The sequence below is a fragment of the Massilia genomosp. 1 genome (genome assembly GCF_011682185.1).
Taxonomy (GTDB): Bacteria; Pseudomonadota; Gammaproteobacteria; order Burkholderiales; family Burkholderiaceae_D; genus Telluria_A; species Telluria_A rubra.
In genome coordinates this window covers 1-55,997 of the sequence record NZ_WHJF01000015.1, presented here as the reverse complement: position 1 = coordinate 55,997, position 55,997 = coordinate 1, and the positions used below count along the sequence as shown (strand labels likewise).

At 65.8% G+C, this 55,997-nt stretch carries 53 protein-coding genes and 1 tRNA gene (1 of these 54 running past the window's edge); 30 read left to right on the top strand and 24 right to left on the bottom strand.

The genetic code is table 11. The features are described 5' to 3' along the window. The 4 genes in view from pilQ to F1735_RS08120 are tightly spaced (at most 29 nt apart) and all read left to right on the top strand, a layout consistent with a single transcriptional unit that may run on beyond the window. A protein-coding gene (pilQ, locus tag F1735_RS08135) for a type IV pilus secretin PilQ (RefSeq protein ID WP_373888484.1) crosses the window boundary here: on the top strand, positions 1–1,458 show its 3' portion. It extends 753 nt beyond the left edge of the window; 1,458 of the gene's 2,211 nt are visible here — the last part of the coding sequence; its start codon lies off the left edge, out of view; its stop codon occupies positions 1,456–1,458. Positions 1,459–1,487: 29 nt separating this feature from the next. Then, a complete protein-coding gene (locus F1735_RS08130; RefSeq protein WP_167236461.1) occupies positions 1,488–3,677 on the top strand; it encodes a hypothetical protein in 2,190 nt (729 codons plus the stop codon). A gap of 29 nt (positions 3,678–3,706) precedes the next feature. Then, positions 3,707–5,356, top strand: a complete 1,650-nt coding sequence (gene aroKB, locus F1735_RS08125) for a bifunctional shikimate kinase/3-dehydroquinate synthase AroKB (protein ID WP_167236488.1) — start codon at positions 3,707–3,709, stop codon at positions 5,354–5,356. A gap of 1 nt (position 5,357) precedes the next feature. Continuing rightward, positions 5,358–6,494 (top strand): deoxyguanosinetriphosphate triphosphohydrolase, encoded by a 1,137-nt coding sequence (locus tag F1735_RS08120; RefSeq protein ID WP_167236460.1) that lies wholly within the window; start codon positions 5,358–5,360, stop codon positions 6,492–6,494. A gap of 12 nt (positions 6,495–6,506) precedes the next feature. On the opposite strand, the gene mutY is transcribed toward F1735_RS08120, so the two are convergent. Genes mutY through mutM form a run of 3 tightly spaced genes read right to left on the bottom strand, consistent with a single transcriptional unit; the run spans position 6,507 to position 10,416 of the window. Then, the gene (gene mutY / locus F1735_RS08115; RefSeq protein ID WP_167236459.1) at positions 6,507–7,601 is read right to left on the bottom strand and encodes an A/G-specific adenine glycosylase; all 1,095 of its coding nucleotides are present in this window, start codon (positions 7,599–7,601) and stop codon (positions 6,507–6,509) included. Then, positions 7,598–9,532 (bottom strand): dynamin family protein, encoded by a 1,935-nt coding sequence (locus F1735_RS08110; RefSeq protein ID WP_167236458.1) that lies wholly within the window; start codon positions 9,530–9,532, stop codon positions 7,598–7,600. The genes mutY and F1735_RS08110 overlap by 4 nt, the downstream gene beginning before the upstream one ends. Before the next feature lie 50 nt (positions 9,533–9,582). Next, positions 9,583–10,416 carry a bifunctional DNA-formamidopyrimidine glycosylase/DNA-(apurinic or apyrimidinic site) lyase gene (mutM, locus tag F1735_RS08105; protein ID WP_167236457.1) on the bottom strand — a complete coding sequence of 278 codons (834 nt, stop codon included), beginning with the start codon at positions 10,414–10,416 and terminating at the stop codon, positions 9,583–9,585. Positions 10,417–10,515: 99 nt separating this feature from the next. Here mutM and F1735_RS08100 point away from each other — a divergent pair, with 99 nt between their 5' ends. The 7 genes from F1735_RS08100 to pth all read left to right on the top strand — a co-directional run bounded on the left by F1735_RS08100 (position 10,516) and on the right by pth (position 16,703). Continuing rightward, positions 10,516–12,333 (top strand): tetratricopeptide repeat protein, encoded by a 1,818-nt coding sequence (locus F1735_RS08100; protein ID WP_167236456.1) that lies wholly within the window; start codon positions 10,516–10,518, stop codon positions 12,331–12,333. Positions 12,334–12,376: 43 nt separating this feature from the next. Continuing rightward, entirely contained in the window at positions 12,377–12,985 is a 609-nt protein-coding gene (locus F1735_RS08095; RefSeq protein ID WP_167236455.1) for an outer membrane lipoprotein LolB, read from the top strand. Position 12,986: 1 nt separating this feature from the next. Beyond that, entirely contained in the window at positions 12,987–13,892 is a 906-nt protein-coding gene (gene ispE / locus F1735_RS08090; RefSeq protein WP_167236454.1) for a 4-(cytidine 5'-diphospho)-2-C-methyl-D-erythritol kinase, read from the top strand. A gap of 64 nt (positions 13,893–13,956) precedes the next feature. Continuing rightward, positions 13,957–14,033 (top strand) — tRNA-Gln (locus tag F1735_RS08085). 154 nt (positions 14,034–14,187) lie between these two features. Beyond that, positions 14,188–15,138, top strand: coding sequence for a ribose-phosphate pyrophosphokinase (locus F1735_RS08080; RefSeq protein WP_054265879.1), 951 nt, complete (start codon positions 14,188–14,190; stop codon positions 15,136–15,138). Positions 15,139–15,367: 229 nt separating this feature from the next. Then, positions 15,368–16,006, top strand: coding sequence for a 50S ribosomal protein L25/general stress protein Ctc (locus tag F1735_RS08075; protein ID WP_167236453.1), 639 nt, complete (start codon positions 15,368–15,370; stop codon positions 16,004–16,006). A gap of 112 nt (positions 16,007–16,118) precedes the next feature. Next, entirely contained in the window at positions 16,119–16,703 is a 585-nt protein-coding gene (gene pth / locus F1735_RS08070; protein WP_167236452.1) for an aminoacyl-tRNA hydrolase, read from the top strand. A 9-nt stretch (positions 16,704–16,712) separates the two neighbouring features. Here the strand turns inward: pth and F1735_RS08065 are convergent, their stop codons facing one another. Both F1735_RS08065 and F1735_RS08060 read right to left on the bottom strand, forming a co-directional pair. Continuing rightward, positions 16,713–18,572 carry a DUF3857 domain-containing transglutaminase family protein gene (locus tag F1735_RS08065; RefSeq protein WP_167236451.1) on the bottom strand — a complete coding sequence of 620 codons (1,860 nt, stop codon included), beginning with the start codon at positions 18,570–18,572 and terminating at the stop codon, positions 16,713–16,715. 91 nt (positions 18,573–18,663) lie between these two features. Beyond that, entirely contained in the window at positions 18,664–19,155 is a 492-nt protein-coding gene (locus F1735_RS08060; RefSeq protein ID WP_167236450.1) for a hypothetical protein, read from the bottom strand. A 345-nt stretch (positions 19,156–19,500) separates the two neighbouring features. Here F1735_RS08060 and F1735_RS08055 point away from each other — a divergent pair, with 345 nt between their 5' ends. Next, positions 19,501–20,586 carry a patatin-like phospholipase family protein gene (locus tag F1735_RS08055; protein WP_167236449.1) on the top strand — a complete coding sequence of 362 codons (1,086 nt, stop codon included), beginning with the start codon at positions 19,501–19,503 and terminating at the stop codon, positions 20,584–20,586. Between the two features lie 96 nt (positions 20,587–20,682). On the opposite strand, the gene F1735_RS08050 is transcribed toward F1735_RS08055, so the two are convergent. Further along, positions 20,683–20,928, bottom strand: coding sequence for a hypothetical protein (locus F1735_RS08050; RefSeq protein WP_167236448.1), 246 nt, complete (start codon positions 20,926–20,928; stop codon positions 20,683–20,685). A gap of 319 nt (positions 20,929–21,247) precedes the next feature. Between F1735_RS08050 and ychF the strand changes: the two genes are divergently transcribed. From ychF to F1735_RS08035, 3 genes are all read left to right on the top strand, one after another. Further along, complete coding sequence (gene ychF / locus F1735_RS08045; protein WP_167236447.1) at positions 21,248–22,339, top strand: redox-regulated ATPase YchF; 1,092 nt, start codon at positions 21,248–21,250, stop codon at positions 22,337–22,339. 538 nt (positions 22,340–22,877) lie between these two features. Next, the gene (locus tag F1735_RS08040) at positions 22,878–24,557 is read left to right on the top strand and encodes a sensor histidine kinase (protein WP_167236446.1); all 1,680 of its coding nucleotides are present in this window, start codon (positions 22,878–22,880) and stop codon (positions 24,555–24,557) included. Further along, entirely contained in the window at positions 24,554–25,294 is a 741-nt protein-coding gene (locus F1735_RS08035; RefSeq protein ID WP_229505673.1) for a response regulator transcription factor, read from the top strand. The genes F1735_RS08040 and F1735_RS08035 overlap by 4 nt, the downstream gene beginning before the upstream one ends. On the opposite strand, the gene F1735_RS08030 is transcribed toward F1735_RS08035, so the two are convergent. From F1735_RS08030 to F1735_RS07970, 13 genes are all read right to left on the bottom strand, one after another. After that, positions 25,269–26,177 (bottom strand): type II secretion system F family protein, encoded by a 909-nt coding sequence (locus F1735_RS08030; RefSeq protein ID WP_167236445.1) that lies wholly within the window; start codon positions 26,175–26,177, stop codon positions 25,269–25,271. The genes F1735_RS08035 and F1735_RS08030 overlap by 26 nt on opposite strands. Before the next feature lie 45 nt (positions 26,178–26,222). Further along, positions 26,223–27,215, bottom strand: coding sequence for a type II secretion system F family protein (locus tag F1735_RS08025; protein ID WP_167236444.1), 993 nt, complete (start codon positions 27,213–27,215; stop codon positions 26,223–26,225). Between the two features lie 9 nt (positions 27,216–27,224). Beyond that, positions 27,225–28,571 (bottom strand): CpaF family protein, encoded by a 1,347-nt coding sequence (locus F1735_RS08020; protein WP_167236443.1) that lies wholly within the window; start codon positions 28,569–28,571, stop codon positions 27,225–27,227. Then, positions 28,558–29,763 carry an AAA family ATPase gene (locus F1735_RS08015; RefSeq protein WP_167236442.1) on the bottom strand — a complete coding sequence of 402 codons (1,206 nt, stop codon included), beginning with the start codon at positions 29,761–29,763 and terminating at the stop codon, positions 28,558–28,560. Before F1735_RS08015 ends, F1735_RS08020 begins: the two co-directional genes overlap by 14 nt. Positions 29,764–29,784: 21 nt before the next feature. Then, entirely contained in the window at positions 29,785–30,228 is a 444-nt protein-coding gene (locus F1735_RS08010) for a TadE family protein (RefSeq protein WP_167236441.1), read from the bottom strand. Beyond that, a complete protein-coding gene (locus F1735_RS08005; protein WP_167236440.1) occupies positions 30,225–30,653 on the bottom strand; it encodes a TadE/TadG family type IV pilus assembly protein in 429 nt (142 codons plus the stop codon). Before F1735_RS08005 ends, F1735_RS08010 begins: the two co-directional genes overlap by 4 nt. Positions 30,654–30,658: 5 nt before the next feature. After that, a complete protein-coding gene (locus tag F1735_RS08000) occupies positions 30,659–31,945 on the bottom strand; it encodes a pilus assembly protein TadG-related protein (RefSeq protein ID WP_167236439.1) in 1,287 nt (428 codons plus the stop codon). Positions 31,946–32,110: 165 nt separating this feature from the next. Next, a complete protein-coding gene (locus F1735_RS07995) occupies positions 32,111–32,314 on the bottom strand; it encodes a Flp family type IVb pilin (RefSeq protein WP_167236438.1) in 204 nt (67 codons plus the stop codon). A 53-nt stretch (positions 32,315–32,367) separates the two neighbouring features. Next, entirely contained in the window at positions 32,368–32,571 is a 204-nt protein-coding gene (locus F1735_RS07990) for a Flp family type IVb pilin (protein ID WP_229505672.1), read from the bottom strand. A 97-nt stretch (positions 32,572–32,668) separates the two neighbouring features. Next, positions 32,669–32,977 carry a hypothetical protein gene (locus tag F1735_RS07985; RefSeq protein ID WP_167236437.1) on the bottom strand — a complete coding sequence of 103 codons (309 nt, stop codon included), beginning with the start codon at positions 32,975–32,977 and terminating at the stop codon, positions 32,669–32,671. A 10-nt stretch (positions 32,978–32,987) separates the two neighbouring features. Continuing rightward, the gene (locus F1735_RS07980; RefSeq protein ID WP_167236436.1) at positions 32,988–34,523 is read right to left on the bottom strand and encodes a type II and III secretion system protein family protein; all 1,536 of its coding nucleotides are present in this window, start codon (positions 34,521–34,523) and stop codon (positions 32,988–32,990) included. Positions 34,524–34,544: 21 nt separating this feature from the next. Then, entirely contained in the window at positions 34,545–35,381 is an 837-nt protein-coding gene (gene cpaB, locus F1735_RS07975) for a Flp pilus assembly protein CpaB (protein ID WP_167236435.1), read from the bottom strand. Between the two features lie 20 nt (positions 35,382–35,401). Beyond that, positions 35,402–35,986 (bottom strand): A24 family peptidase, encoded by a 585-nt coding sequence (locus tag F1735_RS07970; RefSeq protein ID WP_167236434.1) that lies wholly within the window; start codon positions 35,984–35,986, stop codon positions 35,402–35,404. 311 nt (positions 35,987–36,297) lie between these two features. Between F1735_RS07970 and F1735_RS07965 the strand changes: the two genes are divergently transcribed. The 6 genes from F1735_RS07965 to F1735_RS07940 all read left to right on the top strand — a co-directional run bounded on the left by F1735_RS07965 (position 36,298) and on the right by F1735_RS07940 (position 40,798). Continuing rightward, positions 36,298–36,720 (top strand): hypothetical protein, encoded by a 423-nt coding sequence (locus tag F1735_RS07965; RefSeq protein ID WP_167236433.1) that lies wholly within the window; start codon positions 36,298–36,300, stop codon positions 36,718–36,720. A 10-nt stretch (positions 36,721–36,730) separates the two neighbouring features. Then, the gene (locus F1735_RS07960; RefSeq protein WP_167236432.1) at positions 36,731–37,015 is read left to right on the top strand and encodes a hypothetical protein; all 285 of its coding nucleotides are present in this window, start codon (positions 36,731–36,733) and stop codon (positions 37,013–37,015) included. Between the two features lie 102 nt (positions 37,016–37,117). Next, entirely contained in the window at positions 37,118–37,765 is a 648-nt protein-coding gene (locus tag F1735_RS07955; RefSeq protein WP_167236431.1) for a TetR/AcrR family transcriptional regulator, read from the top strand. Continuing rightward, the gene (locus tag F1735_RS07950) at positions 37,762–38,718 is read left to right on the top strand and encodes an HlyD family secretion protein (RefSeq protein ID WP_167236430.1); all 957 of its coding nucleotides are present in this window, start codon (positions 37,762–37,764) and stop codon (positions 38,716–38,718) included. The genes F1735_RS07955 and F1735_RS07950 overlap by 4 nt, the downstream gene beginning before the upstream one ends. Before the next feature lie 2 nt (positions 38,719–38,720). Continuing rightward, on the top strand, positions 38,721–39,677 hold the full coding sequence (locus F1735_RS07945; RefSeq protein WP_167236485.1) for an ABC transporter ATP-binding protein: 957 nt from the start codon (positions 38,721–38,723) through the stop codon (positions 39,675–39,677). Further along, entirely contained in the window at positions 39,674–40,798 is a 1,125-nt protein-coding gene (locus F1735_RS07940; protein ID WP_167236429.1) for an ABC transporter permease, read from the top strand. The genes F1735_RS07945 and F1735_RS07940 overlap by 4 nt, the downstream gene beginning before the upstream one ends. A 248-nt stretch (positions 40,799–41,046) precedes the next feature. Here the strand turns inward: F1735_RS07940 and F1735_RS07935 are convergent, their stop codons facing one another. From F1735_RS07935 to F1735_RS07925, 3 genes are all read right to left on the bottom strand, one after another. Further along, positions 41,047–42,717, bottom strand: a complete 1,671-nt coding sequence (locus F1735_RS07935; protein WP_167236428.1) for a hypothetical protein — start codon at positions 42,715–42,717, stop codon at positions 41,047–41,049. 228 nt (positions 42,718–42,945) lie between these two features. Beyond that, positions 42,946–43,296: an energy transducer TonB gene (locus F1735_RS07930; protein WP_167236427.1), complete on the bottom strand. Its 351-nt coding sequence runs from the start codon at positions 43,294–43,296 to the stop codon at positions 42,946–42,948. Positions 43,297–43,394: 98 nt separating this feature from the next. Next, positions 43,395–44,144: an SDR family oxidoreductase gene (locus F1735_RS07925; RefSeq protein ID WP_167236426.1), complete on the bottom strand. Its 750-nt coding sequence runs from the start codon at positions 44,142–44,144 to the stop codon at positions 43,395–43,397. 134 nt (positions 44,145–44,278) lie between these two features. On the opposite strand from F1735_RS07925, the gene F1735_RS07920 reads away from it, so the two are divergent. The 3 genes from F1735_RS07920 to F1735_RS07910 all read left to right on the top strand — a co-directional run bounded on the left by F1735_RS07920 (position 44,279) and on the right by F1735_RS07910 (position 47,319). Beyond that, positions 44,279–45,184, top strand: a complete 906-nt coding sequence (locus F1735_RS07920) for a LysR family transcriptional regulator (RefSeq protein WP_167236425.1) — start codon at positions 44,279–44,281, stop codon at positions 45,182–45,184. A 39-nt stretch (positions 45,185–45,223) separates the two neighbouring features. Next, complete coding sequence (locus tag F1735_RS07915; RefSeq protein ID WP_167236424.1) at positions 45,224–46,075, top strand: MOSC domain-containing protein; 852 nt, start codon at positions 45,224–45,226, stop codon at positions 46,073–46,075. A 113-nt stretch (positions 46,076–46,188) separates the two neighbouring features. Continuing rightward, positions 46,189–47,319, top strand: coding sequence for a DUF484 family protein (locus F1735_RS07910; RefSeq protein ID WP_167236423.1), 1,131 nt, complete (start codon positions 46,189–46,191; stop codon positions 47,317–47,319). 40 nt (positions 47,320–47,359) lie between these two features. Here F1735_RS07910 and F1735_RS07905 read toward each other — a convergent pair whose 3' ends face one another. Then, the gene (locus F1735_RS07905; RefSeq protein WP_167236422.1) at positions 47,360–49,342 is read right to left on the bottom strand and encodes a monovalent cation:proton antiporter family protein; all 1,983 of its coding nucleotides are present in this window, start codon (positions 49,340–49,342) and stop codon (positions 47,360–47,362) included. A gap of 106 nt (positions 49,343–49,448) precedes the next feature. Here F1735_RS07905 and F1735_RS07900 point away from each other — a divergent pair, with 106 nt between their 5' ends. From F1735_RS07900 to F1735_RS07875, 6 genes are read left to right on the top strand one after another with little or no spacing between them, the layout of a single operon-like run. Further along, complete coding sequence (locus tag F1735_RS07900; protein WP_167236421.1) at positions 49,449–50,471, top strand: KpsF/GutQ family sugar-phosphate isomerase; 1,023 nt, start codon at positions 49,449–49,451, stop codon at positions 50,469–50,471. A 1-nt stretch (position 50,472) separates the two neighbouring features. Continuing rightward, complete coding sequence (locus F1735_RS07895) at positions 50,473–51,015, top strand: KdsC family phosphatase (RefSeq protein WP_167236420.1); 543 nt, start codon at positions 50,473–50,475, stop codon at positions 51,013–51,015. A gap of 21 nt (positions 51,016–51,036) precedes the next feature. Beyond that, on the top strand, positions 51,037–51,660 hold the full coding sequence (gene lptC / locus F1735_RS07890; protein ID WP_167236419.1) for an LPS export ABC transporter periplasmic protein LptC: 624 nt from the start codon (positions 51,037–51,039) through the stop codon (positions 51,658–51,660). Continuing rightward, the gene (lptA, locus tag F1735_RS07885) at positions 51,657–52,286 is read left to right on the top strand and encodes a lipopolysaccharide transport periplasmic protein LptA (protein WP_167236418.1); all 630 of its coding nucleotides are present in this window, start codon (positions 51,657–51,659) and stop codon (positions 52,284–52,286) included. Before lptC ends, lptA begins: the two co-directional genes overlap by 4 nt. Then, positions 52,283–53,041 (top strand): LPS export ABC transporter ATP-binding protein, encoded by a 759-nt coding sequence (gene lptB / locus F1735_RS07880; RefSeq protein ID WP_166889974.1) that lies wholly within the window; start codon positions 52,283–52,285, stop codon positions 53,039–53,041. The genes lptA and lptB overlap by 4 nt, the downstream gene beginning before the upstream one ends. Positions 53,042–53,043: 2 nt before the next feature. Further along, positions 53,044–54,516 (top strand): RNA polymerase factor sigma-54, encoded by a 1,473-nt coding sequence (locus F1735_RS07875; RefSeq protein ID WP_167236417.1) that lies wholly within the window; start codon positions 53,044–53,046, stop codon positions 54,514–54,516. 25 nt (positions 54,517–54,541) lie between these two features. On the opposite strand, the gene F1735_RS07870 is transcribed toward F1735_RS07875, so the two are convergent. Then, complete coding sequence (locus tag F1735_RS07870; protein WP_167236416.1) at positions 54,542–55,846, bottom strand: tetratricopeptide repeat protein; 1,305 nt, start codon at positions 55,844–55,846, stop codon at positions 54,542–54,544. Between the last annotated feature and the right edge of the window lie 151 nt (positions 55,847–55,997).

Genomic DNA, 55,997 nt, shown 5'->3' with positions numbered 1-55,997 from the left:
GAAGCGCGCGGCCTGTGGGAACAGACCGTGTACCAGAGCGATACCCAACTGGTGATCGACGTCAAGCCGATCAAGGAAGACGCCAACAAGCTGACCCAGGGCACCCAGGGTTACCGCGGCGAGAAAATCTCGTTCAACTTCCAGAACGTGGAAGTGCGCGCGGCGCTGCAAGCGATCGCCGACATCTCTGGCCTGAACATCATCACCAGCGATTCGGTCAGCGGCAACCTGACCTTGCGCCTGAAAGAAGTGCCATGGGACCAGGCGCTCGACGTGGTGTTGCAGGCCAAGGGCCTGGACATGCGCAAGAACGGTTCGGTCCTGTGGATCGCGCCCAAGGATGAACTGCTGACCAAGGAAAAGCTGGAACTCGAACAGCGCGCCCAGATCGCCGATCTCGAGCCGCTCAAGTCGGAAATCTTCCAGCTTAACTACCAGAAGGCCGAAGCCTTCCGCACCGTGTTCGGCCTCAATGCCGACGGTTCGCAAAAGGAAGATGGCGGCGGCGAGAACCGCGCACGCGTGCTGTCGAAACGCGGCAGCGCCGTGATCGACCCGCGCACCAACCAGTTGTTCATTACCGACATTTCCTCGAAACTGGAAGACTTGCGCAAGCTGATCCAGAAAACCGACGTCGCTGCCAAGCAAGTGCTGATCGAAGCGCGCCTGGTCGAAGCCAATGACGGTTTTTCCCGCAACCTGGGCGCCAAGATCGGCTTTGCCGACTTGCGCACCCTGCGCGGCGGCAATTCCGGCTATGCGTATCGCGGCAACGAACGTGTTGCCATCGGCGGCAACCTGGTCGGCATCGGCCAGGTCACCGGCCAGACCCCGGACAAGGGCGATGGCTACACCAATACCACCATGCTGAACCTGCCTGCGGCCAACATCGGCGGCAACCCGGCCGCGTCGCTGGCCGCCAGCCTGTTCTCGGCCGCCTCGAACCGTTTCCTGAACCTGGAACTGTCGGCGCTGGAAGCGGATGGCAAGGGCAAGATCATTTCCAGCCCGCGCGTCGTGACGGAAGACAAGAACGTGGCCGTGATCGAGCAGGGTATCGAACTGCCGTACGAAAAATCGACCAGCAGCGGCGCCACCTCGATCGAGTGGAAGAAAGCCAACCTGCGCCTCGAAGTGACCCCGCAGATCACGCCTGACGGCAACGTCGTGCTGGAAGTGAACGTCAACAAAGATACCAAGGGCGATGAAACGCGCGCGGGCTTTGCGATCAACACCCAGCACGTGCAAACCAAGGTGATGGTCGAAAACGGTGGTACGGTCGTACTGGGCGGTATTTACCAGCAAGCCGAAACCAATAACGTGACCAAGGTGCCTTTGCTGGGCGATCTGCCGGTCCTCGGCAATCTGTTCAAGACCACCGCGCGCACCAGCACCAAGACCGAACTGCTGGTCTTCATCACCCCGAAAATCGTCGCAGATCGCCTGTCGACGCGCTAACACCCGAATACATTTAATCAGGAATTAACATGCTGCCCACTTATTTACAACGCGCTTTTGCGAATCCGGTCCGCTTGCTGACCTGCGTCTCCGTGGCCACGGCCCTGGCGGCCTGTGGCGGCGGCGGAGGCAGCCCTGGCGGAACGAGCTCGACCACGCCCGGCACCACCACCCCGACCCCGGGTACCAACCCAGGTACGCCGACCACGCCAGTGGTGCCGGCCGAGCCGAAAATGACCGTGCAACTGGTCGACGCCGGCGGTACCGCGATCACCACCCTGTCGGGTGGTCAGGCGGGCCAGGTGAAGGTCACCGTGCTCGACGCCAAGGGCAACGCCGCCGTGAACGAGGTCGTGAAATTCACTACCGATGAGACCTTGCTGCAATTCACGCCAGTGTCGGGCTCGGCACTGACCGACGCCTCGGGCGTGGCGGTCATTACCGTCAAGCCGGCCAGCGTCACGTCGGCCGGCGCTGTCAATATCGCCGCTAGCGCCGTTGCCGGCGGTAAAGCGGTCACTGGCGGGATCAACCTGGCCGTCGGCGCGGCCCCGCTGACGCTCGGCAAGATCGACTTCGTGCCGGAACGCAAAGACGGCGCGATCCTGCCGGCCTTCGGCACCGCCTTGCTGCAGATTCCTATCACCACCGGCAACGTCGCTGCCACCACCGCACCGGGCCTGACCATCAATTCCCTGTGCAGTAACGACGGCACCGCCAGCCTGGTGCTGGGCGCGCTGGACAAAGGCGTGCAATCGGTCACCTACACCAACAAGGGTTGCCTGCGCGTGACCGACACCATCACTGTGTCGCTCGGCAATTTCAACCAGACAGTCAACATCAATGTGGGCAAGGCGAACATCGGCACCATCCAGTTCGTCGGTTCGGACTTGCAGGGCAGCGCGATCGTCCTGCGCGGCTCCGGCGGCCTGGGCCGCAAGGAATCGGCCATCCTGACTTTCCGCGTGCTCGACCAGAACAGTATCGGCTTGCCGGGCGTGGACGTGACCTTCACCGCGACCACCACCACCGGCGGCCTGATCGTGCAACCGGCCAAGGCCACTTCCGACGCCACCGGCGCGGTCACCACCACCGTCGCCTCGGGCACGATCCCGACGCCGGTGCGCGTGGTTGCCCAAGCGACGCGCAACGGCACCACCATCAGCGGCCTGTCCGACAGCCTGATCATTTCGACCGGCCTGCCGATCCAGAAATCGATGTCGCTCAGCTCCGACAGCTACAATATCGACGGCCTGAACTTCGATAATTCAATTGCCAAGGTCACCGTCCTGATGGCCGACCAGTACGGCAATCCGATCTCCGACGACACCGCTGTCAATTTCGTCACAGAAGGCGGCGCCATCGCCACCCCGAGTCAAGGCGGTTGCAAAACCAAGGATGGCGGTTGCACGGTCGAACTCAAGAGCCAGGCTTTCCGTCCCGTCAATGGGCGCGTGACCGTGCTGGCCTACGTCCAGGGTATTGAAAACTTTATCGACACCAATGGCGATGGCCTGTACAGCTGCAAACAGCCGATCCTGGTCAATCCTTCCGACCCAACCCCGTACCGTCCGCTGGTCGACAGCTGCACGCTGACCACCGGCGAAACCTTCAGCGACCAGGGCGATCCGTTCCTCAACACCGGCGAGCATGCAGTCATCCGCGGCAATCCAGGGGGCAACACGCTCATCAGGACTGGTAAAACTGGAAGAGAATACAACAGCGCCATTGGCGATCTGCCGTTCCCTTACAATCGCACCGCCTACAGCGCCGCAGGCAACCAGCAGTGGGGCTTGAATTACATCTGGCGCGAGGCCGAAATCGTCTTCAGCGGCGATGATCCGACCTTCATCCGCCAGTACCGCAATGAAGATGGCACCCTGCGCGACTGGACCTTGGCCGATGGCCCGTTGAATGTCATTGCTGGCCTGAGCGGTGCCGGTTGCTCGAACCAGCTCTTGTTCTTCCGCATCGTCGACGTCAATAACAACCCGCTGCCAAAAGACACCGCGGTCAGCGCCGGCGATTCGGACAAGGTCCAGCCGCAAACCGTCTCGCCAAACCTGGTTGGCTCGACCAACCGCCTGGGCGGCACCGAGCACTGGGTCAACATCAAGGCTGAAACGAGCTGTGCCCCTGGCGAGTTCTCCATCAAGGCGACGACGCCGCGCGGCAAAAGCAGCGCAGTAGGCTTTAGGTCGGGTCCGGCAGCTCCTTGAAGTCGGACAACATCTTCCTGGTAGGGCTGATGGGGGCGGGAAAAACCACCATCGGCCGTATTCTCGCCAGGAAGCTTGGTAAACGCTTTGTCGATTCCGACCACGAGATCGAGGCCCGTACGGGCGCAACCATCCCGTGGATTTTCGAAATCGAAGGCGAGGCGAGTTTTCGTCGCCGTGAGGCTGAGGTCATCCGTGACCTGACGGCGCAGGACGGACTCGTCCTCGCCACCGGCGGCGGGGCCGTGCTCGACCCCGCCAGCCGCGCCTATCTGAAACAACGTGGCCGCGTGGTTTACCTGCGCGCCAGCGTCAACAGCATCATGCTGCGCACCACCCACGACAAAAGCCGGCCCTTGCTGCAAACGGCCGACCCCCGCAGGAAACTCGAAGAATTGACGGCCCAGCGCGAGCCGCTGTACCGCGAGATTGCCGACCTGGTGATCGACACGGGCCGACCTAACGTACAATCGATGGTCCAAACAATTCTGACGCAACTGTCCGCGCTCGGCCCAGCCGCCGCGAGAACAGCGCGCGGGTCTCATATGCCACCATCGAACGCATCAGCAGTATCGCAACAAGCGAACACCGAACCATCCCGGATCTTCCTCAATGTCGAGCTGGGCGAACGCAGTTACCCGATCACCATCGGCGCCGGCGTGCTGTCCGACCCGGCCCTGCTCGAGCGTCATATCGCCGGGCGCAAGGTCGCCATCGTGACCAACACCACCGTGGCCCCGCTGTACCTCGAGCGCGTGGCCGCGCCGCTGCGCGCTGCGGGGCGCGATGTGCTCGAAATCGTCCTGCCCGACGGCGAACAGTTCAAGAGCTGGGACAGCCTGATGACCATCTTCGACGCCCTGCTCGAGCACAAGTGCGACCGCAAGACCACCATGGTGGCCCTGGGCGGCGGCGTGATCGGCGACCTGACCGGGTATGCCGCCGCCAGTTACATGCGCGGCGTGCCCTTCGTGCAGATGCCGACCACCTTGCTCGCGCAGGTCGACTCCTCGGTCGGCGGCAAGACCGGCATCAACCACCCGCTGGGCAAGAACATGATCGGCGCCTTTTACCAGCCGCGCGCCGTGCTGGCCGATACCGCCTCGCTCGACACCCTGGCGCCGCGCGAACTGTCGGCCGGCCTGGCCGAAGTGATCAAGCATGGCGCCATCATCGATGCCGCGTTTTTCGACTGGATCGAAGCGAACATCGGCAAGCTGATGGCGCGCGACCAGCACGCGCTGGCGCACGCCATCTCGCGCTCCTGCGAAATCAAGGCCGAGGTGGTGCGCCAGGATGAACGCGAGGGCGGCCTGCGCGCCATCCTCAATTTCGGCCACACTTTTGGTCACGCGATCGAAGCGGGCATGGGCTACGGCGCCTGGCTGCACGGCGAAGCGGTCGGTTGCGGCATGGTCATGGCGGCCGACCTGTCGCACCGCCTGGGACTGGTCGACGCGGCCACCGTGGCGCGCATGCGCGCGCTGGTGGCCGCCGCCGGCCTGCCGACCGTGGCGCCCGACCTCGGCGCCGAGCGCTGGCTCGAACTGATGGAAGTGGACAAGAAAAACGAAGGCGGCGCCATCAAGTTCATCCTGATGAAGCCCCTGGGCAGCCCGAACATCACCAGCGCCCCGCGCGAGCAACTGCTGGCCACCCTGGCCGCCTGCGTCGGCTGACATGAACCCGGACGCCCACCTCGCCCCGTACGCCGTGCATTCGGAGACGGCGCGCGGCCGGCGCCATCCCGAAACGTCGCATGCGTCGCGCAGCCAGTTCCAGCGCGACCGCGACCGCATCATCCACTGCTCGGCCTTCCGCCGGCTCGAATACAAGACCCAGGTCTTCCTCAATCACGAGGGCGACATGTTCCGCACGCGCCTCACGCACAGCCTGGAGGTGGCGCAGGTCGGCCGTTCCATGGCGCGCAACCTGCGCCTGAACGAAGACCTGGTCGAAGCGCTCGCGCTGGCGCATGACCTGGGCCACACGCCGTTCGGCCACGTGGGCCAGGATGTGCTCAACGAATGCATGCGCGAGCACGGCGGTTTCGAACACAACCTGCAAAGCCTGCGCGTGGTCGACGAACTCGAAGAGCACTACGGCGCCTTCGACGGCCTGAACCTGATGTTCGATACGCGCGAGGGCATCCTCAAGCACTGCTCGCTGGCCAACGCCAAACTGCTCGGCCCCGTGGCGCAGCGCTTCATCGACCGTACCGAGCCCTCGCTGGAAGCGCAGTTGACCAACCTGGCCGACGAAATCGCCTACAACAGCCACGATATCGACGATGGCTTGCGCTCAGGGCTGATCACGATCGCGCAGCTGGAGGAGGTCGATTTTTTCGCGCGCCGCTGGCACGATGTGCAAAAGGCCTATCCGGGCTTGTCGGGCCGGCGCGCCATCTACGAAACCTTGCGCCGCCTGATCACCGTGCTGGCCGACGACCTGATCGAAACGTCCGGCGTGCTGCTGGCCGAAGCCGCGCCGGCCAACCTCGATGCGGTGCGCGCCAGCGGCCCGCTGATCCGCTTTTCCGACCCGATGCGCAAGGATGCGACGGAACTCAAGCGCTTCCTGCGCGCCAATCTGTACCGCCATTTCAAGGTCAACCGGATGCGCGTGAAAGCGAGCCGCATCGTGCGCGAACTGTTCGACGCCTTCATGGCCGAACCGGTCTTGCTGCCGCCCGATTACCAGTTGGCTGGCGGGGATCTCACAAAGCAGGCGCGCAAGATCGCCGACTATATCGCCGGCATGACCGACCGCTACGCGATCCGCGAACACCGGCGTATCTTCTCGCTCGACGATCTGTAGTCGGATCTATAGTCAGAACAGGGAGGGGGCGCTCAGGTCGAGCAGCAGTTTCTTGACCGGCGCCGGCAGCGGCGCGCTGTCGATGCGCGCCAGGTCCCACCAGAGATAGGGCGCAGGCAGGTCGGCGCGTCGCGACAAGCTCACCTGGAACGGCGCGATGTGCAGGCGGTAGTGCGTGAACACATGCACCAGCGGCAGCAGCGCGGAAATCGCTTCCACTTCACCGAAAGCGCCGGCCAGCGGCGCCACCGCGTCGATGGCCAGCGCGCCGCGCACGGCATGGCCGTCCAGCTCGGGCAGCGACATCAGCCCGCCCCAGATGCCGCTCTGCGCGCGCTGTTCGAGCAGCACCTGGCCGCCTTCGATCACCACCAGCAGGGCAGCCTGTTTTTCGGGGATGGTCTTTTTCGGTTTGCGCACCGGCAGTTCGGCGGTGCGGCCGGTGGCGTAGGCCACGCAGCGGTCCTGGAGCGGGCAGCGCGCGCAATCGGGTTTACTGCGCGTACACAGCGTGGCGCCCAGGTCCATCAGGCCCTGCGTGTACGCTTCGATTCCTTCAGCCGGCAGCAGCGCGTCCGCGCGCCGCCACAAGCCCTCTTCAACCGCTTTCACGCCCGGGAATTCATCGATGCCGAACACGCGCGCGAACACGCGCTTGACGTTGCCGTCCAAAATGGCCGCGCGCGTCCCGCTGGAAAATGCGGAAATGGCCGCCGCCGTCGAGCGCCCGATGCCGGGCAAGTCGGCCAGCAGCGCCGGCTCGCTCGGAAACACGCCGCCGTATTCCTCAACCACGCGCTTGGCGCAGGCATGCAGGTTGCGCGCCCGCGTGTAGTAGCCAAGGCCGCTCCACTGCGCCATCACGTCTTCCGACGGCGCCGCAGCCAGGTCGTGCAGGGTAGGGAAGCGTTCCAGGAAGCGCGCATAGTAAGAGAGCACCGCGGCCACCTGCGTTTGCTGCAGCATGATCTCGGAGAGCCAGATGCGGTAAGCGTCGCGCGTGTTTTGCCAGGGCAGGGCGTGGCGTCCGTGCGACTTCTGCCAGTCAATGACGGCAGCGGAAAACGAGGGGTCTTCCAGCTGCCCGAACTCGGTCAGTCTTTTCACGCAGCCGCTTCGAATGCTTGTGCGGTGGTGCGCCGCATGGCCGCGTCCACGTTGCCGGCCAAGTCGTTCAGGCGTGCCTTGACCTTCTCCAGCGCGAACTGGCTCGCTTCGAACGATTCGATTTTCGTTTCCAGGCTGTCGGTGGCGTCGTGGATGCGCTGGATCGACGCCAGGCGATGCTTGAGCTGGTCCTTGTGCTGGCGGATCTGCGCTTCCAGCGGCGACATGATCACCTTCAGCCATGCTTCGACGTCGGCGTTGGCGGCGCGGTAGCTGCGCCGCACGCGCGAGGCGATCGAATCGAAAAAGCGCTCGATGACGGCGTCGCGGCTGGTGATTAACAGGGTGGTGGTGCCGAACTGCTTGACGTACACCTCTTCGATGGCGTCGATCTCCTTGCGGTACTTGTCGAGCGAGAGCGTCATCGGCACGGCCAGGCTCAAGCCATGCTCGGCGGCGAATTTCCGGTACATCATTTCCATCATCTCGCTGATCTCGGAAATCTTGCGGTTCGAGACATCGAGATTGGCGCGCGCCTGGTCGAAAAAGTGCTTGACCGGGCCACGGATGCCGGTGGTGACGAAGCGCGATGCGGCCATCGCTTCGCGCACGGCGGCGATTTCCTTATGCACGATGTCCATGCCGAGCGTGGTGTAGAGCTCCGTCGACAGGCGCGCGAACACCGCGCGCGTGCCCTGCAGCTTGAACAGGCTGCCGTCGAATTCCTTTTTCTCGACTTCGACCCTGCGCATCATGTGGGCGATCACGCCCTGGTTCTTGCCGCGCAGGCTTTTGAGTTCCTGCAGCTGCTCGACGATGTCGCGGATGCGCGCCCCGATGGTCGCTTGCTGGGTGCCGACCACCGCGTTCAGGTCGTCCGAGAGCTGCTTGCGGATAATGTCCTGCTTGGCCGGAATGAGTTCGTTGAACAGGGCCGCTTCGAGCGCGCCGAGGCGGCTCTTTTCGAGCAAGGCCATGTCGCCGTTGATCTTGCCGACCAGGGCTTTTTGGGCCGACACCGGGAACACCTGGCGCGGCTCCAAGGCCAGCATGTGCGCCACGGTGGTTTGCTGGCGCTCGATCTCGGCGTCGTTTTCATCCTCGGTCTTGAGCTCATCCCACATCGCGTCGATCTTGTTCATGACCACGATGCGCCCGGCGCCGGCGCCGATGTGGGTGCGCCAGACTTCGATATCGCTCTTGGTCACGCCGGTTTCGGCGGCCAGGATGAACAGCACCGCGTGCGCGTTCGGAATCAGGTTCAGGGTCAGTTCCGGCTCGGTGCCGATCGCGTTCAGGCCAGGCGTGTCGAGGATGACCAGGCCTTGCTTGAGAAGCGGGTGAGGGAAGTTGATGATCGCGTGGCGCCACAGCGAAATTTCGATCATGCCGTTGTCGTCGAGCGTGGCGGCGACGTCCGGGTCGGTCTCGTCGAACAGGCCGTAGCGCTTCGCTTCCTCGACCTTGACATGCTTGGTCATGCTGACCTGCTTGAAGGTCTCGTGCATTTCCTCGCCGGCGTCGAGCGCCAGCGGCAGCACGGTCCAGGCGGCCGGATCGTCGCGGTAATCGCTGGTCGACAGGTTGCTGGCGCGCGTTTCGATCGGCAACAGGCGGATGCAGGGCGGGAACGCCGGGTCGTACATCAGCTCGGTCGGGCACATGGTGGTGCGCCCGGCCGCCGAGGGCAGGATGCGCTGGCCGTAATCGGCAAAGAAAATCGCGTTGATCAGTTCGGATTTGCCGCGCGAGAACTCCGCCACGAAGGCCACCGACAGGCGGTCGTCGGCCAGGCGCGCCAGCGCGCGCGCGATGCGCTGCTCGGTTGCCGCGTCGGTCAGTTCAGCCGCAGTGACCCACCCTTGATACTTTTCCAGCGCCATCGCCACGTCCTGACGCCACGCGCTGTACTGCTCAAAATCTTGCACCATTATGCTCACATTGCCCTCGCGTACAGGTTCTTGCGAATCCTGCTCGATTGTCATTTTTGACAATTTACACAATAAAAAGTCGACCGCTGCCCCTGCTTGATCTGACGAATCTCTGCCCCACAGTTGCGGCAAGGCACTCCAGCACGATCATAGACGAAATATGTCTGTTGGAAATAGCCCGATTGCCCATTTACCGCAATAAAGTCACGTAAAGTGCTGCCCCCTTGCACAATAGCCTCAGACAGGATAAGGCGAATCGCCTCGGCCAGCCTGTTGTAGCGTTCGCGGCCGATGCGCGCGGCCGGCGTTTTCGGGTTGATTCCTGCCCGAAACAGGCTCTCGCAAGCGTAGATATTGCCCACGCCGACCACGATATCGCCCGCCAGCAGCACCTGCTTGATCGGCGCCGAGCGCTTGCGCGTCTCGCGGTACAGCAATTCGCCCGAAAAACCGTCGCCCAAAGGCTCGACGCCGAGGCCGCGCAGCAGCAGGTGCTGGTCGGGTTCGCCGTCACCGGCGGGATGCCACAGCACCGCCCCGAAGCGGCGCGGATCGTTCATGCGCAGCACTTGCGCACCGCCCTCGCTGGCCACGACCAGGTCGAAATGGTCATGTTTTTTCACCGCCGTGTCCAGCGGCAGCACGCGCAGGTGGCCGGACATGCCCAGATGAATGATCAGGGTGCCATGATCGAAGGCGATCAGCAAGTATTTGCCGCGCCGCCCGGTGTGCAAAATGCGCTGCCCGGCCAGCAGCTCGGACAAGCCCGGCGGGAATGGCCAGCGCAAGCCTTCCCGGCGCGTCAGGACGTGCTCGACGATGCGGCCGTCGATATGGGGCGCGACGCCGCGCCGGGTGACTTCTACTTCGGGCAGTTCAGGCATGTCGGATAGGCAGATTCATGTTGGTGACGCGGTGGATCCGCACGCGAAGCGTGGCTTGGGCGTAGAATCGGGAATAATCGCTGTCATTCTGGAACCACCTTGAAAAACGCTTTCGTCATTGTAACCCTGTCCGGCCTGCTCTCGGCGTGCGCCGTGGCGCCCACGCCTCACACCGAGGCCCCCGCGTCCCCTCCCGCGCCGGCCATTGCCGACGCCCCCATGCCATCGGCCGCCGAGGTGCTCGCCGAAGGCGAGCGCACCGCCGCGCCGGATGAGCCGTCGGCGGACCTCAAGCTGCCCAAGGTCGTCTTGACCCGCGACATGCTCTACAAGCTGATGAAGGCCGAATTCGAATTTCGCGGCGGCGTCTGGCAGGCGCCCTACATGACCCTGATGGGCCTGGCCCAGCAAACGCGCGATCCGCGCCTGGCGCAGCGCGCCGCCGAAATGGCCCAGGCCGCGCAGCAGGGCAAGGAATCGCTGGTCGCGATCCGCCTGTGGCGCGAACTGGCGCCCGACTCCGACGAAGCGACCCAGTACTACATCGCCGCCGCGGTGATGGCCGACGACCTGGGCGAAGCCGGCCAGCTGTTCGCCGCGCGCCTGCGCGACGCGCCGCCGGCCAACCGCGGCCTGGTCATGTACCAGATCCAGCAATTGCTGACCCGCGCGCGCGACAAGGCCGCCGCCGGCGCGCTGCTCGAGCGCCTGCTGGCGCCCTACAGCACCATGAGCGAAGCGCGCGTGGTGCTGGCGCAGTCGGCCTACACGCGCGGCGCCAACGAGGTGGCGCTGGGCCATGCCCAGGAAGCGCTGCGCATCAAGCCCGATTCCGAAATCGCCGTGCTGACCCTGGCCCAGGTCAGCGGCGAGCAGGCCGACGTGGCCGCCTTGCTGGCCAGGTTCCTTGCCGCCAATCCCGGAGCGCGTGAAGTGCGCGCCGCCCACGCCCGCATCCTCGTCACGCAAAAGCAGTACGATGCGGCGCGCAAGCAATTCGTGGCCCTGCTCAAGGAGCAGCCCGACAATCCGGCCACGCTGTACGCGCTGGGCATCTTGTCGATGCAGCTGAACGACCCGGCCGCGGCCGAAACCTACCTGGCCAGCTTCGTCGCCTTGCTCGACAAGAACCCGGGCGACGAGCGCGATCCGGCCAAGGTGCTGATGATGCTCTCGCAACTGGCCGACGAGCGCGGCGATATTCCCGCCGCCCGCGCCTGGCTCGAAAAAATCGACCAGGAAGACGCGCCGACCTGGTTCGCGGCGCAGCTGCGTACGGCCCAACTGATCGGCAAGCAGGGCGACCTGGCGGGCGCGCGCGCCTACCTGGCCGCCCTCAAGACCGAAGAGCCGGCCCAGCAGGTGCAAGTGGTGCTGGTGCAAAGCCAGATCCTGCGCGACGCCGGCAAGCCCGATGACGCTTACGCCGCGATGGAGCAGGGCGTCGTGCGTTTCCCGGACAATCCCGACCTGTTGTACGACTTTGCCCTGCTGGCCGAAAAAATCGGCAAGGTCGATGTGATGGAAAAAAACCTGCGCCAGGTCATGCAGCTGGCCCCGGACAACCACCACGCCTACAACGCGCTCGGTTACTCGCTGGCCGAGCGCAATGTGCGCCTGGACGAAGCGCTGGCGCTGATCGACAAGGCCCTGAAAATGGCCCCGGCCGACCCCTTCATCATGGACAGCATGGGCTGGGTCCAGTACCGCCTGGGCAAGCTGGACGAAGCCGAGGCCCACCTGCGCCGCGCCTACGCCCTGCGCAACGATGTCGAAATCGCCGTACACCTGGGCGAAGTGCTGTGGCACAAGGGCCAGAAATCCGACGCCCAGCAGCTGTGGCGCGAAGCGCGCGCCAAGGATCCCAAGAACGATACGCTCAAGAGCACGCTCGCACGGCTGCAGCTCAAGCTGTGATGGGTCATAATGGCGCGCATCTTCCTCACGCCGCCCCACTGCCATGATGCTTAAAAACCGCTTCCCCGTGCTGGCCTGGGTCTTCGCTGCCAGCGCGCTCCTGTCCGCCTGCGCCACGCCCGACGCCAAGCTGTCCAAAGACAGCGTGGCGGCCTACCGCGACGCCATCGAACTCGGTGGCCGCCTGACCGTGAATTACCAAAAAGATGGCCAGACCGAGACCCTGACCGGCAAGTTCAACTGGGTCCAGACGCCGTCCGCCGTCAACGTCAGCCTGGCCTCGCCGCTGGGCCAGACCATCGCCACGATCACCGTCACGCCCGAGTCGGCCACCCTGACGCAAGGCGACCGCGCCCCGCGCGTGGCGCGCGACATCGACAGCCTGACCGCGCAAACGCTGGGCTGGTCGCTGCCGGTGTCGGGCCTGCGCGACTGGCTGCAAGGCTATGCCACCGGCGCCGACGGCCAGCGCTTCGCCGCGTCCCCGGCCGCCAACACCGTCACCACCGCCGACGGCTGGCGCCTGACCTACGTGAGCTGGCAAGACGCCGGCGCGGCCAAGCCGGCGCCGAAGCGCATCGACGTCGCCCGCGTGGCCAGCGCCACCGTGGAAGCGATGGAAATCCGCATCGTGATCGACCCGCAGGGCTGACATGCGGCGTACTTCCCTGCACGATTGCCCGGCCCCGGCCAAGCTCAATCTGTTCCTGCACGTGAACGGGCGCCGCGCCGACGGCTACCACCTGCTGCAGACCGTGTTCCAGATGGTCGACCATGGCGACCTGCTGCACTTCGACCTGCGCGCCGACCATCGCATTTGCCGCACCACCGACGTGCCGGGCGTGCCGCAAGAGCATGACCTGATCGTGCGCGCGCTGCTGCTGCTGCAAGCGGCCTGCGAGCGCCGCCACGGCCGCCTGCCGCCCGGGATCGACGTGGCCATCGACAAGCGCCTGCCGATGGGGGGCGGGCTCGGTGGCGGCTCCTCGGACGCCGCCACCGCCCTGATGGTGGCCAACGTCCTGTGGCAGGCCGGGTTGACGCGCGACGACTTGATGGCGCTGGCCCTGCCGCTGGGCGCCGACATTCCGTTTTTCATCTTTGGCGAGACCGCCTTTGCCGAAGGCGTGGGCGAGGCGCTGCGGCCGGTCGCGGCGCCCGATTGCTGGTATGTGGTGATCGAACCAGGGGTCGCCGTTCCGACCGCAGCAATATTTTGCTCAGAACATTTGACAAGGGACACTTCGCCGATCATAATAACGGACTTTTCCAGGCACACCATGAAGCACGCAGTGCTCAAGGGGTTCGGAAGAAATGATTTGCAAGCAGTGGCAGTGAGTTTGTTCCCGCCGGTAGCACAGGCGATCGACTGGCTCTCGGCTCACGGTGACGCCAGGATGACTGGCTCGGGAGCGTGTGTATTTTGCGCGTTTTCCAGCGAAACGGAAGCGCAAGCGGTACTGCAACAAGTGCCCGCCATCTGGAAAGCATGGAAAGCGAAAGCGCTGATGCATCATCCTCTCAACACGGTGTTGCAAGTTAGTGCGGTTATAGAATAGAATTTGGCCTGGCGTTGTGTTTGACGATAAAATGTCAAGTGTGACGACAAGCAGTCAGTTGCGTAGGGGAATCGCCAAGCTGGTTAAGGCACTGGATTTTGATTCCAGCATACCAAGGTTCGAATCCTTGTTCCCCTGCCATTCGTTTTGCCTGGTCTGTCGATGCGAAGTGTGCGTCCAGCAGGCGGACTCGGTGGCCTCGCTCTCGCGAGTCACTTGTTAGCTTAGCGTCAGCCGGCCGGTTCTGTCCGGCGACATCATTCAAAGAAATCAACGCTTACCTCTTGGGACTCCCATGGCTTACGAAAACCTGATGGTTTTTACCGGCAACGCAAACCCTGCGCTGGCTGAAGGAGTCGCAAAAAATCTCGGCATCCCTCTCGGCAAGGCAGTCGTCTCCAAGTTCTCGGATGGCGAAGTCATGGTCGAGATCAACGAGAATGTCCGTGGTAAAGACGTTTTTGTCCTGCAATCGACCTGCGCACCGACCAACGACAGCCTGATGGAAATCATCCTGATGGTCGACGCCCTCAAGCGCGCGTCCGCCGGCCGCATCACCGCCGCGATCCCGTATTTTGGTTATGCCCGCCAGGACCGTCGTCCACGTTCGGCGCGCGTGGCCATTTCGGCCAAAGTGGTGGCCAACATGCTGGAAAAAGCCGGTGTCGAGCGCGTCCTGATCATGGATCTGCACGCGGACCAGATCCAGGGCTTCTTCGATATCCCGGTTGACAATATTTACGCTTCCCCGATCTTGCTGGGCGACCTGCAAAAACGCAATTACGACGACCTGCTGGTGGTGTCCCCGGACGTCGGCGGCGTGGTGCGCGCCCGCGCCCTGGCGAAACGCCTCGGCTGCGACCTGGCCATCATCGACAAGCGCCGCCCGAAGGCGAACGTGTCGGAAGTGATGAACATCATCGGTGAAGTCGAAGGCCGTAACTGCGTCATCATGGATGACATGGTCGACACCGCCGGCACCCTGACCAAGGCCGCCGAAGTGCTCAAGGAGCGCGGCGCCAAGAAAGTGGTGGCGTATTGCACGCACCCGGTGCTGTCCGGTCCTGCGATCGACCGCATTTCGGCGTCGCCGCTGGACGAACTGGTGGTCACCGACACGATTCCCCTGTCGGCCGCCGGCCTGGCGTGCGACAAGATTCGCCAGCTGACCTGCGCACCGCTGCTCGCTGAAACGTTCAAGCGGATCAGCAAGGGCGATTCGGTGATGTCCCTGTTCATTGACTAAACTGCGCGACTAAACTGCGCGACTAAACTGCGCGACTAAGCCAGTCAGCGGAAGTACCCGATTCGCAGGGTGGCAAGGCGGGAACCGAGCGTTCCCGGCCGTGCCACCCTGAAGTCTATTTCAGTACCGATTTTTCCGGCTGCCCCAGGGCGGCCGTTTTCGAGTACCCCTGGTCGCGGGGGCGCTCACACCGCAGGGCGATCAAGCCCCGCATTTTTTGGAGCAACACATGAAAGTTATCGCATTCAATCGCAATCTGCAGGGGTCCGGAGCGAGCCGCCGCCTGCGTATCGCTGGTCAAACCCCAGGTATCGTCTACGGTGGCGCTGAAGCCCCTGTCATGATCCAACTGGACGGCAACGCCCTGTACCACGCACTGAAAAAAGAAGCGTTCCACGGTTCGGTCCTGGAAATGGAAATCGACGGCAAAACCCAGCCAGTGCTGCTGCGCGACTTCCAGATGCACGCATTTAAGCAATTGGTCCTGCACGCTGACTTCCAGCGCGTCGATGCCAACAGCAAGCTGCACAAGAAAATCGCCCTGCACTTCATCAACGCCGACGTCTCGCCAGCAGTCAAACTGCACGGCGCGATCGTTTCGCACGTGCTGCAAGAGTTGGAAGTGTCGTGCCTGGCAACCGACTTGCCAGAGTTCATCACCGTTGACCTGACCAACATCGACGTCGGTCACTCGATCCACGTTGCTGACCTGGTCCTGCCAAAAGGCGTGTCCGCGATCACCCACGGCAAGAACCCAACCGTTGCTACCGCTGCTGTTCCAGCTGGCCAAGTGTCGGCTGAAGCCGATGCCGCCGCTGCTGAAGCCGCGCCTGCCGCTGCTCCTGCCAAAGGCAAGGGCAAGAAGTAATCATGCGCGCGCCGCGCAAGCGGCGTGTCGGAGAAAAACCCGCTTGGCCTTGCGCCCAGCGGGTTTTTTATCGTCTGTTATCCTTGTATTCCACTATGTTGAGTAGAACACCATGCCCATTCGCCTGATCGTCGGCCTCGGCAATCCCGGCCCCGAGTATCAACAGACCCGCCACAACGCCGGTTTCTGGCTGGTCGACCAGCTCGCCAACAGCCTGCCTGGCTGCCGCCTGCAACGCGAGTCGCGCTTTAACGCCTTCGTGGCGAAAACCACGATCGCCGGCCAGGAAGTGTTTTTGCTCGAACCGCAAACCTTCATGAACCTGTCCGGGCAATCGGTGGGCGCGCTGGCGCGTTTTTACAAGATCATGCCCGACGAGGTGCTGGTCGTGCATGACGAGCTCGACCTGGCGCCCGGCGTGGTCAAGATGAAAAAGGGCGGCTCCAGCGGCGGGCATAACGGCCTCAAGAGCATCACCGCCTCGCTCGGCACCCAGGATTACTGGCGCTTGCGGCTCGGCATCGGCCATCCGCGCACCCTCGCTTCGCAGCAGCCGGTGGCCGACTTCGTGCTGCACCGGCCGCGCAAGGAAGAGCAAATACTGATCGAGGACAGCATCGACAAGAGCTTGCGCATCCTGCCGCTGGCGGTCGAAGGCAAGTTCGATATGGCGACAATGCAGCTGCATACCGCCTGATGCCGCGGGTTAGCCGGCTTTGACGATGATCCGGCTGCGCAGGTCGCGCAATATGCGCTCGAGCGGCGCGCGCATGCGCAGGTAGTCGGCCGGGGTGCAGGTCCTGCCGGCATGGCGAAAGCGCAGCTTGCGCGTGACCAGCACCCGGTTGGCCTGGCGCGCGTAGGCGGCCTGGTATGACAGGCCGGCCGCGTGTACGGATAGCGCTTGCGGCAGCGCCAGGATGCGGATGCCGGGCGCGAAGCTGATCACCGTTTGGTCGGCGGCGTCGAGCGCGGGACAGATGAAATCCTGGGTGCGCGTCTTTTCCTCCGCCATGGCCGCCACCGATTCGGCCGTGCCGCCCCAGAAATTGAAGCTGGTCGCCACGCCGGCCGGTCCCGGCAGCTCGGCCAGATTGTCGCTCACGCCCGCAAAACCCATGCGGTACTCATCCCCCGCGCCATCGACGAGGCCGGCGTCGAAACGGCCGTCGCCATGCTGGCCGAGCGCTTGCAGCATGCGCTCGACGAAGCGCGCGCGCTCGGCCGGCGCCGTATCGCGCACGGCCTGGCGGTACGCTTCGGCCAGCGCGCCGCTGGCCGTGCGCACCACGTCAAGGCGGCCGCTGCCGTTGCGCCCGATGTTGACGCGCGCCAGCATGCGGTTGAGCTCTGGCTGCATCGAGGGCATGCGCGCCAGCTTGCCGGTAGCGGCCAGCAGCACCGGTTTGCCGAGCAGGGCGGACGGCAAATAGCCGGCCTCGACCGAGTCCGAGGAGGCATCGAGGTACAGCCCGAGCGCCGGAATGAAGGTGATCGCATGATTGAAGATGCCCAGGGTGGGCGCGCGCGGCAGGCGGTAGGCATTGCTGCTGTTGACCAGCGCGGCGCTGCTGTCGATGCCGGCCGCCCCGAGCAAGGCTTCGAGCAGGATCGCGTGGTCCTTGCAATCGCCGTAGCGCTTAGCCAGCACGGTGGCGGCCGGATGCGGCGCCACGCCGCCGGCGCCGATGGGCAGCGCCACGTAGGCGATGTGACGGCGCACCCATTCCGACAGGGCCAGCGCTTTCGCGCGCGGGGTGTCGAGGCCGGCCGTCACTTCCCGCGCCAGCGCGGCGATGGCCGGGGTCAGCGCTGCCTGCGCCTTGGCGCGCGCGTGCCAGGCGCGCGCGAAGGCGGCGTAGTCGGGAAAGGTCGACACCGCCAGCCGCTTGCCGTAATCGAGATAGCTGACCGAGTCCGACTCGATGCGCCGGTTCGGGCCGCTGACATATTTCCACTGGTAGACCTGGCGCCCGGCGGCGCCGGCGGCCGGCACCGGCGCAAAGCCGACCGCGTCGGCGTACAAGGTCATCGAGTCCGGCATGTCGTAGATCAGGTGAAACTGCTTGCTCGCGTAAAACTGCGATGAGGACAAGTCTTCGAAGTGGCCGGGAAACAAGGCCTTCTTGCGCGTGAGGACGTAACGCACGGCCACCTGGTCGCCCACCGCGACATCGGAAAAGGCGATGATTTTCAGGCGCGCATCCTGGAACATGGGCGCGTCGCTCGCGGCCGGGTCTGGCTGGTCCTTGATCTGCGGCGGCGGGGCCGCGATGCGCCGGCCGTCCGGCTTGATGGTGAAGGCCTCGAGCTCGCTGATGTCGTCGAGGCCGGTGTTGTAGCTGATCACATACTGGCTGTGCGCCTGCAGCGCGCGCGCCAGGACGATGGTCTTGACATTGTCGACCGTGAGGCGGTAGCCGCCATCGGTGTCGACCACGTAATGCTGGCGGTATTGATCGATGACGATCGCCGGGTCGGTGCCGGTGTCGGCGTTGGCGGCGGCTGCGCCGGCGTTGGCAAGAAGGAGGAGGGCGCTCAATACTGCGGCAAGGCAAGTGGGCATGAAGGGCTCCGGATGAGACATCAGCCGATCATGTTACGCAGGCCGATGTGGCCGCATTTGACTTGCCGCAATCGTGCTCGGGTAGCCGGCCTTACAGGGCCGGGACCCGGAGCCTGAACGATTCCCAGGGAAAGCCGCGCGTGTGCAAGATGCAGAATGGCGAAGCAAGCGGCGCTTCCAGGTACGCCAGTGCGTCGGACAGCACATCGAGTTGCACCGCCCTGAGCGCGTTGTTCGTATCGTTGCGCGCCACTTGGGAGAGCACCCCCGATGTGAGCACGAACGACACCTCTTCGCGCCGGCCGAAGAACGATGCGTACGCGATTTCCGTGTCGCCGCCCCACATGAAGCAGTAAAAATAGACCAGGTCAGCCTTGTGCGCGATGCTCAGTTCCTTCAGGTAACGGAAGAAATCGTCCGGCGGCAGTTCGTCGCGCAAGTCGCTGTCCATATGCTCCCCGAGCGACGCGGGGGCCAGGATGGGCGTGTGTACCTGCCCCGCCAGCGCATGCCAGGACAGCACCCCGGATGCATGCCATTCGGCGCAATCGGTGCCGGGATCGCAGACCGGCCGGATGAGCAACAGCCCGCCTCCGGCGGCACGAACACGCCGGGTTCGTCATGCAGCGTGTAGTCGACCGGAACATCGATCAAATAGGCATGTGCGGCCAGCAGCGGATCGTTGCGCACCGCGGATAACAGGGCGTCATTGCATCGTGCAAAAAACTTCGCTTGCGTACCAGGTCATGTGATGGTTTCCATTGCGATTGGTCGGTCCGCTTGCGGCGGGCGCCATCCATTCTACGTGGCGCTCGGGCGGCATGGCCGCCGCTGAAAGTGCGCTGTGTTCGGATCGCATGACGACGGTCGGCAATACTGCCGGCATGGCGACTTGCCGCAAGGGCGCACTTGTCGCCATAATCGCGTCATGCACGCACTTTCCTTCCACGCCGGCCCGCACGCGCTGGCCCACATCCGCCAGCACGGCCTGCGCGCGCGCGACATCGCCGTCGTTCCCGCCGCCGCCGGCGGCCCCAAAGGCTTGATTTTCCAGTCGCTCGACCAATGGCTGTTCGGCCACTGGTTGGCGCAAGCGCCGCGCGAGCGCGCCCTGATCGGCGCCTCGATCGGCGCCTGGCGCATGGCGGCCGCCTGCCGGGCCGACCCGGTCGCCGCGTTCGCCAGGCTGGGCGAACTGTACTGCGGCCAGCGCTACACCGCCAAGCCCTCGCCGCAGGAAATCGACACTGTCTGCCGCACACTGCTGCACGAACTGGTGGGCGGCCACGAAGCGCAAGTGAGCACTCACCCTCACCACCGCCTGCATATCATCGCCGCGCGCGGGCGCGGGTTCCTGGCCGCGCCGGCGCACCGGCGCGCCGAAGCCACCGGTTTCGCCGCCGCCGCGCTGCTCAACCTGGTGTCGCGCGCCAGCCTGTCACGCATGGCCGAACGGGTCATCGTCAGCGATGCGCGCGGCGCGCCGGCCTGGCTGACGCCCGGCTTCGACAGCTTCACCACCCATCTCGCCACCCTCGACAGCGCCAACCTGGCCGACGCCCTGCTGGCCTCGGGCACCCTGCCGATGCTGATGCAGCCGGTGCGTCGTATCGCCGGCGCGCCGCCGGGTGCTTACTGGGATGGCGGCCTGGTCGACTATCACCTGGCGCTGCCGTACTCGAATCTGGCCCCAGGAGAAATCGTGCTGTACCCGCACTTCAGCGAGCATATCGTGCCGGGCTGGCTGGACAAGGCGATGCCGTGGCGGCGCATGGCGCGCGGCCCCCGGCGCGGCTGGCTCGACAACGTGCTGCTGGTCGCGCCGACCCCGCATTTCCTCAGTACCCTGCCGCGCGGCAAGCTGCTGGACCGCAAGGATTTTACTTTTTACGGGCTCGACCATGACGCCCGCATCCGCAACTGGCAACAGGCGATCGGACAGGGCCAGCGCCTGCGTGACGAATTCGCCGCGTTCGTCGAGCAGCCGGACCTGTCGCGTATCCGGGCATTTTGAACGGCGGCATGAGCAAAGGCATTTGGTGGAACGACCACGGCACGTGACTCAATCCGTATGCCGTTCTTACCGGGTATCGACAGATTATTGTCAATCTCAATGTTTCTTAGTATCGACGCCAAGCCGGGATGGAGGATCGGACGGCATTTCCGCTTGCGAAACAGGGTTCGGCTCAGTACTCACGTTTTTTGCCGCCTGAGCTTGCCTTTTGTCGACATCTTTGCGGATGCGTTGCGCTGCGTACGCGAGCATCTCATCAAATTTGTTCCTGGAATCCGTCGCGATGGCTGTCTTCCGTTCAGCCGGCAGGCTGTTGATGACGTCGTCCAGATATCTTCCCATGGCAAAGTCACCTGTTTTGCTTGTTGGGCTGCCAGCATTGACACGTTCCCAGCGTGAACGCCATCCTGCCCAGTGCCCGAAGTACGCCAAAACAGGCGTACGCGCACAAGGCAGGGTAACGCAGCTTTTGGAGAAGGGTGGCGCTGAGGGTTACAATAGCGATATTCTTTGACAAAACTCACATAAATCAGCGATAGCGCTGCATTGATGGGCGTTTTGTTGTCATTTATCGTAGTGATGGTGGTTGACGTAAAGTCTTGCCTGGCGTGTTACGCCACGATCTGCACCCGCCTAACTTATTGATCATTAAAGGTTTTTCATGAGTCTCCAATGCGGCATCGTCGGCCTGCCCAACGTCGGCAAGTCCACCCTCTTCAACGCCCTGACCAAGGCCGGCATTCCGGCTGAAAACTATCCGTTCTGCACCATCGAGCCGAACGTCGGCGTGGTCGAAGTACCGGACCCGCGCATGGATGCGCTGGCCGACATCGTCAAGCCGGAACGCATGGTCAACGCCATCGTCGAATTCGTCGACATCGCCGGCCTGGTCGCCGGCGCGTCGAAGGGCGAGGGCCTGGGCAACCAGTTCCTGTCGCACATCCGCGAAACCGACGCCATCGTCAACGTGGTGCGCTGCTTCGAAGACGACAATGTGATCCACGTGGCCGGCAAGATCAGCCCGCTGGACGACATCGAAGTCATCCAGACCGAGCTGGCGCTGGCCGACATGGGCACCGTCGAAAAAGCCATCCACCGCGAGAACAAGAAAGCCCGTTCCGGCGACAAGGATGCCGCCAAGCTGGTCGCGCTGATGGAACGCATGATGCCGTTCCTGAACGATGCCAAGCCGGTGCGCGCGATGGGCCTGGATGCCGAAGAAATGCTGTTGATCAAGCCGCTGTGCCTGATCACCGCCAAGCCGGCCATGTACGTGGCCAATGTGTCCGACACGGGCTTCACCAACAACCCGCTGCTCGACCAGTTGACCGCCTACGCCAAGGGTCAAAATGCGCCGATCGTGGCCATCTGCGCCGCCATCGAATCCGAAATCGCCGACCTCGACGATGCCGACAAGGGTGCTTTCCTGGCCGACATGGGCATGCAGGAGCCGGGCCTCGATCGCCTGATCCGCGCCGCCTACAAGCTGCTCGGCCTGCAGACCTACTTCACCGCCGGCGTGAAGGAAGTGCGCGCCTGGACCATCCACGTGGGCGACACCGCCCCGCAAGCGGCCGGCGTGATCCACACCGACTTCGAACGCGGCTTCATCCGCGCGCAAACCATTGCCTACGATGATTTCATCGCGTACAAGGGCGAAGCCGGCGCCAAGGAAGTTGGCAAGATGCGCGCCGAAGGCAAGGAATACGTGGTCAAGGATGGCGATGTGCTGAACTTCCTGTTCAACGTCTGAGCCCTGCCCGCAGTGGCGCCCGATAGCGGCGCAATCGCATAAAAAACCCCGTGCATCGATCGTGATGGCGGGGTTTTTTGTTGCTGTCCTGGCTGCTCGATCAGATGAGCAAGCCCGACCGGTTTCCGGCTAAGGGCGACGTCTGCGCGCGCAGTGATGTCGCCGAGCTGCGGGTGCCGGCAAGCGAGGCTGGATAAGTGTGTATGAAAGACGTAGCGCACCCGGACGAATTGCATCGTCTGCCACCTGCCTTGTCAAGGACGCTCATGGAAACGCGTCCGCTTGCTCGACTGGCCGACCGGCGCGTTAATCAGGCAAGTTAATTCCGGCCGGCATCGCCACGCACCTTTCCTTCTCCCGCACACGGCCCGCCATCGTTCCCATTCGGCATGGACCGATGCTGTGACACGCATCATGGGCGGGTGAAAGTAACAACCTACAATCAATAATCGGTTAGCAACAGCACCCGGCCCGGCGCCACGGCAGCGCCGCTGGCGGGCAGGATGGCTTGACGGCGAACGGAACGACAATGATGGTGATGACGGACTCCCCTCTCGACAAGGATGCGGCCGGTGCGGTGGCGCAGTCGGACGTCGCTTACAGCCAGCTCGTCGCACGCATCAGGCTGGTGCTGACCGTGTCGGCGGTACTGGTCGCCATCCTCGACCAGCCCGACCCGGAGCGTGTCAACGTCACCGCGCTGCTGGTCCTGGCCGTCTACGCGGCACTGTGCGCAGCGGTCTACCTGTTCCCCCGCTGCCAGCCGCGCTGGACCCGCGGAAAGCTGCGCCACCGGCTCGACGTGGCCGTATCGGCGGCGGTGCTCGCCGCTGTCGGCCCGGCCGATATTTTCGCGCTGGTCTTCCTGTTTTTCGCCATCGTGGTCGCCTCGCTGCGCTACGGCCTGGCCGAGGGCGTGCGCGTGAGCATCGCCACAGTCCTGCTGTACTACCTCGCTGCGCTCATCGCGCTGCCCGAGGTGAGGCCGGCGCGCCTGCTGCTGCACGCGGTCGTGCTGCTCGCCTTCGGCCGCGTGATCGCGCAGCTGGGCGAAATGCACATCCTGGCGGCGCGCCGCCAGGCCTTGCTGCGCGAGATGAACCAGGTGGCCAATCCGCGCTTCGGCATCGACCGCAGCATGACCGCCGCGCTGGAGCTGGTGCGCGCATTCTTCATGGCCGACAGCTGCCTGATGCTGCTGGACGATCCCGACAGTGGCGGCCATATGCTGCGCACGGTGCGCGCATGCGGCCCGACGGTGGCGCCGGCCGACCCCATCGACCCTGCCCTGGCGCGCGCCATGCTGCCCGAGCCCCTTGCGCAGGTGCTGCTGTACACGCGTGCGTGGCGCTGCTGGTGCGCCATCGGCGGCTGCGCGCTTGGACATGGCGGCGAACGCTCCGCCTGGATGCCGTACGACCCGGGCCGCCTGCGCCAACTGGCCGAGCTGCTGGGCGCCATCTCGTTCATCAGCGCCCCCGTGAGCTTTGGGCGTGGCAAGGGCCGCCTCTATGTGGCCACATGCGGGCGCCACCTGGGCCGCGGCGACGCCCTGTTCCTGGCGCGCATCGCCGAACAGGGATTGCGCGCCATCGATCGCATCGACCTGCTCGACCGCATCGCCTCCGACGCCGCCGGCCTGGAGCGCAAGAAGATCGCGCTCGACCTGCACGACACGGCTATCCAGTCCTACATCGGTTTGCAGCTGGGCCTGGTCGCCCTGTGCCGCAAGGCCGCGCCCAGCAATCCGCTCGCCGCCGACCTCGACAAGCTGGTGACGATGGCGGCCGACGTCATCGCGCAACTGCGCGACGAGGCCGGGCGTGCCTGCAACGCCGCTCCCGCCGGCGACGCCATGTTCCTGGCCGCGCTGCGGCGCCAGGCGGCCCAGGCGCTGACGACCTACGGCGTCGAGATCCGCATCGATGCCGATGCCAACGTCGCGCTTGGCGACCGGCTGGGAGCGGAAGTGTTGCAGATCGTGCGCGAAGGCATCAGCAACATCTGCCGCCACACCGACGCCACCGCCGCCACCGTGGCGCTGCGCTACAGCGGCGCCATGCTGCACATCGATATCATCAACCCGCACGGCACCAGCGCGCCGCCGGCCTTCCAGCCGCGTTCGCTCAGCGAGCGCGCCAGCGCCCTGGGCGGCATCGCTTGCGTGCGTCAAGACCGCGCCAACGGGACCATTGTCACCGTGGAGATTCCATTATGAAAAGTCAAGCACCAGACCTGTCCAGCCCGATCAAGGTCATGCTGGTCGAAGACCACCAGACCATGCTGTGGGGCCTGCAAGCCCTGGTCGAGGCCGAACGCCCGCTCATGGCCGTGGTGGGCACGGCGCGCACCTGCGACGAGGCGCTGGCCGGCGCCGCGCAACTGGCGCCGGACGTGATCCTGCTCGATCTCGACCTGGGCGGGGTGTCGGTGCTCGACTTCCTGCCCGAGCTGCTGGCCAATGGCGTCTCGCGCGCACTGGTGCTGACCGCCGCGCACGACCCCGCCCTGCTCGACCTGGCGGCGCGACGCGGCGCGCGCGGCATCCTGCACAAGGAAGTCACGGCCGACCAGGTCATCAAGGCGATTGCCAAGATCCACCGCGGCGAACTGTGGTTCGACGCCGCCACCATGGACCGGGTGTTCGGCCAGATGCTCGGCTGGCGGCGCGCGCTGCGCCCCGATGCGCTGCCCGAAAAGCACGCCGCCCTGACCGCGCGCGAGCGCGCCATCGTCAGCGCCGTCGTCGAACTGAGCGGCTGCGCCAACCATGAGGTGGCGCAGCGCCTGTTCATTTCGGAGCACACGCTGCGCAACCATCTCAGTTCGATCTACCGCAAGCTCGACGTGCCCAACCGGCTCGGCATGTACGTGTATGCGATCCGCCATGGCCTGGTGCAGCCGGAGCAGGGCGCCCGGCCCGGGCGCCCTACTGGGCGCCGAGGATCGGCATGATGGTGCGCACGATGACGATCATGGCCGGTCCCAGCACCACCATGATGATCGCCGGGAAAATGAACAGGGCCAGCGGAATGAGCATCTTGGTCGGTACCTTGGCCGCGTGTTCCTCGGCGCGCACCTGGCGCTTGTGGCGCAGGTCTTCCGAAAACACCCGCAGCGATTCGCCGATGCTGGTGCCGAATTTGTCGGACTGCGCCAGCATGGTGGCGAAGGTGCCGACTTCCTCGATGCCGGTGCGTAGCGCCAGGTTGCGCAGCGATTGCGCGCGGCTGGCGCCGGCCCGCATCTCCAGGTTGGTCAGGTGCAGTTCCTCGGCCAGCGCGCGGCTGCTCAGGCCGATTTCCTCGGCCACCCGCAACAGGGCCGCGTCCAGTCCCAGGCCGGCTTCCACGCAGACCAGCATCAGGTCGGCGGCATCGGGAAAGTGCGCGAACATGTCGCGCTTGCGTTCGCGCAGGCGCAGCCACAGCGCCACGTTCGGCAGGTAGCATCCGGCCAGCGCCGCGATCCCCAGGTTCATCAGCACCGTCATCTCGTCCATGCTGGTGAAGGCGCGCAGCAGCAGCCAGGTGCATCCCGCGAACACCAGCGGCAGCACCGTCTTGAGCCCGAAGTAGATCAGGCGCGCATCGGCACGGCGAATGCCGGCATGGATGAAGCGCAGGCGCAGGGGCGAGCTTTGCCAGTCGCCGCTGGGCGCCAGCACCCGTGCGAACGGGCCGACCGCGTGCGCCACGGTGGTACGCCAGTCGGTTGCGGCGCGCGACTTGCCGAGCGCCTCCAGGCGCCGCAGCTCGCGGCTGGGCACGAGCAGCAGGTACAGGCCGGCGATGGCGGCGGTGACGGCCAGGCAGACCAGGGCAGCGAGCACGAACATGATGATCCCCTTTTCAGATAAGGATGAAATGCGGTGGCGATTCGGTCAGATGCGGATACGGATGATCTGGCGCAGCAGCAGGATGCCGAACAGCATCGACACGAGCATGCAGCGCACCAGGTCCTGGCCGAGCGGGTCGTTCCACAAGGGCGCCATGAATTCCGGATTGAACACGCTCATGAGCGCACCGATGGCGAACGGCAGCAGCGACAGCAGCCAGGCCGAGAGGCGCCCTTCGGCCGAGAGCACGCGCACATGCCACAACAGTTTCAGGCGCTGGCGGATCAGGCGGCTCAGGTTGCCCAGCACCTCGGTCAGGTTGCCGCCCGAGTCGCGCTGGATCAGCACCGCCACCACGAAGTAGCGCAGGTCGGTCACCGGTGCGCGCACGCTCAGGTCGCCCAGCGCCTGTTCCAGCGAGACGCCGAAATTGATTTCCTCATGCACCAGCCGGAATTCGGCGGCAATCGGGTCGGCCATCTCGTCGCCGATCATGTGCAGGCTGGCCCCGAAGGCGTGGCCGGCGCGCAGCGCGCGCGCCAGCAGGTCGAGGGCGTCGGGCAACTGCTGTTCCAGCTTGTTCAGGCGACGCCGGCGGCGCCCCAGCACATAGGCCAGCGGCAGCCATGCCAGCACGGCGGCGGCCACGGCGCCGGCCAGGAACGGTTGGCGCAGCGCCGCCGTCAGCAGCAGGTAGCCGGCCGCTCCCAGCGCCGCGCAGGCCAGCAGCAGCGTGGCGACGCGCCATTCCAGGTTCGCCTGCAGCAGGTAGCGGTCCAGCTGGTGGGCGCGCGGCAGGCGCAGCAACAAGCGCTGGAACGGGGGCAGTTCGCTCATCATGCGCTCGCGCAGCAGGTGCGAGCGGGCGCCATGCTCGCCCGCCGCCGCCAGGGCATTGAGGCGCTGTTCGGTCTTCCTGGCCTGCGGTCCCCGGTAAGTCCTCCAGAGCAGGAACAAGCCTTCGAGCAGCAGCATTACCGCGATAAATACCATCACCGCCAGCAGCGGCGACAAGGGTGGGTTCACTTGAGAGAACATGCTGGCCTCCTATTGGTAGCGGCAGGTGCTGTCGAACATGGCGTCCGGCAGGGTCACGCCGAAGGCGCGCAGGCGCTCGCTGAACTTGGGACGCACGCCGCTGGCCTGGAAGTAGCCTTCCACCGTGCCATCGGCGGCAACGCCGGTCTGGCGGTAGGCGAAGATCTCCTGCATGGTGACGATTTCGCCCTCCATGCCGGTGATTTCCTGGATGCTGGTGATCTTGCGCCGCCCGTCGATCAGGCGCATGGCCTGGATCACCACCGTGATGGCCGCGGCGATCTGCTGGCGCGCCGCCTTGTGCGGCAGGTTCAGGTTGGCCATGCCGATCATGTTTTCCAGGCGCGAGAGGGCGTCGCGCGGGTTGTTGGCGTGGATGGTGGTGAGCGAGCCGTCGTGGCCCGTGTTCATTGCCTGCAGCATGTCGACCGCTTCGGGCCCGCGCACCTCGCCGATGATGATCCGGTCCGGGCGCATGCGCAGCGCATTGCGCACCAGCGCGCGTTGCGTGATCTCGCCCTTGCCTTCGATGTTGGCCGGGCGCGTCTCCATGCGCACCACGTGCGGCTGCTGCAGCTGCAGCTCGGCCGCGTCTTCGATCGTCACGATCCGTTCGGCCGCCGGAATGAAGCCGGACAGGATGTTGAGCAGGGTGGTCTTGCCGGCCCCGGTGCCGCCGGAGATGATCATGTTGACCTTGCACTTGCACAGCCCTTCGAGCACGCTCGCCATGTCGGGCGTGAGGCTGTGCATGTCATGCACCAGGTTCTCCATCTTCAAGGGAATGTGGGCGAAGCGGCGGATCGACATCATCGGCCCGTCCAGCGCCACCGGCGCGATCACGGCGTTCACGCGCGAGCCATCCGGCAGGCGCGCGTCGACCATCGGGCTCGATTCGTCGATGCGGCGCCCGACCAGCGAGACGATCTTCTCGATGATGCGCAGCAGGTGTTTTTCATCGCTGAAACGCACCGTGCTCAGTTCCAGCCGGCCCATGCGCTCGACGAAGATGCGCTTGTAGCTGTTGACCAGGATGTCGGAGATGGTCGGGTCGGCCATCAGCAGTTCCAGTGGGCCGAAGCCGAGCATCTCGTGCTGGATGTCGCGGATCAGCGAGCGCCGCTCCGATTCGTTGACGGCGGCCTGCTCCTGTTCCAGCAGGCGTTCGGCCATGACCGCGATCTCGGCGCGCAGCATGGGAGCGGGTAGCGCCTCGAGCGCCGCCAGGTCGAACTTGTCGAGCAGTTTCAGGTGGATGCGCGCCTTGATGGCGTGGTAATCGTCGCTCGCGCCGGCTGCCGCCGCGCGCAGGTCGGACTGGCCGTCGCCGGCATTGAGTTGTTCACGGAAGGACATGGGATTCTCCTGGTTGACGACCCGACAAACGTGAGGCCAGACTGGCCAGCAGGCGCGCCAGCGGACCGCTCCGCTGGCGTGCCTCCCCCGCAGGCGCCGTGAGCGCATCGGCCAGGGCGGCCACTTCGACCAGCACCGGATTGGCGCATGCGCCGCCCGCGAGCGGTTCGCCATGATCGGTGGCGGCCGTGACCTGGCGGTACGAGTTGGGCACGGTATGGATGTGGAACTTGCCGAGCGCGCGTTCGAGGTCGGCCACGCCGATCTGCCCGCGCCGCTCGAAACGGTTGACGATCGGTTCGATCCTGTCGTCGCCATAGTCGAGCGACTTGAAGATGGCCAGCATTTTCCTGGCGTTGCGGATCGAGGTCAGGCTGGCCTGCAGCACCGGATAGATGCGCCAGGCGCGGTCGAGCGCCTTGATGCCCAGGGTGGTCACCGGGCGCCCGATATCGAGCACCACGTAATCGTAGTGGCGCACCGCCAGTGCCAGGATCGCATCGACATGGGCGGCGCTGATCTCGGCCGCCTGGGCGTGGTCTTCGGGCGCGGCCAGCAGGCTGACATTGGGCGCCACCCTGACCGTGCTGGCCGCCAGGAAGGAGGCGTCCAGGCGCGCGATCGCGCGCGCCACGTCGGCCAGGGTCGATGGCGCCTGGCCTTCGTGCATGAAGGCCAGGGCGTCGCCGAACTGCAGGTTCAGGTCGACCAGCAGCACCGACCCGGTGCGCGCCAGCTGCAAGCTCATGCTGGTGGCAAGAAAGGTCGCCCCGCTGCCGCCCTTGCAGGCGATGAAGGCAAGCACCTTGCCTTCGCCGGGCGCTTGCGCGCCGCGCAGCCTGGCGCCGGCGCGCCCGAGTGCCGCCTCCAGTTCGGCCGCTGCGAGCGGCACCGGCAGCACCTCGCGTACGCCGGCACGCATGGCGCCGATCAGGAAGTCGGGCGAGGCGGCCGCGCACAGCAGCAGCACAGCCAGGCCCGGATGGCGGGCGCCGATGGCGGCGATGGCCGCCAGGCCGGCGCTGTCGGCGCAGCCGTCGACCAGCAGCAGGTCCGGGGCGGCGTGCGCGACCAGGGCCTGCAGCGCGCCGGCGCCGCCGACGCTGGTGACGACCTCGTGCGCGCCGGCCTGGAGCAGCTGGGCGAGCTCGGCGAGGCGGGTGTTGTCGGGCGATACGATGGCGACTTTCATGGCGTGTTCCTCGGGTTGCGGTTATTGGCAAATCAGCGCGCTGTTGGGGTCGCGCCGCATCATTTCGCGCGGCAGGGAGGTGCTGAAGGTGGGTAATGCGCGGGCCGGCAGCAGCACGCCGGGCAGGGGCGAAATCCAGCGGTACTGCAGGCTGTCGATGCTCAGCGTGAGCCCGGTGCAGCTGGCGGCGTCGCAGCCGGCCGGCTGCCACGCCAAGGTCACCGCGCCGATCTCGGGCAGCATCGTGCGCATCTTTTCCAGCACCTGGCCCTGGTTGGCCGGATCGGCGCACACCACCGCGTAGCGCGCCCCGGCGCGCGTGGCCTCGGCGGCCGCGTTCCAGGTAAACAGCATGCGCGCCATGTCCATCGCGCCGAGCAGGAACATGAAGAACAGCACCAGCACGAAGGCCAGTTCGATGGTGGTCGCGCCGTCTTGGGCGGCGCTGGTCGGAGTCGGTTTCATAATGGGCTGCGCATGGTGGCGCTGATATCGTTGAAGGTAATGACCGAAAACCTGGCGCCGAACATGTCCGCCACCATCGGGCGGAACTGGTAGCCCGACACGCGCACCGTGACGGTGTTCATCAGCGGATCGCTGCCGGCCGTCTGCCAGGTCGGCACGGGGACGTTGGCCGCGCTCAGCGCCGGGTCGAGCAGCGCGCCGCTGCCGGCCACGTTCCCGTACAGGATCAGGTTGCGCGCCTCGGCGACATGGGTGCCGGGCGTTTGCACCGACAGGTAGCGCACCGCGTCGCGCACGGTCTTGGCGGTGGTGTTGTAGCGGTACACGGCGCGTCCGAGTTCGGCGCACAGCAGCGAAACGATCAGCAGCAGCGGCAGCACGAACGCGAATTCGACCAGGGCGACGCCTTGTTGACGGTGTCTCATGGCGCTCACCTGACCAGTACCGGTGCCAGCGGCCCGGCGTTGCCGCCCGGGGACCCGGCCGGCGCGCAGGGCGAGGCCGCCATCCCGGCCAGGCCGCGGAACTCCAGCCTGGCCTGGTCGTCCGGGCCGCTCAGCGGATGCAGCATGAACATGCAGGCGAAGTCGATGACCCGCGCCGCGTCGTTGATGACCGGGACGATCACCAGGCGCCGGTTGGTGCCGAACTGGCGGTGTTCGCCGGTCGCGCCCGGGGTGGCCAGCTTGTGGAAGCTGTTCAGGCGCTTGCTGTCGCCAAAGGCGATCAGGGCGCCGGCCTGGATGCTGGTGCCGGTATCGGCCAGCGACGCCCAGGCGGCACGCTTGGCGATGTAATTTTGCGCGGTGACGTGCGAGCCGGGCGCCGGGGTGCCGGCGAAGGCATTTTGCGGCACCGTATTCTTCCAGTTGGCGCTGGTGTAGGCGTAGCCGCTCTGGTCGGGATAGTGCATGCTGGGCGCGTCGCCGTTCTTGTACACCCCGAAGCGGTGGTTCCAGGGACGATCGACGCTGGTCTGCGCGCCCGGCGTGCCGAGCTGGTCGCCCAGGCGGGTGCCGCAGCGTCCTCCCTCGGCCAGTTCGGCGGCCGTTTCGCTGGCGCTGGTGCTGCCGTCGAGGTTGTACCAGCCGAGTTGGCCGGCCGCGCTGGCCTTGGCCAGCACCGTCACCCATTCGCCGATCAGGTAGCCGTAATTGTTGGCGGCGGTGCAGCATGGCTTGGCCCGCAGCGCCACCGGGATCGGGCAGGTGTTCTGGGCGCTGGCGCGGGTGGCGACCGCGCTGGCCAGCACCGCGCTGGTGGACGGATCGGCCGGGTCGTCGCCATGGAAGGCGCCCAGCGCATGCAGCAGCCACATCCGGATGCCTTGCTGGCGGTGCTCGCATTGCGCGTAGCGCGCGCCGGCCGGGACGCTGGTGGGCAGGTAGGCCGCGTCGCGGAAGCTGATGCCGGCCTCAAGCATCTGGCCCTTGCCGTCCCAGTCGGCCGACTGCAGGTTAACCCGGTTCAGGTTGGCCGCGGTGGTGCCGGCGCGGCGCGCCCGCGCCAGCGCGCCGGGCTGGCCGTCCAGTTCCTGGGCGGCGGCCAGGGCGCAGCTGTCCATGGCGGTCTGCAGCTCGGTCTTGACGATGAACAGGCGCCCCAGGTCGAAGGCGATGGCGACAAATCCCAGCAGGAACAGCAGCAGCAGGCAGACGGTCAGGATCACGGCGCCTTGCTGGCGCTGGGGATCGGCGTATCGAGTGTGCGCAATCATGGTTTTCATCCGAAAAATGACGGGCCCCGGGCGGGCCGCGGTCCGTCGGCTGGCGGGTTAGGCAAGTGTGCATCCATGCTTGCGATGTCCGGCCGCCGGCGGCGGCGCCTTGCCAGGCATCGGCTGCCGTCGGCCAGGCATTGACAAGCATGTCCGCAGGTTCGCTTAGCTGCAGGAAGCGCCAGTGAGGCAATTCGAGACGCGCGAAATGAAGTTGCTGAAGCTGGCGCCGGTCAGGTTGCGCAGCGCGACCACGAGGATGATCGAGACGACCGCGATGATCAGCGCGTATTCGACCACCTGGGCGCCTTCGTCGTCGCGCAGGAAGGTACGCAGGTTGCCGCCGGCGGTAGTGAGCATGGTGTTCATGATATGGACCTTTCGATTGGGATGGGAAGAGGGGAAGCGCAGAAGCGGCCGGCTCAGGCGCAGGCGGCGCCGGTCAGGCAGTTGCTGACGCGTGCGATGAAGCCGGAGAAGCTGGTGCCGGTCAGGTTGCGCAGTGCGACCACCAGGATGATCGAGACCACCGCGATGATCAGCGCGTATTCGACGACCTGGGCGCCTTCGTCGTCGCGGGCGAAGGAGCGGACCGACTGGCTGACCGTGTTCATGAAAGTGTTCATTTGACGTACCTTTCGTGTGAGATGAATGGGTAAACATGCCCGCCCCGGGGGGCAGGGTAGTGCGCCGGCGTTGGCCCCGTGGCCGCCGCCGGATACATCAGCGGGCGGCGGAGCCGTCCGCCTTGATCGCATTGACCACCGGTGGCGGCAGCTTGAAACTGTCCTGGTAGCGCATGATCGCGCCGCGCGCCGCCTGGCCGTCGAGGCCGGCCGTCGGGTCGGGCACGGCGCCGGCCTGCGGATTGATGGTCATGGCGCTGCGCGCCTGGCGCACGGCGTCGCCGAAGCGGGCGTCGTAGCCGGGGGCGGTGGCGGTGGCGGCGCAGCCGGCCAGCAGGGCCAGCAGCGGCAGCAGGGGTAATATGGGCAGCAGCGGCCCTGCTGCGCGGCGAGTCGGATGGTTCATGGCGCTCTCCTTATTTGATCAAGATGGCAGGGGCCGGGGTGCCTTCGGTGCGGCCCCTGACAATCAGGTCGGCGGGCTCGGCCGGTACATGGTTATCGGTCGGCAACGGCAGTGCGGCAGCGGGCTTGACCAGGCGCGGCGTGATGATGAAAATGAGCTCGGTCTGGTCTTTCTGGAACTCGGTCGAGCGAAACAGCGCGCCGAGCACCGGCATGTCGCCCAGGCCCGGAAAGCGCGACAGGGTCTGGGTCAGGTTGTTACGGATCAGCCCGGCGACGGCGAAGCTCTGGCCATCGTTCAACTGCACGGTGGTGTCGACCCGGCGCGTGCTGATCGACGGCAGCACCGAGGTCACCCCGCCGCTGGTGGTGAAGGGCGATCCGGTCTGGGCCAGCTCCGACACTTCCGATACCAGCTTGAGGTTGATGCGGTCCCCGCCCAGCACCGTCGGCGCAAACTTGAGGCCGACGCCGAATTCCTTCTCTTCCAGCGTGACGGTGGAGGCGCCGGCATCGCGCGCATGGGCCACCGGGATGAAGATCTTGCCGCCGGACAGGAAGCTGGCCGACTGGCCGCTGATGGCCATGATGTTCGGCTCGGCCAGCACCCGCACCAGGCCATCCTTGGTTTGCGCATCGACCCCGAACAGGGTGGCCCCGCTGGCGCCGGCCGCCAGCCGGGCGCTGGCGGCCGAATTGCCCCCCCTGACCACGGCGTCGGCCACGATATCGAGCGCGCTGCCGGAGGCGCGGTGGCTGAAGTTGCCCACCAGCCCAGGCGCGCCGCCCAGGATGCCCGAGATCATCCGCGATCCCAGGCCGTTGCCCGAGGTAACCATGCGCGCGAAGTCGATCCCGAACTTGTCGAGCAGCGTCTTGCTGACCTCGGCGATTTTCACTTCCAGCATGACTTGCTGGGGGGCCGTCACGCGCAGCAGGTTCAGCACGCGCTGGCCGCCGCCGTAGGCCCCGGCCACGCGCAGCGCCTCGTCGAGCTGGCTGGCGTCGCGCACAGTGCCGGTGAGCACGATGGCGTTGTCGGCACTCTTGACGACGATCCCGCTTTCCTCGGGCATCAGTTCGGCCAGCTTGGCTTGCAAGGTGGCCGGGTCGATCGCCACCACGATGTCGCGCAGGGTGCAGACGCCGCTGGCATCCTGCAGGATCAGGCTGGTGACGCCGGCTTTTTTACCGAGCAGGAACAGGTCTGTGGGGCTGAGCAAGAGCACCTCGATGTCGGCCACACTGTCCACGTCCGCCGCCTCGGCGCCCGTGGCCGTGGCCGGGGCAGGCGGCGCCGCCTGCTTGCTGTCGCGCTGGCCGCTGGCCACGATGCGGGTCACGCGCGTCGCCAGCGGTATCACCGACGATTTGCCGAGCATGACTTGGGTAAGCGGGGCCACCACCACCGCCTTGCAATGCTTGCTGCCGCCAGCGCCGCCGGCGGGCGTTGCGCCGGAACCGCTTGCCGCGTTCGCGCAATGGGGCGCGGCCACCATGCCCGCCGTCGCGACACTGAGGGCCGCCATACGAATGTGCTTGTTCATGAGTCAGGTCTCCGTAGCTGTTCAAAAGCAGTTCATTGCCAGCACGCCGTGCTGGATCACTTCCACGCAATGACCGGGGCCGGGGGCGGCGGCGCGTTGCACCGCACGCGGCCGGCGCACTGGCGCCGGGGCTGGCCGCACGGCAGGGGCCTTGCGCACGCCGAGCAACTCGTCCTTGGTGATGCCGGCGGTGGCCACGGTCTTCTGGTCGACCTGGTTGCGCAGCACCAGCGAGAGGGTGCCGACGCTGCGCGCCAGGTCGAGTTTCTCGGAATCCTCTAGGCTCAGCTCGAGCGTGACGGCGCTGACCACCTTGGGCTTGGTGTCGTCGCGCCCGGCTTCCTGGGCGACGGCCAGCACCAGCACCCGCTCCAGCACCGTCTTGCTGATCTGCTTGCCTTCTTCGGCGCCGGATTTTTCCTGCTGCGCATTGACCATCACGTCGACATAGTTGCCGGGCAGGGCAAAGCCGGCCACGCCCACCACATCGTTGACGCGCACCGTCATGGCCCGCTTGCCCTCGGCGATGACGGCCGACAAGCCGCCCTTGGTGCCCAGTGGCGCCAGCTTGCCGTCGAGCAGTGGTTCGCCGCGCAGGATGTTGACCCGGGCGACCCGGTCCTGAAGCTCGGCGGCGCTCTTGAAAGCACCCGGCGGCGTGACGCCGGCCGGCCAGTCGAGGGTGGACAGCATGAGTGTGTTGAGCTTGCTGCCCGGCTCGATGTCGACCGCCGCCACCACCACCTTGTTGCCGGTGACGCCGCCCTGGCGCGCTACCCATCCGGCGGCGTACATGGCCGCCACCAGTCCGATAATGAGGGCGAATGCAATCAGCCCGAGTGCCTTGAGGTTTTTCATGGTGTACTCTTTCGCAGGTGTCAGACGAGGTTGAATTGCTGGGCGACCAGGCAGGCGGTGGTGCCGATGGCGATACTCACGCCATAGGCGAGCTTGCCGACCGAGGGCATGCTCCCCGGCGCCAGCTGCGGCTTGCCGCTGGCAATGGCGGACCAGAACATGGCGCGCATGGCGCCGCCGGCGTTGGCCAGCATCGGCCCCATGACGCGCTTGCGCAGGCCGAAGGCGAGGGCGGCGATCCCGGCGCTGAGCACGCAAAACAGCAGCGCCTGCAAGGTTGCGTGGAAGCCGAGGAAAGCGCCGACCATCGCCATCAGCTTGACGTCGCCGGCGCCCATCACGCCCATCGCGTACATCGGCAGCATGGCGCAAAAGCCGAGCAGCATGCCGGCCGGAGCCCAGGCCCAGCCGGCGTGCCAGACCGGCGGCACGATGCTGTTGTAGACCAGCGCGAAGACGATGCCGCCGAGCGTGATCAGGTTGGGAATGCGGAAGGTGCGGTAGTCGCACACGGCCGCCGCCACCAGCAGGGCCAGCAGCACCCCGGTACGCGGGTCGGTGACCAGCATGCCGAGCAGTTCGAAGAAGAGGGCGGTGTCGTTCATGGTGATGCGCCGGTGATGTTGTCGGGAATCGGCAAGGCCGGGTGGCGTTTGCGTGATCGGTGAGACGAGTATATTTAGGCGGGCTCGGCTGCGAATCGGCCGGATGTCCTGTCCGGCATGGGAGGGAAGGCCTGATTTGGGCGGGCGCACTAGTACAAATGTCATGCGCGGTGGCGGCCGGGGCGTGCTGTTTAAGGTGTAATATTGTAAGATTGGCAGCGGGGCGGCGGCCGTATTCTTGATTGGAGGTAAGTAATGGCAACAGCAACAGCAGGCAAGCTGGCACTCGCCCTGGCGATGGCGGCATTGCCATGTTGCAGCGCGCCAGTGGCGCCACGGTGGCTGCCAGCGCCGCCGGAGCGCAGGCGCTGCGCGCCGGCCTGGTCGGGCCGGACGATCCCCTGTGCAAGGCCAACGGGCCGGACCGCTTTCCCAAGGTGGCGCAGGTGGGCGAGGTGGCCGACGGCGCCATCCTGCGCGTCGGCCCGCTGGCCATCAAGGCCCACATGACGCCAGGCCACACCACCGGCGGCACCACCTGGACGTGGCAAGCGTGCGAGCAAAAGCGCTGCCTCGACGTGGTCTATACCGACCGCCTCAATCCCATTTCGCACGATGGGTTCCGCTTTTCGGGCAGCGCCACGATGCCGGAACGCGTGCGCTCGTGCCGCGCCTACGCCGCCAACGCCGGTCAGCGCCTGAACCGGCGCCTGGCCAGCGAAGCGTCGCAATGAGCGGTCCTGCATGATCCGGCGCTTCGTCGTGGTCGCGTCGCACCTGCTGCTCGTGGTGGGCGTGACGTTTGCCTGCGCGGGCGGCGCGGGCCGGTCCTGGCAGCGCGCGCTGCTGATCGTGCCGGCGCTGGTCAGCCTGGCGCCGCTGCCCTTGGCCATGATGGCGGACCTGAAGGGCCAGGCAAGCATGGCCAAGGCGCTGCTGTTGAGCGTTGTGCTGGCGCTGCCGGTCAGCGTGGTTCTGTTGCTTGTGCTGTTGCTGTGCAGGCGTTTGGACGGTGCCCGATGGCATTGAGCCGGCGCTGGTCGCAGGCCGCGCCAGGCGCGGCTGCTTGCATGCTGATGCTGCCGCACAGAAAGCGTAGACAGGTTACTATACGGGCGTATAATAATTCGCATGAACCGCCCATCCCAACAAATCGATGCCCGCCTGATCGCCTCCGGCATGGTCTTGCTGCCCCAGACCGGCTGCGCCGGCCTGTCGGTGCGCAAACTGGTCGAGCACGCCGGCGTCAACCTCGGCATGTTTCATTACCACTTCAAGAACAAGGATAATTTCCTGCGCGTGCTGCTGCAGCACATGTACGAAGAAATGTTCGCCGCCCTCACGCTGCGGGCGCAAGCGTCCCAGGGCGGCGCGCGCAGTCTCGATGGCGCGCTGCGCGTGCTGGCCGGCTTCGCCAGCGGCCACCGCCACCTGCTCCTGATGCTGCTGTCGGAAGCGCTGCGCGGCGAAGCGCTGGCGGCCGCGTTCCTGCGCGAGAACCTGCCGCGCCACATCGCCGTGCTGGCGCAACTGCTGCGCCAGGGCCAGGCCGAGGGCGACATCATCGACGCCCCGGTCATGCAACTGCTGCCGTTCGTGCTCGGGGCGATCGCCGGTCCCCTGTTCGCCGGCGGCGCGCTCGAACGCCTGCCCGGCGCCGCGCCCGAGCTGGCGGCGCTGGCGCAGCAGGCGCTGTTGTCCGATCAAGCCATCGCCGTGCGCATCGACCTGGCCATGCGCGCCATCCTGATCGCTCCGAAGGGGTTTGCGCCGCCATGAAACCATGCCTGTTCGCCGCGGCCGTGCCGTTGATCCTGTGCGCGGCCTGCGGCCATGCGCCCGACGACGCCTTTCCCGGCTACGCCGAAGGCGAGTACGTGCGCCTGTCGGCTCCCCTGGCCGGCACCTTGACCCAGGTACACCTGCGCCGCGGCGACCGGGTCCGGGCCGGCGCGCCGGCCTACGTGCTGGAACAAGCCAGCGAAACGGCGGCGCGCCAGGAAGCGCAAAGCCGGGTCGGGCGCGCCGAGGCCCTGCTGGCCGACTTGCGCAAGGGCGCGCGCAGCGACGAAGTGGCGGCGCTGGCGGGGGCGCTGCGCGAAGCCGAAGCGGCGCTGGCGCTGTCGCAGGCGAACCTGGAGCGCGAGCGCAAGCTGGTGGCCGACAAATTCATCGCGCGCGCCCGGCTCGATCAGTCGGCGGCGGCGCTGGCGGCCGACCGGGCCCGCGTGGAACAGGCGCGCGCGCGCCTGCGCGGGGCCGGGGCCAGCGCCCGCAGCGACCAGGTGGCGGCCGCCGAAAAGGAAGTCGAGGCGGCGCGCGCGCAGCTGTTGCAGGCCCAGTGGAAAGTCGACCAGAAAGCCCAGGCCGCGCCGGTGGGCGGCATGGTCAGCGAGGTCGCCTACCGCGCCGGCGAATGGGTGCCGGCCGGCGCGGCCATCGTCACCTTGCTGCCGCCGGCGAACATCAAGGCGCGCTTCTTCGTTCCCGAAACGGAACTGGGCAAGATCCGCGTGGGGCAGGGCGCGGTGATCGCCTGCGACGGCTGCCCCAAGCCGCTCAAAGGGCGCATCACGTTCATATCGCCCGAAGCCGAGTACACCTCGCCCCTCATCTACAGCAAGGAAAACCGCGCCGCGCTGGTGTTCATGGTGGAAGCGTCGCTTGATGCGGGACAGGCCGAACTCCATCCCGGCCAGCCGCTGACGGTGCGCACGGAGCCGCCGCCGTGAGCATCCCCTTGACGACTTCGGTGGGCGCGCCGGCCATCGTCATCGACGTCCAGGGCCTGACCAAGTCGTACGGCGGGCGCATCGTGGTCGACCATGTCGACATCCGCGTCGAGCGTGGCCGCATCTACGGCTTCCTGGGCCCGAACGGCAGCGGCAAGACCACCACCATCCGCATGCTGTGCGGCCTGCTCACGCCCGACCAAGGGCAGGGCCAGTGCCTTGGCTACGACATCCGCACCGAGGCGCGCCAGATCAAGAAGCAGGTCGGCTACATGACCCAAAAATTCGGCCTGTACGACGACTTGAGCATAGAAGAAAACCTCGACTTCGTGGCCCGCGTGTACCAGGTCGCCAAGCGGCGCGAGCGCATCGCCGGCACGCTCGAACGGCTTGGGCTGGCCAGCCGCCGCACGCAACTGGCCGGGTCGCTCTCGGGCGGATGGAAGCAGCGGCTGGCGCTGGCGGCCTGCCTGATCCACGACCCGCAACTGCTCCTGCTCGACGAACCGACGGCCGGGGTCGACCCGTCCGCGCGGCGCGAATTCTGGGACCAGATCCACGACCTGGCCGCCGCCGGCATGACGGTGCTGGTGTCGACCCATTACATGGACGAAGCGGAGCGCTGCCACCAGCTGGCCTACATCGCCTACGGCAAGCTGCTCGCGCGCGGCAGCGTGGCCGAGGTGATTGCCGGGGCCGGCCTGCGCACCTGGTCGCTCACCGGCCCGGACTTGAACAGCGCCGCCCACAGCCTGCGCGGCGCGCCCGGCATCCGCACGGTCGCGCCGTTCGGCATGACCTTGCATGTCAGCGCCGACTCGGCCGACGCGTTTGCGCAAGCGCTGGCCCGGCCAGGCCTGGCGCGGCTCGCCGCCACCCCGATCGAGACCAGCCTGGAAGACGTCTTCATCGCGCTGATGCAGGACGCGCAGGATAACTTCGGCGCAGCGGCGCCATGAACTGGCGGCGCATGCTGGCGGTGCTGCTCAAGGAACTGCGCCAGGTGGGGCGCGACCGGCTCACCTTCGGCATGATGGTCGGCATTCCGGTCATGCAGCTGATCCTGTTCGGCTTTGCCATCAACGGCGACGTGCGCCACCTGCCGCTGGCGGTAGCCGACCTTGACCGCAGCGTGTTTTCGCGGCGCCTGGTGGCGGCGCTGGAGACGTCGCAGTACTTCCGCACGGTGCGCCATGTGTCGGGCGCGCTGGAGGGCGACGCCTTGCTGGCGCGCGGCGAAGTGCAGTTCGTGCTGGTGGTGCCGGGCGACTTTTCGCGCAAGCTGGTGCGCGGCGAACGGCCGGCGATCCTGCTGGCGGCCGACGCCACCGATCCGGCCGCCACCGGCAACGCGCTGGCCTCGGTCAACGCGATCGCCGCGCGCGCCATCGGCGCGGAGCTGCGCGGGCCGCTGGCGCGCTTGCGGCCGGTCGAGGCGCCGTACGAGATCCGCAGCCAGCGCCGCTACAATCCGGAAGGGCTGACCCGCTACAACATCGTGCCCGGGCTGATGGGCGTGATCCTGACCATGACGATGGTGATGATGACGGCGCTGGCCATGACGCGCGAGCGCGAACGCGGCACCATGGAAAACCTGCTGGCCACGCCGGTCTCGCCGCTCGAAGTCATGATCGGAAAAATCGTGCCGTATATCCTGATCGGTTACATCCAGGTGGGCGTGATTTTGCTGGCATCGTGGCTGGTGTTCGACGTGCCGATGGTGGGCAGCCTGGCGCTGTTGTCCGGCGCGCTGGTGCTGTTCATTGCCGCCAACCTGGCGATCGGCTTCACCTTTTCGACCATCGCGCGCAACCAGATGCAGGCGATGCAGCTGACCTTCTTTTTCTTCCTGCCGTCGATGCTGCTGACCGGGTTCATGTTCCCGTTCCGGGGCATGCCGGGGTGGGCGCAGGCGATCGGCGAAGTGCTGCCGCTGACGCACTTCTTGCGTATCACGCGCGGGATCATGTTGAAGGGGAACGGGCTGGCCGAAGTGCTGCCGCATGCATGGCCGATCGCGCTGGCGATGGGTGTCGCCGGCAGCGTCGCCATGCTGCGCTATCGCCAGACCCTGGACTGAACGACCGGCTGCCAGGGTTTTGCAACTGAGCCGGCGCTGGCGCGCGGCTTGCGGCGGCGCCGGATCAGCGCGCCGATGCCGATCACGCCGCCCAGGGCGATCCCGGCAACGGAGGGGTCAGACCCCGGTTTTTCGAGGGGTCAGACCCCGGTTTTTCGAGGGGTCAGACCCCGGTTTTTCGGTTAGGGGTCTGACCCCGGTGTTAAGTCCCCGGTTAGGGGGCTGACCCCGGTATTAAGTCCCCGGTATCACACGCCCTGGTCAGCGCTGGCGCGCGGCTTGCGGCGGCGCCGGATCAGCGCGCCGATGCCGATCACGCCGCCCAGGGCGATCCCGGCAACCGGCAGCGGCACCGGGCTCGATGCCTTCGGCGGCGGCGTACTGGCGTCGCGCAGCGCGTCGGGAAACGGGCGCGGCCCCACCGGGACGATTTTCCAGTCGGCCTGGTTGGGCGGCGTGCGCTGCCTGTATTCGCTGAACGAAAACACCGGGTTCGATCCCATCACGCGGCTCGACGGTATTTGCGGAATGCGCACCAGCACCAGCGCCTCGATATCGCCCTGCAGCTGCTTTTCGTAGGCGGTCAGCTTGCGCGCCTTGCCCTTGGTCGCGCCCACCAGTTGCAGCAGGTCGTTGCCGGCCGCCTCGAACGCCACCGCCGGATACAGGCGCACCTGTTCTTCGGTCAGGTAATCGTACATCTTGCGCCCGCTGGCCAGGCTCATGTCCTTGGCCGACAGGTAAGCGTACGCGCCCAGCGCCTTGAGGTTGCTGGTCGGTCCGCGCTGCGGCACGTTCCAGCCCAGCCCCTTGAACACGTCCAGGCTGATGCCGGCGCAGTTGGCCTTCGCATGCTGGTAGGTGAAGTCGTGGCGGTAGAACTGGTTGAACACGCGCTGTACGCCACCCTGGTAGGCCGCCGCCGTGCGCGCGTTGCTCAAGACCGCCACCAGCATGTACGAGGGCCGGTAATACTGCTGGCCGCTGTTGAGGTCCATCAGGTAGTTATCCATCGGGACCGGCGCGGCGATGATGCCTTTTTCGCTGACCGAATCGAGGTTGTAGAAGTTATTGACGATCCAGTCCGACCATTCGCCCTCGCGCCCGAGGTAGCCGGTGGCGACCGCGAAGTGGCCGCCGTAGGCTTCGTCGTCGTCGCCCTGGGCGCCGTTGAGCATCACGCCGATGACCGGCTTGTCCTGCCACTGGCGGGCCTGGCCGGGTTTGCGCTCCCACAGCAGGCGGGTCGAGAACGGGCTCGCCGCGCCGCCGCCTTCCGCGCGCACGTAGGTGGCGAAGCTTTCGTCCTTGCCCAGCGGCTGCGCGCGCAGCTTGGCCTGGTCGATCGCGAAGTCCTTGGGCCAGACGGTGCGCGCGACGAACGACGACTTGCCGTCCGCCTCGCTGTAGGTGCCGCGCATGCGCACTTCGCGCTGGGCGAAGAAGGCGGTGGTCTTGGGGTCCCAGTACGACAGGTTGCTGGCCAGTTTGGGCGCCAGCGCCAGGCTTGTGACGGCATCGTCGCTGCTGCGCACGTGGGCGCCGTCGGCCAGGATGTGGGCGTCATCGAGAATGTGCGGGGCGCCCAGCCACACCAGGCCGGGGAGCGCCAACTGGTTGCTGGCGCCGTCCGGCGCCCACTCCTTGGTCCCGCGCACGATATCGCCGCCGCGCTTGAAGCTCGATACCGGCTGCGACGGCAGCGGCACCGCCAGCACTTCGTTCTGGAAATACCACAGGCCTTGCTTGATCGTGACGCAGTCCGGGCAGTTGCCATTGCTGAGCCGAAATTGCATGGATGGCAGCAGCCCGAGTCGTTCTCCGGCGAGCGCGCTTTTCAGCCCTGCCGGTTCGGTTGCCTGTGTGCCTGCCGACATCAGCAGCACGCCGGCACCGAGTAAAGAACGGGTTTTCAACATAGGTTGTCCTTGAGCGTGAATGAGTAAAACCGCAAGCTTGCAAATCTACACGTGTTGCGTGACATCGCCATGATTAAACTGCTTTAGAGCAAGAAGAAGGATGGAAAAGACACATTTTCCGACGTTTTGTTGTGATCACGGAAACAAGTAGTCAGCTTCTGTCTGATTGTCGGCAAGACAAGCATCCGCTCGGCGCCCGTTGCACGGCGCCCGTTGCACGGCGCCGGCTTAATCGAGCGTCCAGACGTGTTGCATTTTGATAACGCCCTGCACCGGCTTCGTGCCGAGGCGCGCCGCACGGAAGCGGCAGCGCGACAGTGCGACGATGGTGGCCTCATCCCACAGGCGATGGCCGGCGCTTTGCTCGACGCGCGCCGTGAGCACGCGGCCATCGGCCCCGATGACAAACGCGATCCTGACCGGATCGAGCTCGTCGACCCGGATGCGCGTGGTGGGCCATTGCGGCGCCGGGCAGGAGCCAGGGACAAGGAATGCGGGGGTGCGGGCGGGGGAGGCCGCATGCACCTGCGCTGGCTGGGCCAGCAACAACAGACACGCGGGGAACAGAAAATGACGCATAAATCAGGCTGTGTTCAACATGGTTGCACTGGCAAGGACGCCAATGTACACCATCGCTCGCGCACAGCCCGATTTATCGGTGTTTGCCGCGCCTGGTTTTACAGCTGGCTCATGCCGCCATCGACAATCAGTTCGGTGCCGACCACGAAGGCCGATTCCGGCGCCGACAGGAACAGCACCGCACTGGCCACTTCGTCGGGCGTACCGAAACGCTTGAGCGGAATCTGGCCGACCACCGAGGCCACCATCGCGTCGAGCTGCCCGGGCGCCAGTCCGAGGCGGCCGTAGATCGGCGTCGTCACCGGCCCCGGACTGACCACGTTCACGCGCACGCCGCGTTCGAGCAGTTCGGCCGACAGCGTTTTGGCGAACGAGATCAAGGCCGCCTTGCTGGCCGCGTACACCGACGAATTGGGCATGCCGATATGGGCATTGATCGATCCGTTCAGGACCACCGCCGCGCCACGGTTGAACAATGGCGTGAGCGCCTGGATGGTGAAGTAGGCGCCCTTGACGTTGATGTCGAAGGTCTGGTCCCACAGCGCCGCGTCGATGCTGTCGAACGGGGCGAACTTGGCCACCGCCGCATTCACGAACAGGGCGTCGAGCGTGATGCCCTGCCGCGCCAGCTGCGCCGCCAGTTCCTTGGCCGCGCCGATATCGCCCTGGTCGATCCGCAGCGCCAGGGTGGCGCCGCCGATCTGTTCCCTGGCCTGGTCGAGCGTGGCCTGGTCGCGCCCCGTGATGATGACGCGCGCGCCTTCCCTGGCGAAGGCGGCGGCGGTGGCCAGGCCGATCCCGCTGTTGCCGCCAGTGACGAGAACGGTTTTGTTTGCAAAGCGCTTCATGGTGAAACTCCTGTCTGTGTCGAGTGGAGCGGCGAAGAGTGCCGCGTCAAAACCACTATAGAATCAATGAATCCATCAATCAAAGCCGTCAATATTGATGCTATATTCAGCTTTTGTGAATGATGGGAAGCGCCATGGACCGTCTGCGTGCGATGGAAGTGTTTGTGGAGGTGGTGCGCAAGAACGGCTTTGCGCGCGCGGCGGCCGCGCTCGATACCTCGCCGGCCAACGTGACCCGCATCGTGGCCGACCTCGAAGCCCATCTCGGCACGCGCCTGCTGAACCGCAGCTCGCGCAAGATGTCGCTGACCGACAGCGGCGAAGAGCTGTACCAGCGCGCCAAGACCATCGTCGAAGACATGGCCGAAGTCGAAGCCATCGCCGCGTCTTCGCGGCAGCCGCGCGGCCTGTTGCGCATCAATGTGCCGGTCAGCTTCGGCATCGCCCACCTGGCGCCCTTGTGGCCGCGTTTCATGGCGCAGTATCCGCAAGTCGAACTCGAGATCGCCCTGATCGACCGCGTGGTCGACATCGTCGAAGAGGGCTACGACCTGGCCGTGCGCATCTCGCGCCAGGGCTCCGCCTCGCATGCGGCGCGCAAGCTGGCCACCTCGCGCAACGTCTGCTGCGCCGCTCCGGCCTACCTGGCGCGGCACGGCACCCCGCGGGCGCCGGCCGACCTGCGCGAGCACCAGTGCATCGGTTACAGCTACGCGGTGGCCGGCGACGAGTGGCACTTTACCGACGACAGCGGCGCCGCCCACGCGGTCAGGGTACGCTGCGCGCTGCGCACCAACAATGGCGACACCAGCCGCGCCGCCGCGCTGGCGGGGCTGGGCGTGGTCTGCCATCCGACCTTCCTGATCGGCCCCGCGCTGCGCGACGGGCGCATGGTGGCGCTGCTGCCGGGCTACCGGCTGCCCGATATCGACGTGCTGGCGGTGTACCCGAGCCGGCGCCAGTTGAGCGCCAAGGTGCGCGCCATGATCGATTTTCTGGCGGCCGAACTGAGTGGAACGGCGCCATGGGACAGAAACTGAGATAGACTTGCCTTTTCATTCCACTCGCATGTAAACACGATGGCGATCCTGTCCGAACTGGTTTTGTATCCGATCAAGTCCTGCGCCGGCATCTCCGTGCGCGAAGCCACGCTGACCCGCTCCGGCCTGTCGGTCGACGCGGTGTACGACCGCGAATGGATGCTCATCGACGAGCATGGGCAGTTCCTCACGCAGCGCGAGCATCCGCGCATGGCGCTGATCGTGCCGCGCCTGTTGTCCGACACGCTCGAGCTGCGCGCGCCGGGCATGCTGCGCCTCGAAATCCCGCTCGGCCTGCCCGACCCCGACCACGAAGTCACGCGCGAAGTGACGGTCTGGGAAGACACGGTGCTGGCCTACGACTGCGACGAAACCACCGCCACCTGGTTTTCGAAAGCGATCGGCGTGCCGTGCCGGCTGGTGCGCTTCCACGCCACCGCCACCCGTTTTTCGAGCACCAAGTGGACCGGCGGATCGGCCGAGCCGACCCTGTTTTCGGACGGCTATCCGATCCTGGTGGTGGGCCAGGCCTCGCTCGACGACCTGAATCAGAAAATGCAGGCGGCCGGGCGCGCTGCGCTGCCCATGAACCGCTTCCGCCCGAATATCGTCATCGAAGGCATCGAGGCCTTCGAAGAAGACTACGCCGACCATTTTGCGCTGGGCGAAGCGCGCCTGAAACCGGTCAAGCCCTGTTCGCGCTGCCCGATTCCGGCGGTCGACCAGGCCAGCGGCGAGCCGGGCCCCGATCCGCTCGACATCCTGCGCAGCTACCGCAGCAAGCCGGCCATGGACGACAAGATCTGTTTTGGCATGAATGCGATCGTGACCGACGGCGATGGCGAGCGCCTGCAGGTGGGCCAGCCGGTGACCATGACGCTGGCGTTCTGAGGCCGCGGGCAGCCCTGCAAATACGACACGGCGCAGTTTTTCGTTTTCAAGGCCGGCCGGATGGCGTAAGGTGGCACAATTGTCGAGGTCGACAGGAAAAAGGTGGGAACCGTATGCATGATCCCGGCGCCGCGGCGCGCGATGTGGAAGCCGAAAACGAGTCCTTGCGCGCGCGCCTGGACTATCTGGTGGAGCAGGCCGAGCGCAATCACGAGATCATGTGCCGGCACCAGGCGTTCGACCTCGAGATCGTCGGTTCCGACAGCTTCCAGGCGCTGATCGGCACCATCTTCGGCAGCCTGCCGTCGATTGCCGGTCTCGATATCGTCACACTGAGCCTGGTCGACCAGGACGCCGACATCCGCACCGTGATGGACAAGCTGGGGGTGGACTTCAACGATTTCCCGCACATGATTTTCGTGGACGCGGTGGCGGCGCTGGGCTTCGTGCCGTCGCGCAGCGAGGTGTTTACCGGCCCGCCCAAGCCGATGCTGGGGCCTTACCATCCGGCCGGGCACCAGCCGATGTTCCCCAACCAGCCGCCCGGCCTGCAAAGCATCGCGCTGGTGCCGCTGCTGCGCAACAAGCGCCTGATCGGCAGCCTGAATCTGGGCAGCCTCGATCCGACCCGCTTCACGCCGGCCATGGCCACCGACTTCATCGAGCACATGGCGTCGATCATCGCGATTTGCCTGGAAAACGTGATCAGCAACGAGATGCTCAAGTATATCGGCCTGACCGATTCGCTCACCGGGGTGTACAACCGGCGCTACATCGACCGTCGCCTGCTCGAAGAAATCGGCCGCGCGCGGCGCCAGGCGTACCGTATTTCGTGCCTGTACATCGACATCGACCATTTCAAGCAGGTCAACGACAGCAGCGGGCACCAGGGCGGCGATGAAGTGCTGCGCGAGGTGGCCGCGCGCATCAAGACCGAGCTGCGCCTGTCGGATGCGCTGGGGCGCTTCGGGGGCGAGGAATTCGTGGTGCTGCTGATCGATGCGAACCTCGACAGCGCGATCCAGGTGGCGCAGCGGATCTTGCACAGCATCGCGGGCGCGCCGTTCGTCTTGTCGACTGGGGAAAGCCTGCGTATTTCGGTGTCGATCGGGGCGGCCACGTTAGACGATTTCGAGCGCGATCATGCGATCGAAGGCGTGGCGCAGGAGTTGGTGGCGCATGCGGATTCGGCGCTGTACAAGGCGAAAGAGGGCGGGCGCAACCGGGTGGTGTCGTTTACCTGACCATTAGCCCGTCGTCTGAGCGGGGGCGACGGCATAGGGGCTAATGCAGCAAGCGCTCCTCGGCGCGGTTCACGGCATCGGCCGACCCGCGCAGCACCACCACATCGCCCACTTCCAGCTGCGTGAGCGGCGTCACATCGAGCCGCTCCTTGCCGCGCCGGACCGTGGTCACATCGGCCCCCAGCTGGCCCAGGTCCAGCTGGTCGATGCGCTTGCCGACCGACGCCGCATCTTCGCGCAGGGTCACCGAATGGAGCCGCACGAACAAATGCTCCGGATCGTCGCTGACGTCGCCGCTGCCATGAAAATACCCGCGCAGCGACGCGTAGCGCTCGTCGCGCGCGCTCTGCACCCGATGCACCACGCGCCGCAGCGGCACGCCCATCATCACCAGCGCGTGCGATGCGAGCATCAAACTGCCCTCCAGCGCTTCCGGCACCACTTCCGCCGCCCCCGCCTTTTTCAGCACATCGAGATCGGTATCGTCGTAACTGCGCACGATCACCGGCAAGGCCGGCGCCAGCTCATGCACCAGGTGCAGCACCTTGATCGCCGACGGCGTGCTGGCATACGTGATCACCAGCGCGCTGGCGCGGTAAATCCCGGCCGCCACCAGGCTTTCGCGGCGCGCCGCGTCGCCGTACGACACATGCGCGCCGGCCGCCTGCGCTTCCTGGACCCGCTCCGGGTCCAGGTCGAGCGCCTGGTAAGCCACTTTTTCCTCGGTCAGCAAGGTCGCCAGGGTCTGGCCGCTGCGCCCGAAGCCGGCGATGATCACGTGCTTCTGGGTCGACATGGTGCGGCTGGCGATTTGCGTCAACTGGAGCGACTGCATCATCCACTCGTTGGACGCGACCTTCATCACGATCTGGTCCGACCTGGCGATGATGAACGGCGCCACCAGCATCGACAGCACCATCGACGCCAGCACCAGCTGGATGATGAAGTCGTCGATCAGGCGCGCGCCGGAGGTCAGGTTGAGCAGCACGAAGCCGAATTCCCCCGCCTGCGCCAGCGCCAGGCCGGTGCGCATCGACACGCCGTCGGATGCGCCGAACATCTTGGCCAGCACCGCGATCAGGGCGAACTTGAGCAGCACGGGCAGCACCAGCAAGAGCAGCACCAGCCACCAGTTTTCCAGCACCAGACCGACATTGAGCAGCATGCCGACGGTGATGAAAAACAGCCCGAGCAGCACATCGCGGAACGGCTTGATGTCTTCCTCCACCTGGTGCTTGTACTGGGTCTCGGAGATCAGCATGCCGGCCACGAACGCGCCCAGCGCCAGCGACAGGCCGGCGTGCTCGGTGATCCAGGCCGCGCCCAGGGTGATCAGGAGCAGGTTGAGCATGAACAGCTCCTGCGAGCGGCGCTTGACGACGATGGTGAACCACTTGCGCATGATCTTCTGGCCGATGAACAGCAGCAGCACCAGCACGATCACCGCTTTCACGCCGGCCCAGGCCAGCGTTTCGGCCAGTTCCTCCGGGGGTTTACCGAGCGAGGGAATCAGGATCAGGAGCGGCACCACCGCCAGATCCTGGAACAGCAGGATGCCGATGATCTTGCGGCCATGCCCGCTTTCGAGTTCGAGCCGCTCGGTCAGCATCTTGACCACGATCGCGGTCGAGGACATGGCCAGCGCGCCGCCCAGCGCGAACGCGGCCTGCCAGGTGATTTTCAGGCCCGGCAGCTGGGTCGCCAGCAGCCAGCCAAACAGCATGGTGGCGACGATGGTGAGCACCACCTGGGCCATCCCCAGGCCGAACACGATGCGCCGCATCGCCATCAGCTGCGAGAGGGAGAATTCGAGCCCGATCGAGAACATCAGGAACACCACACCGAATTCGGCCAGGGTTTCGGTGGTTTTGCTGTTTTCGGCCAGTCCCAGGGCGTGCGGGCCGATCAGGATGCCGACGGCCAGGTAACCGAGCATCGGCGGCAGGTGCATCATGCGGAAAGCGACCACGCCCAGTACGGCGCTGCCTAACAGAAGGAGGGTGAGTTCTAGTCCTGAAAACATGCGGTGCCGTGTAAAGGATTGGTAAAGGACGAGCGAAAACACGGGGTAACCACGATTTCTGCGTCTGGCAAGTTTTTTGCTTTCGCAATTCGTTTATACTTCTGCCATGAGTGTAACCCATGAAAAAACAATGCTGAAAGCTTTTGACAAAAACCTCACGCAACGCGCCATGCGACTGGCCCGCGAGACCTTGGAAATCGAAGCGGACGCCATCCGCGCCCTGCACGCGCGCCTGGAGACCGACGACAGCGTCGGCCAGGCCGTCGGCCTGCTGATGGCGTGCGGCGGGCGCGTGGTGGTCTCCGGCATGGGCAAGTCGGGCCATATCGCGCGCAAGATCGCCGCCACCCTGGCCTCGACCGGCACCCCGGCCATGTTCGTCCACCCCGGCGAAGCGGCCCACGGCGACCTTGGCATGGTCACCGCGCAGGATGCCTTCATCGCCATCTCGAATTCCGGCGAGACGGCCGAACTGATGTCGATCCTGCCGATCATCAAGCGCATGGGCGCACCGCTGATCGCCATGACCGGCAACCCGCAATCGAGCCTGGCGCTGCTGGCCGACGTGCACCTCGACGTCTCGGTGGCCAAGGAAGCCTGCCCGCTCAACCTGGCGCCGACCGCCAGCACCACCGTCACCCTGGCGCTGGGCGACGCGCTGGCCGTGGCGCTGCTCGACGCCCACGGCTTTAAAGAAGAAGATTTCGCCCGCTCGCATCCGGGTGGTGCGCTGGGACGGCGCCTGCTGACCCACGTGCGCGACGTCATGCGCAGCGGCGACGCGGTGCCGGCCGTAACTGCCGATGTGTCGCTCTCGGTGGCCCTGCTCGAAATCACCCAGAAGGGCATGGGCATGACCGCCATCGTCGACGCCGCCGGTCATCCGGTCGGCGTATTTACCGACGGCGACCTGCGCCGGCTGATCGAGCGCGTGCAGGATTTCACGAAGATCACCATCCGCGACGTGATGCACGCCGACCCGCGCCGCGTCGGTCCCGACCAGCTGGCGGTCGACGCGGTGGCCATCATGGAACAATTTCGCATCAACCAGATGCTGGTGGTCGATGCCGACGGCAAGCTCGTTGGCGCCCTGCATATCCACGACCTGACCCGCGCCAAGGTGATCTGACATGAGCGAGCCCGCAAACCAACTGGCCCACATGCAGCGCGCCGCCGCCGTCAAGGTCATGATTTTCGACGTCGACGGCGTCCTCACCGACGGCAGCCTGACCTACGGCCCCGATGGCGAAGCGACCAAGACCTTCAATGTGCTCGACGGCCTGGGCATCCAGCTGCTGCAAAAGAGCGGCGTGGCCACCGCCATCATCAGCGCGCGCCAGTCGCCGATCGTGGTGCGGCGCGCGGCCGACCTGGGCATCATGCACGTCCACCAGGGCATCCACGACAAGCGCGTGGCCTTTGCCAAACTGCTGGAAGCGACCGGCGTCAGCGCCGCGCAATGCGGCTACATCGGCGACGACGTGATCGACCTGCCGCTGCTGCTGCAGGTCGGCTTTGCCGTCACCGTGCCGACCGGGCATCCGGAAGTGCAGTACCGCGCCCATTACGTCACCAAGGCCGGCGGCGGGCGTGGCGCGGTGCGCGAAGTGTGCGACCTGGTCATGCGCGCGCAAGGCACCTACGACGCGGCGCTGGCGCCGTACTTCGCCTGATGCACGCCACAGGAGACCACCATGCATAAGCGCACCGCACACCGCTGGCGCCTGACCGCGATCATGGTGGTCGGGACCTTCTTCGCCTTCGGCACTTTCTGGCTGGTCCAGCTGGCGCAGAACGCCGACGCCACGGTCGATCCGAACACCTTCAAGAATGAACCCGACTACATCGTCGAACAATTCAGCTTCGTGCGCATGACACCCGAGGGCAAGCCGCGCTACCTGGTGTCCGGCGCCAAGCTCACGCACCGCCCGATCGACGATTCGTCCGATGTCGAGCTGCCGGTGCTGCAGGGCGTCGCGCCCGGCCAGCCGCTCACCACCATCACCTCGCAGCGCGCGCGCATCCGCCACGCCCAGAACCAGGCCGACCTGATGGGCGACGTCAAGGTGGTGCGGCCGGAGTCGCCCAACAACCGCGCGATGCAGCTCAAGACCGAAGCACTGACCGTCTTTACCGACGAAGACCGCATGACGTCCGACCAGCCGGTCCAGGTCACGCTGGGCAATTCCACCATCAGGGGAACCGGCATGGAAGCGAACAACGCAACGCGCGAGCTCAAGTTCGCCAGCCGCGGGCAGATCGTGTATCCACCGAAAGCGGCGCGCGCAGCGCCAACCATCACAGGTAAACCACAATGAAAAAATTCCTAGCCATCGCCCTGCTCGGCCTGGCCGCGGCCACCGCGTCCGCCGAAAAGGCCGATTCCGCCAAGCAGGCGGTGATCACCTACGATTCCCTGGAGACCAATGAAGTGACCCAGGTGACGATCCTGACCGGGAACGTGGTCGTCACCAAGGGCACGCTGATTCTCAAGTCGGACCGCGCCGTCATCAAGGAGACGCCCGAAGGCGACATGTTCGTGACCCTGACCGCCAGCGCCGGCAAGGCTGCCACGTTCCGCCAGAAGCGCGACGGCGGCCCCGACCTGTGGATCGAAGGCCAGGCCCAGCGCATCGAATACGATGAACGCAACGACATGATGAAGCTGTTCTCGAACGCCAAAATCCGCCAGCTCGAGGGCCAGAAACCGACCAACGAAATCGAAAGCGAATTCATTTCCTACGACAGCCGCAAAGAGGTGTTCGTGGCGCGTAATGACGCCAGCGGCGCCAACAAGCCGGGCCAGGGGCGCGGCACCATGATCATCGCCCCGCGCAAGCCGCGCGCCGCGCCGGCCACGCCGGCGTCCAGCGCGCCGGCGGTGACGCCCGCACCAACGCCGGCGCCCGCGCCGACCACCACGCCAGCTGCGGGAAATCCATGATCGAACCGAAAAATTGCGGCAGCACGCTGATCGTGCGCGGCCTGCAGAAAAGCTACGGCAAGCGCCTGGTCGTGCGCGACGTCTCGTTGCAGGTCGACTGCGGCGAAGTGGTCGGCCTGCTCGGCCCGAATGGCGCCGGCAAGACCACCTCGTTCTACATGATCGTCGGCCTGGTGCCGTCGGACGCGGGCACGATCGATATCAGCGGGGTCGATATTTCGAGCCTGCCGATTCACCGGCGCGCCGCGCTCGGCCTGTCGTACCTGCCGCAGGAAGCGTCGGTGTTCCGCAAGCTGACCGTGGAAGAAAACATCCGCGCCGTGCTGGAGCTGCAAAAGGTCGACGGCAAGTCGCTCACCAAGGCGCAGATCAACGAACGCTTAGATACCCTGCTGGCCGACCTGCAGATCGAAAAACTGCGCGAGAACCAGGCCATGTCGCTCTCCGGCGGCGAGCGGCGCCGGGTCGAGATCGCGCGCGCGCTGGCGACCAACCCGCGCTTCGTGCTGCTCGACGAACCGTTCGCCGGGGTCGATCCGATCGCCGTCATCGAGATCCAGCGCATCGTGCGCTTCCTCAAGCAGCGCGGCATCGGCGTTTTGATCACCGACCATAACGTGCGCGAAACGCTGGGTATCTGCGACCGCGCCTACATCATCAACCAGGGTGCGGTGCTCGCCTCCGGTCGTCCCGACGATATCATCGCGGATGAATCCGTGCGTCGGGTCTACCTGGGCGAACACTTCCGGATGTAGGCATGAAACAGTCCCTTCAACTACGCACTTCCCAGCACCTCGCGCTCACGCCCCAGTTGCAGCAGTCGATCCGGCTGCTGCAGTTGTCGACCCTGGAACTGCACCAGGAACTGGAACAGCTGTTGAGCGACAATCCGCTGCTCGAACGACTCGACGATCCGCTCGATCATTCGGTGCGCCTGTTGGGCGATGGCGCCATCAGCAGCACCTCGACGCCGACCGAAGCGCCGCCCGAGCCGGGTGCGCAGGATGCGCCGGCGCCAAGCGAAGGCGAGACCTTCGAAGGCGGCGAAGCGGACAGCCCGGCCAGCAATGACAACGATGGCGAGTGGGGCGACCTCGGTCGCGCCAAGACGCCCGACGACGAGGATTCGCGCCCGCAGCTCGAAGCATCGAGCATCACCTTGCGCGAGCACCTGATGGAGCAGATGCGCGTGACCGTGCTCGAAGCGCGCGACCGGGCGCTGGTCGAACTGATCGTCGACGCCATCGACGACAACGGCTACCTGACCGAGTCGCTCGAAGAGATCCACGAGCGCATGCCGCCCGAGCTGGAGATCGAGATCGAGGAACTGCGCACCGTGCTGGCGCTGCTGCAAAGTTTCGATCCGAGCGGCGTATGCGCGCGCAATGCGTCCGAATGCCTGGCGCTGCAGATCCGGCGCATGCCCGGCGTGCCGATGGTGACGCGGCGCATGGCGCTGACCATCGTCGAAAACCACCTGACCTGGTTCGCCCAGCGCGAATTCAACAAGCTGAAAAAAGCGCTCGACTGCGACGATGAAGACTTGCGCGAGGCGCAGACCGTGATCCGCCAGTGCAATCCGCATCCGGGCGCGGAGTTCGCGTCCGACGTGTCGGACTACGTGGTGCCGGACGTGATCGTGCGCAAGGCAAAAAACGGCTGGTCGGTGATGCTCAATAACGACGTGATGCCGCGCCTGCGCGTAAACAGCATGTACGCCGCGCTGCTCAAGCAGGGCAAGGGCGAAGGGCAGATGGGCGCGCAGCTGCAGGAAGCCAAATGGCTGATCAAGAACATGCGCCAGCGCTTCGACACCATCTTGCGGGTGGCCGAAGCGATCGTCGAACGCCAGCGCAATTTCTTTTCGCACGGCGCGGTGGCGATGCGCCCGCTGGTGCTGCGCGAAATCGCCGACACGCTTGGCCTGCACGAAAGCACGATCTCGCGCGTGACCACGCAAAAGTACATGATGACGCCGCACGGCATGTTCGAGCTGAAGTATTTTTTCGGCAGCCACGTGGCCACCGAAGCGGGCGGCGAAGCGTCATCGACGGCGATCCGGGCGCTGATCGTGCAGCTGACCAGCGCCGAAGATCCGAAGAGCCCCCTGTCGGACAGCAAGATCGCCGACATGCTGGGCGAGCAGGGCATGGTGATTGCGCGCCGCACGGTTGCCAAGTACCGCGAAGCGCTCAAGATTCCGCCGGTCGCCCTGCGCAAGTGCCTGTGACCGGGCGGGCAGGTGTGCGCAGCGCTTACAGGAACTCCGGGTAGTCGCGCAAGAGCGACTTTTCCAGTTGCTCGACGTTGCCGAAGAAGTCGAATTCCCCGCCGCCCGAGATGCGCCGTCCCGCATCCCAGCTGCGCCAGGCGCGCTGTGTATCTTCGCTCCTGTAAAGCGCCATTGCCATGCCGCCGTAGGCTGACGCCATTGCCGGATTGGCCTGCAGCGCCTTGGCGTACAACGCAGCCGCTTCGCGGTACCTGCCCAACTCTTTGAGGTTATCGGCTTCAAACAGCATCAGGACATGTTGCTTGCGCGTGGTGTGCTTGCGCAGGTCCTGCAGCGTGACGTTGGCCGCTTCCAGTTCCGCCGTGGTCTTCTTGTCGTCCATGACGGCATCGAGCCGGATCACCTCCGGGTTGGCCTTCCCCAGCGCGCGCTGCTCTGGCGTGCGCGTGATCGAAGCGCCCCCCGAGAATATCCATTCGTTCAAGCCCAGCACGGCGTCCAGCGGCCGATTATCTGCGTGCGCCTGCGCGATTTCGCGCTCGGCCGCCTGCCTGGCCGCAGCCGTCGGCGGGGCCGCGTCGAGCACCTTGTCGATCTCGTCGCCCTGCGGCGCACGCGGCTTGTAGGCGGCCAGACTGTAAGCGGCCGGCGCGCCTTGCTTGACGGCGCTGACCGTATAGGTACGCGTTTCGCTGTAGCCCTCGATCTGCTTGTGGTACGTGACCAGGCTGGCCGGCAGGCGTTGCTGGGCGGAGAGGCGCGTCAGCACGCGCGGATGGGCGCCGAAATTGCGCAGGACGCGTGCGAACATGGCCGCGTCGGCGGCGCTGACGCTGGTACCGCCCGGGCCGAGACTGGCCATGCGAATGCCGTTCACTGCCAAAACCGTGGCGCCGCCTTCGCTCGACTCGGTCAGCGTACGCGCCCCCTCCTCGAGCGACAGATTGTTTTCCAGCTCGATCAAACCGTAGGCCGGCGTGAAGCTGCCCTTCTTTCTGATGGCGAGCAGGCGATAGCCAATGGTGTCGAACATCGAATACCTTACATAGCTGCGGCTTGCCTGGTCGATCTGGTAGCGGCGCCGCGTCACCAGGTCGAGAATCGTGGTTTCCTTCGCGTCCTGTACGGTCAGATAGCGTTCGCCCTGCACGACCTTGAATGTATGCGTTTCGTTCGGTATGGGTACGCCGCCGCGCGTCGCGCCGGTGTAGTCGATAGCGACATGCAGGTCGTAGGTAATGGCGGCGCACGCCGGCGCGCCAGCGGCGCCCAGGGTACCCAGCATCGCCAGGCGCAGCAGGGAAGTGGAAGTGGATCGCGTGAACATGGTGGCCCGCTATGGTGGTGATAGTGAGTATGGTCACTCAACCTGATGGGTTTCGGCGCCATTTTGATCACGTAGCGTGATGGGCGATGGGGTGACCCCCGCAAGGAACTTGAACAAATGCTCCTATTGGGGGAGTCTTCGGTTTCCTAAG

Excerpts from the sequence above, each read along its gene's own strand:
- pth (WP_167236452.1), top strand. The coding sequence starts at position 16,119 with ATGCCCATTCGCCTGATCGTCGGCCTCGGCAATCCCGGCCCCGAGTAT.
- ispE (WP_167236454.1), top strand. The coding sequence starts at position 12,987 with ATGCGGCGTACTTCCCTGCACGATTGCCCGGCCCCGGCCAAGCTCAAT.
- F1735_RS08040 (WP_167236446.1), top strand. The coding sequence starts at position 22,878 with ATGACGGACTCCCCTCTCGACAAGGATGCGGCCGGTGCGGTGGCGCAG.
- F1735_RS07970 (WP_167236434.1), bottom strand. The coding sequence starts at position 35,986 with ATGAACGACACCGCCCTCTTCTTCGAACTGCTCGGCATGCTGGTCACC.
- F1735_RS07980 (WP_167236436.1), bottom strand. The coding sequence starts at position 34,523 with ATGAACAAGCACATTCGTATGGCGGCCCTCAGTGTCGCGACGGCGGGC.
- F1735_RS08055 (WP_167236449.1), top strand. The coding sequence starts at position 19,501 with ATGCACGCACTTTCCTTCCACGCCGGCCCGCACGCGCTGGCCCACATC.
- aroKB (WP_167236488.1), top strand. The coding sequence starts at position 3,707 with ATGGGGGCGGGAAAAACCACCATCGGCCGTATTCTCGCCAGGAAGCTT.
- F1735_RS07940 (WP_167236429.1), top strand. The coding sequence starts at position 39,674 with ATGAACTGGCGGCGCATGCTGGCGGTGCTGCTCAAGGAACTGCGCCAG.
- F1735_RS08035 (WP_229505673.1), top strand. The coding sequence starts at position 24,554 with ATGAAAAGTCAAGCACCAGACCTGTCCAGCCCGATCAAGGTCATGCTG.
- F1735_RS07920 (WP_167236425.1), top strand. The coding sequence starts at position 44,279 with ATGGACCGTCTGCGTGCGATGGAAGTGTTTGTGGAGGTGGTGCGCAAG.
- F1735_RS07870 (WP_167236416.1), bottom strand. The coding sequence starts at position 55,846 with ATGTTCACGCGATCCACTTCCACTTCCCTGCTGCGCCTGGCGATGCTG.
- F1735_RS08015 (WP_167236442.1), bottom strand. The coding sequence starts at position 29,763 with ATGAAAGTCGCCATCGTATCGCCCGACAACACCCGCCTCGCCGAGCTC.
- cpaB (WP_167236435.1), bottom strand. The coding sequence starts at position 35,381 with ATGAAAAACCTCAAGGCACTCGGGCTGATTGCATTCGCCCTCATTATC.
- F1735_RS07995 (WP_167236438.1), bottom strand. The coding sequence starts at position 32,314 with ATGAACACCATGCTCACTACCGCCGGCGGCAACCTGCGTACCTTCCTG.
- F1735_RS07895 (WP_167236420.1), top strand. The coding sequence starts at position 50,473 with ATGAGCGAGCCCGCAAACCAACTGGCCCACATGCAGCGCGCCGCCGCC.
- F1735_RS08075 (WP_167236453.1), top strand. The coding sequence starts at position 15,368 with ATGAAAGTTATCGCATTCAATCGCAATCTGCAGGGGTCCGGAGCGAGC.
- F1735_RS07990 (WP_229505672.1), bottom strand. The coding sequence starts at position 32,571 with ATGAACACTTTCATGAACACGGTCAGCCAGTCGGTCCGCTCCTTCGCC.
- F1735_RS08000 (WP_167236439.1), bottom strand. The coding sequence starts at position 31,945 with ATGATTGCGCACACTCGATACGCCGATCCCCAGCGCCAGCAAGGCGCC.
- F1735_RS08110 (WP_167236458.1), bottom strand. The coding sequence starts at position 9,532 with ATGGTGCAAGATTTTGAGCAGTACAGCGCGTGGCGTCAGGACGTGGCG.
- F1735_RS07925 (WP_167236426.1), bottom strand. The coding sequence starts at position 44,144 with ATGAAGCGCTTTGCAAACAAAACCGTTCTCGTCACTGGCGGCAACAGC.
- F1735_RS07985 (WP_167236437.1), bottom strand. The coding sequence starts at position 32,977 with ATGAACCATCCGACTCGCCGCGCAGCAGGGCCGCTGCTGCCCATATTA.
- F1735_RS08120 (WP_167236460.1), top strand. The coding sequence starts at position 5,358 with ATGAACCCGGACGCCCACCTCGCCCCGTACGCCGTGCATTCGGAGACG.
- F1735_RS07915 (WP_167236424.1), top strand. The coding sequence starts at position 45,224 with ATGGCGATCCTGTCCGAACTGGTTTTGTATCCGATCAAGTCCTGCGCC.
- F1735_RS08025 (WP_167236444.1), bottom strand. The coding sequence starts at position 27,215 with ATGTTCTCTCAAGTGAACCCACCCTTGTCGCCGCTGCTGGCGGTGATG.
- F1735_RS07965 (WP_167236433.1), top strand. The coding sequence starts at position 36,298 with ATGTTGCAGCGCGCCAGTGGCGCCACGGTGGCTGCCAGCGCCGCCGGA.
- F1735_RS07935 (WP_167236428.1), bottom strand. The coding sequence starts at position 42,717 with ATGTTGAAAACCCGTTCTTTACTCGGTGCCGGCGTGCTGCTGATGTCG.
- F1735_RS08065 (WP_167236451.1), bottom strand. The coding sequence starts at position 18,572 with ATGCCCACTTGCCTTGCCGCAGTATTGAGCGCCCTCCTCCTTCTTGCC.
- lptA (WP_167236418.1), top strand. The coding sequence starts at position 51,657 with ATGAAAAAATTCCTAGCCATCGCCCTGCTCGGCCTGGCCGCGGCCACC.
- F1735_RS07930 (WP_167236427.1), bottom strand. The coding sequence starts at position 43,296 with ATGCGTCATTTTCTGTTCCCCGCGTGTCTGTTGTTGCTGGCCCAGCCA.
- F1735_RS07875 (WP_167236417.1), top strand. The coding sequence starts at position 53,044 with ATGAAACAGTCCCTTCAACTACGCACTTCCCAGCACCTCGCGCTCACG.
- F1735_RS07950 (WP_167236430.1), top strand. The coding sequence starts at position 37,762 with ATGAAACCATGCCTGTTCGCCGCGGCCGTGCCGTTGATCCTGTGCGCG.
- F1735_RS08005 (WP_167236440.1), bottom strand. The coding sequence starts at position 30,653 with ATGAGACACCGTCAACAAGGCGTCGCCCTGGTCGAATTCGCGTTCGTG.
- F1735_RS08050 (WP_167236448.1), bottom strand. The coding sequence starts at position 20,928 with ATGGGAAGATATCTGGACGACGTCATCAACAGCCTGCCGGCTGAACGG.
- F1735_RS08010 (WP_167236441.1), bottom strand. The coding sequence starts at position 30,228 with ATGAAACCGACTCCGACCAGCGCCGCCCAAGACGGCGCGACCACCATC.
- F1735_RS08080 (WP_054265879.1), top strand. The coding sequence starts at position 14,188 with ATGGCTTACGAAAACCTGATGGTTTTTACCGGCAACGCAAACCCTGCG.
- ychF (WP_167236447.1), top strand. The coding sequence starts at position 21,248 with ATGAGTCTCCAATGCGGCATCGTCGGCCTGCCCAACGTCGGCAAGTCC.
- lptC (WP_167236419.1), top strand. The coding sequence starts at position 51,037 with ATGCATAAGCGCACCGCACACCGCTGGCGCCTGACCGCGATCATGGTG.
- F1735_RS08130 (WP_167236461.1), top strand. The coding sequence starts at position 1,488 with ATGCTGCCCACTTATTTACAACGCGCTTTTGCGAATCCGGTCCGCTTG.
- F1735_RS07905 (WP_167236422.1), bottom strand. The coding sequence starts at position 49,342 with ATGTTTTCAGGACTAGAACTCACCCTCCTTCTGTTAGGCAGCGCCGTA.
- lptB (WP_166889974.1), top strand. The coding sequence starts at position 52,283 with ATGATCGAACCGAAAAATTGCGGCAGCACGCTGATCGTGCGCGGCCTG.
- F1735_RS07960 (WP_167236432.1), top strand. The coding sequence starts at position 36,731 with ATGATCCGGCGCTTCGTCGTGGTCGCGTCGCACCTGCTGCTCGTGGTG.
- F1735_RS08095 (WP_167236455.1), top strand. The coding sequence starts at position 12,377 with ATGATGCTTAAAAACCGCTTCCCCGTGCTGGCCTGGGTCTTCGCTGCC.
- F1735_RS07955 (WP_167236431.1), top strand. The coding sequence starts at position 37,118 with ATGAACCGCCCATCCCAACAAATCGATGCCCGCCTGATCGCCTCCGGC.
- mutM (WP_167236457.1), bottom strand. The coding sequence starts at position 10,416 with ATGCCTGAACTGCCCGAAGTAGAAGTCACCCGGCGCGGCGTCGCGCCC.
- F1735_RS08020 (WP_167236443.1), bottom strand. The coding sequence starts at position 28,571 with ATGTCCTTCCGTGAACAACTCAATGCCGGCGACGGCCAGTCCGACCTG.
- F1735_RS08030 (WP_167236445.1), bottom strand. The coding sequence starts at position 26,177 with ATGTTCGTGCTCGCTGCCCTGGTCTGCCTGGCCGTCACCGCCGCCATC.
- F1735_RS07900 (WP_167236421.1), top strand. The coding sequence starts at position 49,449 with ATGAGTGTAACCCATGAAAAAACAATGCTGAAAGCTTTTGACAAAAAC.
- F1735_RS07910 (WP_167236423.1), top strand. The coding sequence starts at position 46,189 with ATGCATGATCCCGGCGCCGCGGCGCGCGATGTGGAAGCCGAAAACGAG.